The sequence below is a fragment of the Arthrobacter sp. 05N428_2 genome (assembly GCF_056397065.1).
Window position 1 is genome coordinate 1 of sequence record NZ_JBFTMR010000021.1, and the last position, 41,690, is coordinate 41,690.

39 protein-coding genes and 1 tRNA gene are annotated in these 41,690 nt (G+C 68.0%); 25 read left to right on the plus strand and 15 right to left on the minus strand.

Translation table 11 applies throughout. The features are described from left to right. Positions 1–287: 287 nt before the first annotated feature. Positions 288–1,754, plus strand: a complete 1,467-nt coding sequence (locus tag AC1DGI_RS16515) for a DHA2 family efflux MFS transporter permease subunit (protein WP_476899605.1) — start codon at positions 288–290, stop codon at positions 1,752–1,754. Positions 1,755–1,868: 114 nt separating this feature from the next. Here the strand turns inward: AC1DGI_RS16515 and AC1DGI_RS16520 are convergent, their stop codons facing one another. Genes AC1DGI_RS16520 through AC1DGI_RS16530 form a run of 3 tightly spaced genes read right to left on the minus strand, consistent with a single transcriptional unit; the run spans position 1,869 to position 4,332 of the window. Beyond that, positions 1,869–2,702, minus strand: a complete 834-nt coding sequence (locus tag AC1DGI_RS16520; protein ID WP_441400014.1) for an alpha/beta fold hydrolase — start codon at positions 2,700–2,702, stop codon at positions 1,869–1,871. Between the two features lie 46 nt (positions 2,703–2,748). Beyond that, positions 2,749–3,375 (minus strand): thymidine kinase, encoded by a 627-nt coding sequence (locus tag AC1DGI_RS16525; protein WP_476899606.1) that lies wholly within the window; start codon positions 3,373–3,375, stop codon positions 2,749–2,751. A 45-nt stretch (positions 3,376–3,420) separates the two neighbouring features. Further along, entirely contained in the window at positions 3,421–4,332 is a 912-nt protein-coding gene (locus AC1DGI_RS16530; RefSeq protein ID WP_476899607.1) for an alpha/beta fold hydrolase, read from the minus strand. A 77-nt stretch (positions 4,333–4,409) separates the two neighbouring features. Here AC1DGI_RS16530 and lysS point away from each other — a divergent pair, with 77 nt between their 5' ends. The 4 genes from lysS to AC1DGI_RS16550 all read left to right on the plus strand — a co-directional run bounded on the left by lysS (position 4,410) and on the right by AC1DGI_RS16550 (position 9,440). Next, positions 4,410–5,942: a lysine--tRNA ligase gene (lysS, locus tag AC1DGI_RS16535; RefSeq protein WP_441400020.1), complete on the plus strand. Its 1,533-nt coding sequence runs from the start codon at positions 4,410–4,412 to the stop codon at positions 5,940–5,942. Positions 5,943–5,944: 2 nt separating this feature from the next. Beyond that, positions 5,945–6,118: a hypothetical protein gene (locus tag AC1DGI_RS16540; RefSeq protein ID WP_441400022.1), complete on the plus strand. Its 174-nt coding sequence runs from the start codon at positions 5,945–5,947 to the stop codon at positions 6,116–6,118. A 149-nt stretch (positions 6,119–6,267) separates the two neighbouring features. Next, positions 6,268–6,594 carry a histone-like nucleoid-structuring protein Lsr2 gene (locus tag AC1DGI_RS16545; protein ID WP_441400024.1) on the plus strand — a complete coding sequence of 109 codons (327 nt, stop codon included), beginning with the start codon at positions 6,268–6,270 and terminating at the stop codon, positions 6,592–6,594. 353 nt (positions 6,595–6,947) lie between these two features. Further along, positions 6,948–9,440 (plus strand): ATP-dependent Clp protease ATP-binding subunit, encoded by a 2,493-nt coding sequence (locus AC1DGI_RS16550; RefSeq protein WP_476899608.1) that lies wholly within the window; start codon positions 6,948–6,950, stop codon positions 9,438–9,440. A gap of 93 nt (positions 9,441–9,533) precedes the next feature. Here AC1DGI_RS16550 and AC1DGI_RS16555 read toward each other — a convergent pair whose 3' ends face one another. Continuing rightward, the gene (locus tag AC1DGI_RS16555) at positions 9,534–9,980 is read right to left on the minus strand and encodes a QcrA and Rieske domain-containing protein (RefSeq protein ID WP_476899609.1); all 447 of its coding nucleotides are present in this window, start codon (positions 9,978–9,980) and stop codon (positions 9,534–9,536) included. A 126-nt stretch (positions 9,981–10,106) separates the two neighbouring features. Here AC1DGI_RS16555 and AC1DGI_RS16560 point away from each other — a divergent pair, with 126 nt between their 5' ends. From AC1DGI_RS16560 to dhaM, 5 genes are all read left to right on the plus strand, one after another. Further along, a complete protein-coding gene (locus AC1DGI_RS16560; protein WP_476899610.1) occupies positions 10,107–12,224 on the plus strand; it encodes a S9 family peptidase in 2,118 nt (705 codons plus the stop codon). Positions 12,225–12,350: 126 nt separating this feature from the next. Continuing rightward, positions 12,351–12,860 carry an amino-acid N-acetyltransferase gene (locus AC1DGI_RS16565; protein ID WP_476899611.1) on the plus strand — a complete coding sequence of 170 codons (510 nt, stop codon included), beginning with the start codon at positions 12,351–12,353 and terminating at the stop codon, positions 12,858–12,860. Between the two features lie 77 nt (positions 12,861–12,937). Next, positions 12,938–13,939, plus strand: a complete 1,002-nt coding sequence (gene dhaK / locus AC1DGI_RS16570; RefSeq protein ID WP_476899612.1) for a dihydroxyacetone kinase subunit DhaK — start codon at positions 12,938–12,940, stop codon at positions 13,937–13,939. Positions 13,940–13,941: 2 nt separating this feature from the next. Next, the gene (gene dhaL / locus AC1DGI_RS16575; protein WP_476899613.1) at positions 13,942–14,568 is read left to right on the plus strand and encodes a dihydroxyacetone kinase subunit DhaL; all 627 of its coding nucleotides are present in this window, start codon (positions 13,942–13,944) and stop codon (positions 14,566–14,568) included. After that, the gene (gene dhaM, locus AC1DGI_RS16580; RefSeq protein WP_476899614.1) at positions 14,565–15,239 is read left to right on the plus strand and encodes a dihydroxyacetone kinase phosphoryl donor subunit DhaM; all 675 of its coding nucleotides are present in this window, start codon (positions 14,565–14,567) and stop codon (positions 15,237–15,239) included. Before dhaL ends, dhaM begins: the two co-directional genes overlap by 4 nt. A gap of 5 nt (positions 15,240–15,244) precedes the next feature. Here dhaM and AC1DGI_RS16585 read toward each other — a convergent pair whose 3' ends face one another. Then, positions 15,245–16,081: an A/G-specific adenine glycosylase gene (locus AC1DGI_RS16585; protein ID WP_476899615.1), complete on the minus strand. Its 837-nt coding sequence runs from the start codon at positions 16,079–16,081 to the stop codon at positions 15,245–15,247. Positions 16,082–16,309: 228 nt separating this feature from the next. On the opposite strand from AC1DGI_RS16585, the gene AC1DGI_RS16590 reads away from it, so the two are divergent. Further along, positions 16,310–17,023 (plus strand): hypothetical protein, encoded by a 714-nt coding sequence (locus AC1DGI_RS16590; RefSeq protein WP_476899616.1) that lies wholly within the window; start codon positions 16,310–16,312, stop codon positions 17,021–17,023. Positions 17,024–17,119: 96 nt separating this feature from the next. Here the strand turns inward: AC1DGI_RS16590 and disA are convergent, their stop codons facing one another. Continuing rightward, on the minus strand, positions 17,120–18,196 hold the full coding sequence (gene disA / locus AC1DGI_RS16595; protein ID WP_441401693.1) for a DNA integrity scanning diadenylate cyclase DisA: 1,077 nt from the start codon (positions 18,194–18,196) through the stop codon (positions 17,120–17,122). 331 nt (positions 18,197–18,527) lie between these two features. Here disA and AC1DGI_RS16600 point away from each other — a divergent pair, with 331 nt between their 5' ends. Continuing rightward, a complete protein-coding gene (locus AC1DGI_RS16600; RefSeq protein WP_476899617.1) occupies positions 18,528–20,141 on the plus strand; it encodes a peptide chain release factor 3 in 1,614 nt (537 codons plus the stop codon). Between the two features lie 231 nt (positions 20,142–20,372). After that, positions 20,373–21,728, plus strand: coding sequence for a GAF domain-containing serine/threonine-protein kinase (locus tag AC1DGI_RS16605; RefSeq protein WP_476899629.1), 1,356 nt, complete (start codon positions 20,373–20,375; stop codon positions 21,726–21,728). Between the two features lie 578 nt (positions 21,729–22,306). On the opposite strand, the gene AC1DGI_RS16610 is transcribed toward AC1DGI_RS16605, so the two are convergent. After that, on the minus strand, positions 22,307–23,509 hold the full coding sequence (locus AC1DGI_RS16610; protein ID WP_476899618.1) for a PucR family transcriptional regulator: 1,203 nt from the start codon (positions 23,507–23,509) through the stop codon (positions 22,307–22,309). Positions 23,510–23,608: 99 nt separating this feature from the next. Between AC1DGI_RS16610 and AC1DGI_RS16615 the strand changes: the two genes are divergently transcribed. Continuing rightward, complete coding sequence (locus AC1DGI_RS16615) at positions 23,609–24,679, plus strand: ferredoxin reductase (RefSeq protein WP_441400814.1); 1,071 nt, start codon at positions 23,609–23,611, stop codon at positions 24,677–24,679. A gap of 13 nt (positions 24,680–24,692) precedes the next feature. Next, positions 24,693–25,895 (plus strand): fatty acid desaturase family protein, encoded by a 1,203-nt coding sequence (locus AC1DGI_RS16620; RefSeq protein ID WP_476899619.1) that lies wholly within the window; start codon positions 24,693–24,695, stop codon positions 25,893–25,895. Here the strand turns inward: AC1DGI_RS16620 and AC1DGI_RS16625 are convergent. The 3 genes from AC1DGI_RS16625 to radA form a co-directional block, all read right to left on the minus strand. Beyond that, the gene (locus AC1DGI_RS16625) at positions 25,892–26,545 is read right to left on the minus strand and encodes a class I SAM-dependent methyltransferase (RefSeq protein ID WP_441400810.1); all 654 of its coding nucleotides are present in this window, start codon (positions 26,543–26,545) and stop codon (positions 25,892–25,894) included. The two genes, AC1DGI_RS16620 and AC1DGI_RS16625, sit on opposite strands and share 4 nt — an antisense overlap. A gap of 35 nt (positions 26,546–26,580) precedes the next feature. Continuing rightward, positions 26,581–26,886, minus strand: coding sequence for an SHOCT domain-containing protein (locus AC1DGI_RS16630; protein WP_441400808.1), 306 nt, complete (start codon positions 26,884–26,886; stop codon positions 26,581–26,583). Positions 26,887–27,053: 167 nt separating this feature from the next. Then, entirely contained in the window at positions 27,054–28,427 is a 1,374-nt protein-coding gene (radA, locus tag AC1DGI_RS16635; protein WP_476899620.1) for a DNA repair protein RadA, read from the minus strand. A 163-nt stretch (positions 28,428–28,590) separates the two neighbouring features. Here radA and AC1DGI_RS16640 point away from each other — a divergent pair, with 163 nt between their 5' ends. After that, positions 28,591–29,388 (plus strand): glycoside hydrolase family 25 domain-containing protein, encoded by a 798-nt coding sequence (locus AC1DGI_RS16640; protein WP_441399637.1) that lies wholly within the window; start codon positions 28,591–28,593, stop codon positions 29,386–29,388. Between the two features lie 35 nt (positions 29,389–29,423). On the opposite strand, the gene AC1DGI_RS16645 is transcribed toward AC1DGI_RS16640, so the two are convergent. Continuing rightward, on the minus strand, positions 29,424–30,551 hold the full coding sequence (locus AC1DGI_RS16645; RefSeq protein ID WP_441399638.1) for an FUSC family protein: 1,128 nt from the start codon (positions 30,549–30,551) through the stop codon (positions 29,424–29,426). Positions 30,552–30,811: 260 nt separating this feature from the next. Here AC1DGI_RS16645 and pstS point away from each other — a divergent pair, with 260 nt between their 5' ends. From pstS to pstB, 4 genes are all read left to right on the plus strand, one after another. Then, on the plus strand, positions 30,812–31,930 hold the full coding sequence (gene pstS / locus AC1DGI_RS16650) for a phosphate ABC transporter substrate-binding protein PstS (protein ID WP_476899621.1): 1,119 nt from the start codon (positions 30,812–30,814) through the stop codon (positions 31,928–31,930). 194 nt (positions 31,931–32,124) lie between these two features. Further along, positions 32,125–33,057, plus strand: coding sequence for a phosphate ABC transporter permease subunit PstC (gene pstC / locus AC1DGI_RS16655; RefSeq protein WP_441399640.1), 933 nt, complete (start codon positions 32,125–32,127; stop codon positions 33,055–33,057). A gap of 1 nt (position 33,058) precedes the next feature. After that, entirely contained in the window at positions 33,059–34,168 is a 1,110-nt protein-coding gene (pstA, locus tag AC1DGI_RS16660; protein ID WP_441399641.1) for a phosphate ABC transporter permease PstA, read from the plus strand. Between the two features lie 42 nt (positions 34,169–34,210). Then, entirely contained in the window at positions 34,211–34,990 is a 780-nt protein-coding gene (gene pstB, locus AC1DGI_RS16665) for a phosphate ABC transporter ATP-binding protein PstB (RefSeq protein ID WP_441399642.1), read from the plus strand. Between the two features lie 42 nt (positions 34,991–35,032). Here pstB and AC1DGI_RS16670 read toward each other — a convergent pair whose 3' ends face one another. From AC1DGI_RS16670 to AC1DGI_RS16680, 3 genes are all read right to left on the minus strand, one after another. After that, the gene (locus AC1DGI_RS16670) at positions 35,033–36,049 is read right to left on the minus strand and encodes an inorganic phosphate transporter (RefSeq protein ID WP_476899622.1); all 1,017 of its coding nucleotides are present in this window, start codon (positions 36,047–36,049) and stop codon (positions 35,033–35,035) included. A gap of 2 nt (positions 36,050–36,051) precedes the next feature. Continuing rightward, positions 36,052–36,669 (minus strand): DUF47 domain-containing protein, encoded by a 618-nt coding sequence (locus tag AC1DGI_RS16675; protein WP_441399644.1) that lies wholly within the window; start codon positions 36,667–36,669, stop codon positions 36,052–36,054. Positions 36,670–37,028: 359 nt separating this feature from the next. Then, the gene (locus AC1DGI_RS16680; RefSeq protein WP_476899623.1) at positions 37,029–37,685 is read right to left on the minus strand and encodes a hypothetical protein; all 657 of its coding nucleotides are present in this window, start codon (positions 37,683–37,685) and stop codon (positions 37,029–37,031) included. Between the two features lie 225 nt (positions 37,686–37,910). Between AC1DGI_RS16680 and AC1DGI_RS16685 the strand changes: the two genes are divergently transcribed. From AC1DGI_RS16685 to AC1DGI_RS16705, 5 genes are all read left to right on the plus strand, one after another. After that, positions 37,911–37,983: transfer RNA gene (locus tag AC1DGI_RS16685), tRNA-Lys, on the plus strand. A 142-nt stretch (positions 37,984–38,125) separates the two neighbouring features. Further along, positions 38,126–38,629: a MarR family winged helix-turn-helix transcriptional regulator gene (locus AC1DGI_RS16690; RefSeq protein ID WP_476899624.1), complete on the plus strand. Its 504-nt coding sequence runs from the start codon at positions 38,126–38,128 to the stop codon at positions 38,627–38,629. A 123-nt stretch (positions 38,630–38,752) separates the two neighbouring features. Then, positions 38,753–39,055, plus strand: coding sequence for a hypothetical protein (locus AC1DGI_RS16695; protein WP_476899625.1), 303 nt, complete (start codon positions 38,753–38,755; stop codon positions 39,053–39,055). Beyond that, complete coding sequence (locus AC1DGI_RS16700) at positions 39,052–39,981, plus strand: serine/threonine-protein kinase (protein WP_476899626.1); 930 nt, start codon at positions 39,052–39,054, stop codon at positions 39,979–39,981. Before AC1DGI_RS16695 ends, AC1DGI_RS16700 begins: the two co-directional genes overlap by 4 nt. A gap of 137 nt (positions 39,982–40,118) precedes the next feature. Further along, the gene (locus AC1DGI_RS16705; RefSeq protein WP_476899627.1) at positions 40,119–40,931 is read left to right on the plus strand and encodes a putative protein N(5)-glutamine methyltransferase; all 813 of its coding nucleotides are present in this window, start codon (positions 40,119–40,121) and stop codon (positions 40,929–40,931) included. Between the two features lie 21 nt (positions 40,932–40,952). Here the strand turns inward: AC1DGI_RS16705 and AC1DGI_RS16710 are convergent, their stop codons facing one another. After that, positions 40,953–41,459: a hypothetical protein gene (locus tag AC1DGI_RS16710; RefSeq protein WP_476899628.1), complete on the minus strand. Its 507-nt coding sequence runs from the start codon at positions 41,457–41,459 to the stop codon at positions 40,953–40,955. Positions 41,460–41,690 lie beyond the last annotated feature (231 nt).

Below are 41,690 nucleotides of genomic sequence, written 5' to 3' on the forward strand. Positions count from 1 at the left end.
CCTTCCTCGTCCCGTACGGCTGCACGTAATACTGATGCACCAATTCTCGAATCTCATCGCGGCTAATACCTCGCGGACCAACAGTCATGGCTACTCCTGCTCCTCTTCAATCACTGACTGACTCACAACCAGCCTGACGTAGAGGGTTCTCGCCGGAACTGCGGGAGCGTCCAAGCTTTTCTGGCAGGACTGCCGGAGCAATGGGAATTACTCCGCAGCGCCGACGGTTGGAATCTGAGGCAGCACTGATGCGCCGGAACCCGCCCCGAACTCCCTGAGGGAAACCCATGGCTACAGACATCTCGCGAACCGCCAACCGCGACCCTGCGCAGACCAGGGTTGACCCCGCCACCGCGGCACCGGAAAAGCTGTCCAGGGAGTCCGTCGCCATCATCGCGACCCTGCTGGTGGCCACCTTCGTGGTGATCCTGAACGAGACCATCATGAACGTCGCCTTGCAGCGGCTAATGGTGGATCTGGGGGTCGATGCGCCCACCGTGCAGTGGCTGTCCACCGGCTTCATGCTGACCATGGCCGTGGTGATTCCCACCACCGGCTTCATCCTGCAGCGGCTTTCCACCCGGGCCGTCTTCATGCTGGCCATGGGCCTGTTCTCCGGGGGCACCCTGCTGGCAGCCCTCGCACCGGGTTTTGAAGTCCTGCTGCTGGCCAGAATCGTCCAGGCCGGCGGCACCGCGATCATGCTGCCGCTGCTGATGACCACCATCCTCACCCTGGTCCCCGTCTCACGCCGCGGCGCCGTGATGGGCAACGTGAGCATCGCGATCTCGGTGGCCCCGGCCATGGGCCCGACGGTCTCCGGGCTGATCCTGGAGCACTTCACCTGGCGGTTCATGTTCGTCTTCGTCCTGCCCATCGCCCTGCTGGCCTTCGGCATCGGCGCCAGGTTCCTGCGGAATATCGGCGAGAACGAGAAGACCCGCCTCGACGCACTCTCCGTGATCCTGACCGTCCCGGCCTTTGGAGGCGTCGTCTACGGACTCAGCCAGATCGGCGGCGGCGGGGGAGGCCCCGCCACCCCGGCGCTGGCGGCGCTCGCCGTCGGCGTCGTGGCCCTGCTCGCCTTTGTCCTGCGCCAGCTCAGGCTGCAGAAGTCCGACGCGCCGCTGCTGGACCTGCGCGCCTTCAACTTCCGGATGTTCACGGTGTCCGTGCTGCTGCTCGTGGTCGCGATGATCGCCCTGTTCGGCGCCGTCATCCTGCTGCCCTTGTACCTGCAGGAAATCCGCGGCCTCAAATCGCTGCAAACCGGCCTCGTCCTGCTGCCGGGCGGCCTCGCCATGGGCCTGCTGGGTCCGGTCATCGGCCGGCTCTTCGACAAGGTCGGCCCGCTGCCGCTGACCGTGACCGGATCATCCCTCATGGTGCTTTCGCTCTGGCAGTTGTCCCGGCTGGACGCCCAGACGCCGGTGGGCTGGATTATCGCGCTGCACGTGGCCCTGAGCCTGGGCCTGGCGCTGCTGTTCACGCCGGCCTTCACCACGGGGCTGAACCCGCTGCCGCCGCACCTGTACTCGCACGGATCGGCCATCATGAGCACCCTGCAGCAAGTGGCGGGGGCGGCCGGGACCGCGCTGCTGGTTTCGATCTTCGCGGTGGTCTCGGCCGGCGCCGGAATCGTCGCCGGCATGCACGCGGCGTTCCTGACCGCGGCCGCGATAGCGCTCGCCGCCGTCGTGCTGTCCTTGCTGATGCGGAAGACCGACGGCGCGGCCGGCCACGCAGGCCACTGACCTACGTTCCGGCCGCCCGGGGGCACATTGACACGGACACGCCGCTAACCAGTCCCGCCCGCGTCGAAATCCCTGGCAAAGTGCCCCCGGACGTGGTGCCGGTTGGCTGGCACCTTAGCCGGCGAAGAACTCGCTGAGCTCGGAGATGAGCTTGTCCGGGGCCTTGTTGACACCGTCGTGGCCCATCCCCGGCAGGATCCGGTAGCTGGAGCCGGAGAGTACGTCGTGGATCTGGCCGCAGGCGACGCCGAAGTACGCCGGGCTCTTCTCGCCCACGATGATGAGTGTCTCGAGCGGCAGCTCCAGGAACGGTTCGGCGGGCATGTCGGCGGCGATGATCGCCTTGATTTCGCGGACTCCGGTCTGCATGAGCTCCCGCAACTGCTTGCCCACGGGCGTGCCGGCGGTGAGCTTGTTCGCCAGGGTCAGCATGGATAACGGCATCCGGGACAACGCACTGCCGGTCTCGAGGCCGCGGACCAGCACGGCGAGGGCGCGGTCGTCGTCACCCGCGGCGGTCAGGCGTTCGTATTCGGCGGTCCAGTCGGCCGTGACACTGTGGTTCACCGACACGGCCGGGTCGTACACGGCCAGCCGTTCCACCGGGAGGGTGCGGGCTGCGTGCAACGCCACGGCGCCGCCGAAACTGTGCCCGAAGACGTCGGTGCTGGCGGTGTGCTTCATTACGGCGTCAAGGTCGCGGATATCCACGTCCAGCGTGTAGTCCTCCGGCTGCGGCGACGACGAGCCGCGGCCGCGCCGGTTAAACGTGTGGACCGGCCGGCCCAGGGCGGCGCTGAGCTTCTGCGCGAAGCGGGTGTAGTCGGCGGCCGTCACCATCGAGGCAGCCACGACGACGACGCCGGACCCCGCCGCGGCCAGTTCCGCGCCCGTGCTGAAAAGCTCAAGGGTGCCGCCGTCGGGGGTTTTGATGTTCTCGCGGGTCATGCTCCGAGCCTATCCGAGGCGCCCGGAACCGCACAGCGGGCGGCCGCTAGCTGCCCAGCCGGCCGCCGGAGACCTCGAGGTAGCAGGACCCGCAGAGCGACTCGTACCAGGCGTCCTGCCCGTCGATGGCTACCTGCTCGCCGTCGAATACCACCTGCTCGCCGATCCGGCGGGTGTTGAAGATGGCCTTGCGGCCGCACCGGCAGATGGTCTTGAGCTCCTCGAGGGTGTGCGCAATCTCGAGCAGCCGGAGCGAACCGGGGAACGCGCGCGTGCGGAAGTCGGAACGGATGCCGTAGGCGAGCACGGGCACGTTGTCCAGGACTGCGATCCGGAACAGGTCGTCCACCTGCTGCGGCTCAAGGAACTGGGCCTCATCGACTAACAGGCAGGCCACGGGCGGCGTGTCCACGTGCTGCAGCAGGGCATCGGGGTCATCACCGTGGGCGTGGGCCAGGAACAGCTCCCGGGCGGAGGCTCCGGCGGGAATCAGGAAGTCCACCGAGCGGGTCATCCCCAGCCGGGACACGACGTCGGCGTCGCCCTTCGTGTCGATGTCCGGCTTGGCGAGCAGCACCCTCTGGCCGCGCTCCTCATAATTGAACGCGGCCTGCAGCAGGCCCGTTGATTTGCCGGAGTTCATCGCGCCGTAGCGGAAGTAGAGCTTGGCCAAGGGTGTCCTTTCGACATCGGTCGCCCCCGATTCTAGTGCCAGAAGTCAGCGGCCCAGCCGCAGCCGGCGGCGGACCCCGAGCCGCGCCGGCCTGTCGCCGTCGTCGAGCAGGAACCGTGCAGCAACCAGGGCCAGCCTGCGGTTGCCGGGCCGGATCGGTCCTTCGTGCAGCTGGCCCGGCACCACGGCGAACTCGATCGCCGGGACCGCCGCCGCGAGCTGCTTCCCGGTGTCGGCGAAATAGTCCGGACTCCAGCCGCCGGTGAGCATCAGCGTCGGTGTGGTGACGCGGGCGAAGTCGGCGAGCTCGGCGTCGGCGTCGAGTACGGCGCGCATCTCCGCGACGGCCGTGGGCAGCAGCTCCCGCATCTGTGCGCCCAGGGTGGTCCGGGCCGAGAGAATGCTGAGCATGCGCAGGGCGCCGAGCGGCAACTTTGACACCGGCCCCGCGGTCTCCAGCCCCTGGACCAGCAGGGCCCATGCATGGTCCAGCTCCCCGGCCGCCACCGAGCGTTCCAGCTCCGGGCGCCAGCGGCTGGTGAGGTTCCCGGCCAGGGAGACGGCGGCATCGTAGGTCACTACGCGGCGGATCGGCACGCTGCGGGCGGCCTGCAACGCCACGAACCCGCCGTAGCTGTGCGCGACGACGTCCGTGGAAGCGGTGTGCCGCAGCACGGCGGCCAGGTCGTCCACCTCCGTCGCAGCCGAGTACTCGGGCGGCTGCGGCGAGGACCCGGCCCGGCCGCGGCGGTTGTAGCAGTGCACCGGGCGGCCCAGCAGCCGGCCCAGGGTCCGGGCGAAGGAATGGTACAAGGCATCGGTGACCAGCGTCCCATGCACGACGACGACGCCGCCGGGCGCCGCCGCCGGGCCGGGCTGCTTTCCCGGCGCCGGACGGAACGTGTGTAGCTCGAGGTGCCCCTCGCCGTCGTCGGTCCGAATCGTCCACGTCTCCATAGCTGTGAGTCTATTCCCGGTCTATTCCCGCAACTGCCGGACCGGCGGCGGCAGAATCCCCGGTAAACTTGGGGATTGTGACTTCCCAAAACTCCTCCGCCCCGAATAACGCCGCCGAGCACTCCGACGCCAGCGAGCAGACGCTGGTCCGCATGGAGAAGCGCGCCAAGCTGATCGAACGTGGCATCGAGGCGTACCCGGTGGGGGTTGAGCGCACGCATTCGCTGACCGAAATCCGCGAAAAGTACTCCCACCTCGAGGCCGACGAGACCACCGGCGACATCGTCGGCGTGACCGGCCGGATCGTCTTCATCCGCAACACCGGCAAGCTGTGCTTCGCGACCCTCCAGGAGGGCGGCCCGGACGGCAAAGCCGTGCGGCTGCAGGTCATGCTCAGCCTGGCCAATATCGGTGAGGAAGCGCTCGCGGACTGGAAGTCGCTTGTTGACCTGGGCGACCATGTCTTCATCAAGGGCGAGGTCATCTCCTCCCGCCGCGGCGAACTCTCCGTGATGGCCGAGTCCTGGGCCATGGCCTCCAAGGCGCTGCGGCCGCTGCCCGTGCTGCACGCCGAGCTCAACGAGGAAACCCGGGTCCGCCAGCGCTACGTGGATCTGATCGTCCGCGACGAGGCCCGCGAAATGGTCTACACCCGCGCCGCGATCACCCGTTCCATCCGCGAGACCCTGCACCGCCAGGGCTACGTCGAGGTGGAAACCCCGATGCTGCAGCTGGTGCACGGCGGTGCCACGGCCCGTCCCTTCGAGACGCACATGAACGCCTTCGACCAGAAGATGACGCTGCGCATCGCCACCGAGCTGTACCTGAAGCGAACCGTGGTGGGCGGGATCGACCGGGTCTACGACATGGGCCGCGTCTTCCGCAACGAGGGCGTCGACTCGACACACAGCCCCGAATTCACCACCCTGGAGAGCTACGAGGCCTGGGCGGACCAGTTCGTCATGGCGGACAGGATCAAGGAGATCATCCTCGACGCCGCCGACGCAGCCGGTGTGGGCCGCGTGCTGCAGACCGAAGCCGGTGAAATCAACCTCGACGGCGACTGGGCCTGGATGGCCGTGTACCCGGGCCTCTCCGACTTCGTGGGCCAGGAAATCACTCCGGAAACCCCTGCCTCGGAGCTGCTGGCCCTCGCCGCCAAGCATGAGGTCAAGGTCGACGCCGGCTGGGACGCCGAAAAGCTGGTGGTGGAACTCTTCGGTGAACTGGTCGAACCGACACTGCTCAACCCCACCTTTGTCTACGACTACCCGCCCTCCGCGCAGCCGCTGGCACGCCAGCACCGCGAGGACGACCGGCTGATCGAGGCGTGGGACCTGATTATCGGCGGAATGGAGCGCGGCACCGCGTTCTCCGAACTGATCGACCCGGTCATCCAGCGCGAACGCCTCACCGAACAGTCCCGCCGGTCGGCCGCCGGCGACGTCGAAGCCATGCAGCTCGACGAAGACTTCCTCCGCGCCCTCGAATACGGGGCCCCGCCGATGGGCGGCATCGGGTTGGGCATTGACCGGCTCGTCATGCTCTTCACCGGCGCCGGTATTCGCGAAACCATCCTCTTCCCCTTGCTGAAGCCCGAAGGACACTGATCATGGATTACATTGCCGTCCTACTGCCGTCCGTCGTGGTCGGACTCATCTTCTGGTTCGCCATGAAGGCGATCTTCAATGCCGACAAATCCGAGCGCCAGGCCGAAGCGCGCGCGCAGGCGGACGCGGCAGCCCGCGGCCAGGAGCAGAACCCGGGTCCGGGGAACGGGCATTAGCCCGAACAACGCTAATAGCGGGCTATTCTTTCCTGTGAATTGACTTGGAAGGGGCTTTACGCTTTGACTCGCAGCCGTAATAGGATGGATACTTTCTATAGATACATCCTGCTTTTCTAAATTCTCATCCATTTGAAAAGAGAACCTTTATGGCACAGAAAGTCAAAATCATCCTCGTGGATGATCTGGATGGGGGATCCGCGGACGAAACTGTCCGATTTGGCCTGGACGGCGTCAGTTATGAAATTGACCTGTCATCCGGCAATGCGTCGGAACTCCGCTCGGCGCTAGAGCGGTACGTCGCCCACGCACGCAAGACATCAAGCGGCCGGGCCACCCGGACTAAAGTTTCGACCGGCCGCAATCAGGACTCGGCACAGATCCGTCAATGGGCCCGGGACAACGGCTACGCGGTAAACAGCCGCGGCCGTATCCAGGCTGAAATCCAGGAAGCCTACCAAAAGGCGAATTCCTAGTTTCGCCGCCCTGAAGCGTGACAGCCGGATGCGCTGTTAGACAATGCCCCCGCCTCTCCGGCGGGGGCATTGTCATACCCCGGTGCGGGCGCGGTGCGGGGGCGCCGCGCAGCCGGATTCGGTCCGGTTTGAACGGGAACGACACGTTTCATTCCGGTCGGGGCGCACCAGAGCCGGGACGGGGCGGGCCAGAGCCGGAACGGGGCGGCCCCTGGCCTGGCCGCCGGACGGCGCTGCCGGGGCCCGCCGAACGGAGCCTGCCGCGGGCTCGGTTTCCCCCATGGCGAACAAGCCACAAATCTGGAACTCCGCCACGTAGCATCAAAGTACGTCGTAGCTAGGAGTGTGGCGAAATGTTTGAGCGATTTACGGACCGTGCCCGTCGCGTAGTTGTGCTTGCCCAAGAAGAGGCACGCATGCTGAACCACAATTACATCGGTACCGAGCACATCCTCTTGGGTCTGATCCATGAGGGTGAAGGTGTTGCCGCCAAGGCCCTCGAGTCCTTGAGCATCTCGCTCGACGGCGTCCGCGAGCAGGTGCAGGAGATTATCGGCCAGGGCCAGCAGGCCCCGTCCGGCCACATCCCCTTCACCCCGCGTGCCAAGAAGGTGCTGGAGCTCTCGCTGCGCGAAGCCCTGCAGCTGGGACATAACTACATCGGCACCGAGCACATCCTGCTCGGTCTCATCCGCGAGGGTGAAGGTGTGGCAGCCCAGGTGCTGGTGAAGCTGGGAGCGGACCTGAACCGGGTCCGCCAGCAGGTCATCCAGCTGCTCTCCGGCTACCAGGGCAAGGAATCTTCCGGCGCAGGCGTTGGCCCCGGCCAGGCCGAAGGCACCCCGGCCGGCTCGGTCGTCCTCGACCAGTTCGGCCGGAACCTGACCCAGGCCGCGCGGGAAAACAAGCTGGACCCGGTGATCGGGCGCGAGCAGGAAATGGAACGCGTCATGCAGGTCCTTTCCCGCCGCACCAAGAACAACCCGGTGCTGATCGGCGAGCCCGGCGTCGGCAAGACCGCCGTCGTGGAGGGCCTGGCCCAGGCGATCGTCCGCGGAGACGTGCCGGAGACCATCAAGGACAAGCAGCTGTACACCCTGGACCTCGGGTCCCTGGTGGCCGGTTCCCGCTACCGCGGTGACTTCGAAGAGCGGCTGAAAAAGGTCCTCAAGGAGATCCGCACCCGCGGCGACATCATCCTCTTCATCGACGAGATCCACACCCTGGTGGGTGCCGGCGCTGCCGAAGGTGCGATCGATGCGGCCTCGATCCTGAAGCCCATGCTCGCCCGCGGCGAGCTCCAGACCATCGGTGCCACCACGCTGGACGAGTACCGCAAGCACATCGAGAAGGATGCCGCCCTGGAGCGCCGGTTCCAGCCGATCCAGGTCAAGGAACCTTCGGTCGCCGACGCGATCGAGATCCTCAAGGGCCTGCGTGACCGCTACGAAGCGCACCACCGCGTCACCATCACCGACGGCGCCCTCGCCTCGGCGGCCAGCCTCTCCGAACGCTACATCTCGGACCGTTTCCTGCCGGACAAGGCGATTGACCTGATTGACGAAGCCGGTGCCCGGCTGCGCATCCGGCGCATGACCGCCCCGCCGGAGCTCAAAATCCTGGACGAGAAGATCTCGGCCATGAAGCTGGAGAAGGAATCCGCGATCGACGCGCAGGACTTCGAAGGTGCCGCCTCGCTGCGCGACAAGGAGCAGAAGCTCATTGCCGAGCGCGCCGAGAAGGAACGCCAGTGGAAGACCGGCGGCATGGACGACATCTCCGAGGTGGATGAGGATCTCATCGCCGAGGTGTTGGCGAACTCCACCGGCATTCCGGTCTTCAAGCTGACCGAGGAGGAGTCCTCGCGCCTGCTGAAGATGGAAGACGAGCTGCACAAGCGTGTGGTCGGCCAGGACGAGGCCATCAAGGCCCTGTCCCAGGCGATCCGCCGCACCCGTGCCGGCCTGAAGGACCCGAAGCGCCCGGGCGGTTCGTTCATCTTCGCCGGCCCCACCGGCGTCGGCAAGACCGAACTGGCCAAGGCCCTCGCGGAGTTCCTGTTCGGCGAGGAAGACGCGCTGATCACGCTGGACATGTCCGAGTACTCAGAGAAGCACACCGTCTCGCGGCTCTTCGGTGCCCCTCCGGGTTACGTGGGCTACGAGGAGGGCGGCCAGCTGACCGAGAAGGTCCGGCGTCGTCCGTTCTCCGTGGTCCTGTTCGATGAAGTGGAAAAGGCCCACGCGGACCTCTTCAACTCGCTGCTGCAGATCCTGGAAGACGGCCGCCTGACCGACTCCCAGGGCCGGGTGGTGGACTTCAAGAACACGGTGATCATCATGACCACCAACCTCGGTACCCGGGACATCTCCAAGAGCGTAGCGACGGGCTTCCAGTCCGGCACGGACACGCAGACCGGCTACAACCGGATGCGCGCCCGGGTCACGGAGGAGCTGAAGCAGCACTTCCGCCCCGAGTTCCTGAACCGCGTCGACGACGTGGTGGTCTTCCCGCAGCTGACCCAGGACGAGATCATCGAGATCGTGGACCTGTTCGTCAACCGCCTGGAGAAGCGCCTCAAGGACAAGGACATGGGCATCGAGCTCACGCCCGCGGCCAAGGTGCTGCTGGCCACCCGCGGCTACGACCCCGCGATGGGTGCCCGGCCGCTGCGCCGCACCATCCAGCGCGAGATCGAGGACCAGCTCTCCGAAAAGATCCTGTTCGGTGAGCTGCACTCCGGCGACATCGTGGTGGTGGACGTGGAAGGCGAAGGCGACGCTGCGAAGTTCACCTTCGCCGGGAACGCCAAGCCCCGCATTCCGGAAATCGCGCCGAGCGTCTAGGCGCCTGCCGCTAGAACGCCGAAAATACAAAGGCGCCGGCCGCTTCCCTCAAGGAGGCGGCCGGCGCCTTTGTCGTGCGGGTACGACGGCGGATCAGGCAGTAACTGTGATCCACTCGCCGTCGACCGCCGCGGTGAGCCTGCCCAGGGGCGTCCGGGCCGGACCGTTGAGCACGCTGCCGTCGGATCCCTTGAACGAGGAACCGTGGCACGGGCAGGTGAAGTCCGCGCCGGACGGCGCCACCGGGCAGCCGGCGTGCGTGCAGGCGGCGTCATACGCCAGGACCGTCTTGTCGTCCGGCCGGAAGATGACCACCGCTTTGCCGTTGACCGTCCCGGTCGCGGTAGAGCCAACCTTAACGTCCGTGAGCTTGCCGACCCTGACCGCGGTGCCGGCCGGAACAGAGGGTCCGGCTGCGGCAGTCGAAGCCGGGGACTCGATCGGGGCAACGGAGCAGGCCGAGAGGCCCAGTGCGCCGCAACCCATGGCGCCGGCGCCGAGCAGGAGGGAACGTCGGGGCAGGGACTTTTCAGGGTTCATGCATCCATCATGCCAACCGTCCCTGATAGTCCGCTGCGACTCCGGAGCACGGCTTTTTCTGAAAGCAGTGTTTCACTCAGAGTGAACGGGGTGTGATCCGGCCCACTGGAGGTGTTGAATCGGGGGATGGCTTCCACCGACACGCAGACCCTGGGCGAACACCCCGACACCCCGTTCCACGATCTGGACCATTATCTGGCCATCCCGCGGGTGAGCGGGCTGGCGCTGAGCCCAGACGGCGGCAGGCTTGTCACCACCGTGGCCACGCTCAACGACAAGGGCACCGAGTACAGCACCGCGCTGTGGGAACTGGACCCCGAGGGGAAGAAGCAGGCCCGGCGGATCACCCGCAGTGCCAAGGGCGAAGCCGGGGCCGTGTTCGCGGCGGACGGCAGCCTGTACTTCACCTCGGCGCGGCCGGACCCCGAAAGCCCGGATGCCGATCCGGTCAACGCGCTCTGGGTTCTACCGCCCGACGGCGGTGAGGCCCGCGTGGCGCTTTCCCGCGCCGGCGGCGTTGGCGGCCTGCTGGCCGCGAAGGACGCCGATGCCTTGTTCGTTTCGGCCTCCGTGCTCGCGGGCTCCACTGACGAGGACAACGACGAGGAACGCCGCAAGGCGCGCCAGGACAACAAAGTCGCCGCGATCCTGCACAGCGGCTACCCGGTGCGCTATTGGGACGCCGACCTGGGGCCCGCGCAGCCGCGGCTGTTCGCCGTCGAGCCCGGTGCTGAACCGGAACCGGGCAAGCCGGTGACCGTCGACGCCGTCCCGCCGGTCAGGCTGCGCAACCTGACCCCCGACGCCGGTAACGGGCTCCGCGAGGCCGAAACTGTCGTCAGCCCGGACGGGAAGACCCTATACAGCAGCTTCACCCGGCCCCTGGCGAACGCCGACTCCCGGACCGTGCTGGTGGCCGTCGACGTCGCCGCCGGCACCCGCCGGGTCCTGCTCGACACCGAGGGCATGAGCTATTTCCCCGGCCCGGTCAGTCCCGACGGCCGCACCCTCGCGGTGCTGAGCGAGTCCGATACGACGCCCGAGCAGGCGCCCCGGATCGGTCTGCATCTGCTGGATGTCTCGGCCGACGGCGGGGCCGCGCTGACGCCGCTCGCACCTGGCTGGGACCGCTGGCCGCGGCCCGCCGCCTGGCTGCCGGACGGATCGGCCCTGCTCGTGACAGCGGACGAGGACGGGGCGTCGCCGGTGTTCCGGGTTGGCGTGCCCGGCACTGCGGGCGCGGAGGCCGGTCCGGTCCGGCTGACCGCAGACTCGGCTGCGTACACCGACGTCGCCGTCGCCCCGGACGGCCGCAGCGCCTACGCGCTCCGCAGCTCCTACGAGTTCCCCGCGGAAGCGGTGCGGATCGACCTGTCCAGCGGCGGGGTCACCCGGCTGCCGGCTCCTGCCGAGCGCCCCGCCTACCGCGGCGTGCTCGAGCGGGTGGAGACGGCGTCGGTCGGCGGCGAGCGGGTCCCCGGCTACCTGGCCCTGCCGGAGGGCGCCTCGGCCGGCAACCCGGCCCCGCTGCTGCTCTGGATCCACGGCGGCCCGCTGGGCTCCTGGAACGCCTGGACCTGGCGCTGGAACCCGTGGCTGCTGGTGGCCCGCGGCTATGCCGTGCTGCTCCCGGACCCGGCCCTGTCCACCGGCTACGGCCAGAACCACATCCAGCGAGGCTGGGGCGAGTGGGGCAACGCCCCCTTCCAGGACCTGATGGCGATCACCGACGTCGTCGTCCGCCGGCCGGACATCGACGAGACGCGCACAGCGGCGATGGGCGGTTCCTTCGGCGGCTACATGGCGAACTGGGTGGCCGGCCACACGGACCGGTTCAAGGCGATCGTCACGCACGCGAGCCTTTGGGCCCTGGACCAGTTCGGCCCGACCACTGACGCCGCGCAGTACTGGCTCAAGGAAATGACGGCCGAGATGGCCGCGGCGAACTCCCCGCACCGGCACGTGGAGAACATCCGCACGCCCATGCTGGTCATCCACGGCGACAAGGACTACCGGGTGCCGATCGGGGAGGGGCTCCGGCTCTGGTACGAGCTGCTCTCCAAGTCCCAGCTGGCCGCCGACGAGAACGGCGAGACCGACCACCGGTTCCTCTACTTCCCGGACGAGAACCACTGGATCCTGCAGCCGCAGCACGCCAAGGTCTGGTACGGCGTCGTCGAGCACTTCCTCGCCAAGAACCTGCTGGACAAGGATCTCCCGGTCCCGGACGAGCTGGGCCTCTGATCCCGCCCGGCGCCCCTCCCAACTAGCTCGCAGTAGTTGTCGTTTTGAGCCCTCAAAACGACAACAGGTGCGAGTCAGTTGGGTCCCGGTCCGGGCCGTTACAGGGCCGCGCCGTAGGATTGGGCTGTGACTGAGACGATCCGCATCCGCCCTGCCCGCACCAGCGACGTCGGTGCCATCAAGACCCTGGTGGCGCCCCTGGCCGAGCAGCGGATCCTGATGGCCAAGGAAACCGTCGCGTACTACGAAAGCCTCCAGGAGTTCCGGATCGCCGAGGACGGCAACGGGGAGGTGGTCGGCTGCGGGGCGCTGCACGTGATGTGGGAGGACCTGGCCGAGGTGCGCACCCTGGCCACCGCGGATGCCTGGCGCGGCAAGGGCGTGGGGCACCAACTGGTGGAGCGGCTGCTGGAAGACGCGACGGCGCTGGGCATCTCCCGCGTCTTTTGCCTGACCTTCGAGGTGGACTTCTTCCGTAAACACGGCTTCGAGGTGATGGCGGACCAGACCGCGGTGGACCCGGTGGTGTACTCCGAGCTCCTGCGCTCGCATGATGAAGGCGTCGCGGAATTCCTGGACCTCGCCCGGGTCAAGCCCAATACCCTGGGCAACACCCGGATGATCCGGGCCCTGTAACCCGGAGCCTACCGCTGGCCGGGCCCCGGTAGTAGGGTCTAAGCAAGCAGCCAGGACACCATCCAGGGAGCACAGCCATGAAGAAACTCATCAACGATCCCAGGGCCGTGGTCGACGAGTCAGTGGAAGGGTTCGGGCTTGCACACGCCGACCTTGTGACCGTCCACCCGGACCCCAAATTCATCGTCCGCAAGGACGCCCCGGTGGCAGGCAAGGTTGGACTCGTCTCCGGCGGCGGCAGCGGCCACGAACCCCTGCACGGCGGCTACGTCGGGATGGGCATGCTCGACGCCGCGGTGCCCGGCGCAGTGTTCACCTCGCCCACCCCGGACCAGATCCTGCCGGCGACCCTCGCGGTGAACACCGGCGCCGGCGTCGTGCACATCGTGAAGAACTACACCGGCGACGTGCTGAACTTCGAGACCGCCGCCGAGCTGGCCCAGGCCGAGGGGGTGGAGGTCCGCACGGTGCTCGTCAACGACGACGTCGCCGTCCAGGACTCGCTCTACACGGCGGGCCGCCGCGGCGTGGCGGGAACCGTCCTGGTCGAAAAGATCGCGGGCGCGGCCGCCGAGCGCGGCGACAGCCTCGACGCCGTCGCGGCCATCGGCGACCGCGTCAACCAGAACGTCCGCAGCATGGGCGTTGCCCTGACCGCCTGCACCGTCCCGCACGCCGGCGTGCCGAGCTTTGAGCTCGAGGACAACGAGATCGAGATCGGCATCGGCATTCACGGCGAGCCCGGCCGGCACAAGATCCCGATGGAACCCGCCGACGGGATCACGGACCGGCTGCTGGACCCCGTCGTCAGCGACCTCGGCCTCGCCTCCGGGGACAAGGTCCTGCTGTTCGTCAACGGCATGGGCGGCACGCCGCAGAGCGAGCTGTACATCGTGTACCGCCGGGCCGCGCAGCGGCTCGCGGACCAGGGGGTCACCGTGGCGCGCTCGCTGGTGGGCAACTACATCACCTCCCTCGAGATGCAGGGCTGCTCCATCACCGTCCTGCGCCTGGACGACGAAATGACCGGGCTCTGGGACGCGCCCGTCCACACGCCGGCCCTCCGCTGGGGCGTCTGAACGTGGGGCTGGGCGTCGACTGGGCGGTGCGGTGGCTGACGCTGTCCGCGGAGGCCATGGCCGAGCACCGGGTTGAGCTCATCGACCTGGACCGGCCGATCGGGGACTCCGACCACGGCGAGAACATGGACCGCGGCTTCAAGGCCGTGATGGACAAGCTCACCGAAACCCCGCCGGAAACAGCGGGCGCGGCGCTGAAGCTCACCGCCATGACCCTGATGTCGAAGGTGGGCGGCGCCGCCGGGCCTTTGTACGGAACAGCCTTCCTGCGTGCCGCGACGGCGCTCGGAGAGGTCAGCGACATCGACGCCGCCACCCTGGCCACCGCCCTGCAGGCAGCCCGCGACGGCATCGTGGCGCGCGGCAAGGCCGAATCCGGGGACAAGACGATGGTGGACGCCTGGACCCCCGCCGTTGACGCCGCCGCCGCCGCTGCAGGCGACGGCGATGTCAGCAAGGTCTTGACCGCCGCCGCCGAGGCGGCCGAGGCCGGCGCGGTGTCCACCGATCCGATGCTCGCCCGCAAGGGCCGCGCAAGCTACCTGGGGGAGCGCAGCATCGGCCACCGCGACCCGGGAGCGGTCTCCAGCGCCCTGATCCTGCGTGCCGCCGCGGTGGCCGCCGAATGACAGTCGGGCTCGTCGTCGTCTCGCACAGCGAAAAGATCGCCGACGGCGCCGTTGAACTCGCCGCGCAAATGGCACCCGACGTCGTGATCATCGCCGCCGGCGGCACCGACGACGGCAGGATCGGAACCAGCCTGGAGAAGGTGATGGCCGCGCTGGAACGGGCGGCCGGGGGAAACGGCGTCGTCGTGCTGACCGATCTTGGGTCCGCCGTGATGACCGCGGAGTCCGCAATGGAATTTGCCGCCGCTCCGGAGTCCATCCAACTGGCCGACGCCCCGCTGATCGAAGGGCTCGTCGCCGCTGCGGTTTCCGCCCAGACGGGGGCCGACGCCGGGACCGTGAAGGAAGCGGCCGAAGCCGTGTACCGGCCCCCGGCCCACCCGCACGGACCCGAACACGAGCACCGGCAGCCGCCGGACGCTACTGGCGACTTCGAACTCGTCAACCAGGCAGGCATGCACGCCCGGCCGGCCGCGAAGATTGCCGGCGGCCTGGCCGGAATGGAAGTGGACGTCACCATCAACGGCGTCGACGGGGCCTCCATGACCGAGCTCATGATGCTCGGCGCCGGCAAAGGGACTGTGCTGCACATCGAAGCCAGCGGCCCGGACGCGGCCAAGGCCCTGGACTACCTCGGCAGCCTGGTCAAGGCCGGCTTCGGGGAGCCCTAAGCGGCTCAGCCCGGAAGCCGCAGCCCGGCCGGGTCCAGTTCGGCCAGGCCGTCGCTGAGCAACCCGGCGACGGCGCGTTCCAGCTGCTCCGGCGCCGAGTTCAACCGGTGCAGCGCCGCGAGCGGGACGCCGATCCCGGCGGCCTCGAATCCCAGGTCAGCCGGTGCGCGCTCGAGAAATTCGCGGGCCACCGGCGACTCGGCCGCCCGCAGGACTGCCATCACGGCTCCGCGCACCTGCCGGTCCGTCCCGTGCCAGGCCTGCCCCTTGGGCGTGTAGGTCGGAGGAGGTTCGCCGGCGGCAAGCCACGCGCACGCGCCGCGGACGGGACAGTCGCCGCACTTCGGCGCCCGGGCCGTGCAGACGAGGGCCCCCAACTCCATCACGGCGGCGTTCCAGCGCACCGAGGCGGCGCCGTCGTTGGGCAGCAACTGCGCCGCCAGCCGCATCTCGCCGGCCGTCAGGGCGGGCGCCGGCAGCGCGGCACCGGCGATGAGCCGGGCGTGGACCCTGCGGATGTTGGTGTCCACCACCGTCTCCCGGCGGCCGAAGGCAAAGGCGGCGACGGCGGCCGCCGTGTAGCTGCCGACGCCGGGGAGTTCGAGCAGTTCGGGGTAGTTGCCGGGAACCTGGCCGTTGTGCTGGTTGACGATCGCCGCCGCGGCAGCGTGCAGCCGGAGCGCCCGCCGCGGATAGCCCAGCCTGCCCCAGGACCGGACCGCCTCGCCGGCGGGTTCCCTGGCCAGGTCAGCCGGGGCAGGCCAGCGCCGCAGCCAGTCCAACCACACGGGCAGCACCCGCACCACCGGGGTCTGCTGCAGCATGACTTCGCTGACCAGCACGCCCCAGGCGGAGCAGTCGGCGGCGCGCCACGGCAGGTCGCGGGCGGTTTCATCGAACCAGGAGTCCAGGGCAGTTTGCAGTTCGGCGAGCGGGACCGCCGCAACGGCCGGGAGGGCGGGGGAATCGGCTAAGGCTTTGATCGAATCAGCCTAATAGAGATCAGGAGCATAGTCCGGCCCGCGGCGTGGTGGGACTGCATATCCCGCCGTGTTCTCTAGCCTAGAAGGATGGTCAGGCAAGGCAAATCAGGAACGCACGGCTCGGGACAGCGGCCGTCCGCCAAGGCGAGGACCACGGGAAGACCGGCCCGGAAACCCGTCAACCCGGTTTATCGACGCCGCCGGCTCTTCGTCGGCGCCATCCTGCTGTTGGTGCTCGCCCTCGCCGTGGGCGGCTTCGCCGCAATCTCCGCCGCAATCAACGGCGCCGGCCCGGCGGCCACGGGCAGCGAAACCCCGCAGCAGGAACTGCCGGGCAGCACCCCGGCCCCCAGCCAGTCCGCGAGCCCCTCGGCGAGCCCCTCGGCCTCGGCCGCCGACTCGCCGAGCCCGACCACGGGCTGCGACGACAAGCTCCTGACCGTCGCGGCCGCCACCGACAAGGCCGCCTACGCCGCGGGGGAGAATCCGCTGCTAACCCTCAAGGTCACCAACGGGAACCGGGTGCCGTGCGAAGTCAACCTCGGGACCTCGCAGATGGAGTACATGGTCACGAGCGGCACGGACCGGATCTTCTCGTCCGTGGACTGCCAGTCGGAAAGCAGCGACCTGGTGAAGACGATTCCCCCCGGCCAGAGCGAGACGGCGAACTTTCCGTGGGACCGCAACCGTACGGTGCAGGGATGCGCCCCGATCGCGGCCAAGCCTGCCGTAGGGACCTACGTCTTCACCGCCCGGCTGGGAAGCAAGACGAGCCCCAAGGCGATCTTCCAGCTCGGCTGACCCCCGTCCATTTGCACCATCGATTGCTCCACAGGTGCCCTTTAGCGGGCCCAAAAGGGCCGTTACGGAGCAACCGACGGGGAAGCCGGCCGGGCCTTAGAGGAACCGGTCCAGCAGGCTGGCCTCGGCCATCCGGCTCAGGCCTTCGCGGACGGTCCGGGCCCGCTGGTCGCCGATGCCGTCCACGGTCATCAGGTCATCGATGGTGGCCGCCATCAGGAACTGCAACCCGCCAAAGTGGTCCACCAGGCGGTCCGCAACGGCCTTCGGCACGGCCTTGAGACCCGAGAGCAGGCGGTAGCCGCGCGGCTGGACGACGGCGTCAAGGTTCGCCTCGCCGCCGGCAAAGCCGACGATGCCCGCGATCTTGCCCAAATCGATAAGCTCGGTCGGCCCGAGGTTCACGAGGGCCTTGACGGCCTTATCGATGTCCGCGGCGCTGGCACTGGGCCCGGAGTAGTCACGGATGATCACGTCGCTGCCCGGTCCGCGGCCCACCGTAAGTTCGTCCAGCTGGAGTGAGAGCAGGCGGCCGTCCTCGCCCAGTTCCAGCACATACTGGGAGATTTCCTCCGAGATGCGCCGGACCATCTCCTGGCGTTGCAGCGTCACGGCCACATCCCGCACGGTCACCATGGCCTCGATCTCCAGGGCGGACAGCGAACTGGTCACCTGGTCCAGGCGCGAACGGTACCGCTCCAGGGTGGCGAGGGCCTGGTTGGCGCGGGCCAGGACCTTCTCCGAACCTTCCAGGGTGTGGCGCAGGCCGTTGACGTATAGCGCGATGATCTGCATGGACTGGCTCACGGAAATGACCGGCACGCCGGTCTGGATCGCGACGCGTTCCGCGGTCCGGTGCCGGGTGCCGGTCTCCTGGGTGTCGATGCTGGAATCGGGGACCAGCTGCACGCCGGCGCGCAGGATGTTGCTCGCATCCTTGTCACAGACAATCGCACCGTCCATCTTGGCCAGTTCCCGCAAACGTGTGGGGGAGAAGTCGATCCCGATTTCGAAGCCGCCCGAGCAGATGGATTCGATGGTCCGGTCGATGCCCAGCACGATCAGGGCGCCGGTGCGTCCGCGGAGGATGCGCTCCAGCCCGTCCCGCAGCGCGGTCCCCGGTGCCACCCTGGCCAGCGTCGCCTTAAGTGCATCTTCGGGGCTCCGAGCCATGGGTTTTCCCTTCAAAGGTGCAGGCCGCTGCCCGCAAGTACGCCGGTTTTCATCGATCGCCGGCAAGAACAAAAGTGCCCGGTTTCCCGTAAGCACCATCATAGGGGCACGGGCGGCCGGTTTCCGCACAGTCAAGGGTCAAAGTGGCCCATTCCAAACCGCCGGGCGGCACCTCTCAAGCGGCAACTCGCGGCCTCCCTCAAACTGCATTTTGAGCCGCAGCACCGGCGCCAACCCGGCCGCGTCGCTGCCTGCGATAAACTTGGAGCCTTGGGTGTACCGCGGGCTCTCCGCGCCGTGACCCGTCCAAAGCCGCAGCGAAAGTAGCACCGTGTCTCAAGAAGTCCACAGCCCCGCCCGAGTCCACAAGATTCACCAGCAGGCTGCCCGACGCCGGACCTTCGCAGTCATCTCCCACCCCGACGCCGGCAAGTCCACGCTCACCGAGGCCCTCGCCCTGCACGCCAAGGTGATCGGCACCGCCGGCGCGTCCAGCGGCAAGGCCAACCGCAAGGAAACCGTCTCGGACTGGATGCAGATGGAAAAGGACCGCGGCATCTCGATCAGCTCCGCGGCGCTGCAGTTCTCCTACCGGGACACGGTCATCAACCTGCTGGACACCCCCGGCCACGCGGACTTCTCCGAGGACACCTACCGCGTCCTGGCCGCCGTCGACTGCGCCGTGATGCTCGTGGATGCCGCCAAGGGCCTGGAAACCCAGACCATGAAGCTCTTCGAGGTCTGCAAGCAGCGGAACCTGCCCATCATCACCGTGATCAACAAGTGGGACCGGCCCGGCCTGGACGCCCTGGCCCTGATGGATGAGATCACCGAACGCACCGGCCTGCAGCCCATGCCCCTGACCTGGGCGGTGGGCATCTCCGGTGACTTCCGCGGCGTCTGGGACCTGCGCAATGACCGCTTCGCCCAGTTCAAGCGCAACAACGCGGGCGCCAACATCGCCCTCACCGAGTACTTCACGCCGGAGCAGGCTGCCGCGAGCCAGGGCGCGGACTGGTCCAACGCCGTGGACGAGGCCGGACTCGTGATCGAATCCAACCTCACGTTTGACGTCGACGCCTTCCACGCCGGCAAGGCGACGCCGATCCTGTTCAGCTCCGCCGCGCTGAACTTCGGCGTGAAGGAAATCCTCGATGCGCTCGTGGACTTCGCGCCGCCCGCCGCCCCGCGGCCCGACGTCGACGGCGCCGCACGCCCCGTTGACGCCCCGTTTGCCGGGTTCGTTTTCAAGGTCCAGGCCGGCATGAACAAGGCCCACCGTGACCATGTGGCGTTCATCCGGGTGTGTTCCGGCGTCTTCGAACGCGGCATGGTGGTCACGCAGGGCCGGACCGGGAAGTCCTTCGCCACGAAGTACGCCCAACAGGTGTTCGGCCGCGAACGCGAGGTGATCGACGAAGCCTTCCCGGGCGACGTCGTGGGCCTCGTAAACGCCTCCTCGCTCCGCGTCGGGGACAGCCTGTTCCTGGAACAGCCGGTGGAGTTCCCCGCCATCCCGCTGTTCGCCCCCGAACACTTCCAGGTGGCCCGCTCCAAGGACCCCAGCCGGTTCAAGCAGTTCCGCCGCGGCATCGAACAGCTCGAACACGAGGGTGTCATCCAGGTGCTCCGCTCCGACATCCGCGGCGATCAGGCTCCCGTGCTGGCCGCCGTCGGCCCGATGCAGTTCGAGGTGGTAGAAGACCGGATGGCGCACGATTTCAGCGCCCCGATGCGGCTTGAGCGGCTGCCCTACTCGCTGGCGCGGATTACGACGGCGGATGCCATGCCCGTGCTGGCGAACGTGCCCGGCGCCGAGGTGCTGCTGCGCTCCGACGGCGAGTACCTGGCCTTGTTCAACGACGTCTGGGCGCTGCGCCGGATCGAGAAGAACCACCCGGATCTGACCCTGGTGCCGATCGGCACCCATAACCCGGCGAAGTAGCCGCCCCGGGCTCCCGGGACGGCCTCCCGGGCCGGCCAAGGGGGCTGGCGGCACGTCGGCGACGTGCCCAAAATTCCCGCCGCGGGGTCTTCCTGAATCCGCTTTCCGCGGTACCATAAGTAACCTTGCTAACTTTGCGGGCGCCTGCCGACCCGGCCGGTAAGGAATGATCCGCCGGATTCGAAGTGCGGACCCGAATGTAGGGAACAAGAAGACCCGTTGACAATAACTGTGGAATCCGGCTTTCTGCTGAGCGGCCGGTACCGGATCGCGTCCCCTATCGGCAGGGGAAGCCAATCGACTGTTTACCGCGCCCACGACGAACYCCTCCAGCGGGAAGTGGCAGTCAAAGTTTTCCGCAATGACGCGGACGACCTTGAACACACCCGCCGGCAGGGCCAGGAAGTGCGGATACTCGCCGGCATGAACCACCACGCCCTGGTGACGCTGCTGGACGCCGGCGCCGACCTGAGTGACCCGGACTGCCGGATCTCCTACCTTGTGATGGAGCTGGTGCGCGGGCGGGACCTGCGGCACCGGGCCGTCCAGGGCCCGCTCTCCGCCGCGCATATGGCCCACATCGGTTACGACCTTGCCGACGGCCTGTCCTACATCCACCACCACGGGATCGTGCACCGGGACATCAAACCGGGCAACATTCTGCTCGTGGACTACAGCAACGAGGACCGCCGGCCTCGGGCCAAGCTGACCGACTTCGGCGTCGCCTCCCTCCTGGGAAACAACCGTTCGGACGACGACGGCACTTCCGGGACCCCGGCCTACCTGAGCCCCGAGCAGGCGGCCGGCGAACCAGCCGGGCCGGCCAGCGACGTCTACTCGCTGGGGCTCGTGCTGCTCGAAGGGCTGACCGGCAGGATGGCTTACCCCGGCGCGCCGGTGCAATCCGCCGTTGCGCGGCTGCTCCACGACCCTCAGATTCCGGAGGAGCTGGCCCCGATGTGGGTGGCGCTGCTGTCCTCCATGCTTTCGCGCGATCCGGCGGACCGGCCGCAGGCCCGGGAAGTCTCCCTCGCCCTGCGTCAGGAAGTCATCAACGGCGCCGGGCGGCACCGGCAGAACCATATGGCCGCGATGAATGACGAGGAAGGCCGGATGCGCGCCGTCGAGCGTTACCGGATCCTGGACACCCCCGAGGACGGTGTCTTCGACCGGATCGCGGCGCTCGCGGCCCGACTGTTTTCTGTTCCGGTTGCGATCGTCAGCGTCGTGGACCATGACCGGATCTGGTTCAAGGCCCACCATGGCACCGATGTCACCCAGATCGGCAGGGATCCCGGGCTTTGCGCCTCGGCGATCCTGCAGGACGGGCCCTGGATCGTTGAGGACGCCGCGAGGGACGTGCGCACGCTTTCCAACCCGCTGGTGGCGGGGGAGTTCGGGCTGCAGTTCTACGCCGGTGTTCCGCTGCGCACCCCGGACGGCTTCAACCTTGGCACGTTCTGCATCCTGGACCGGGAGCCGCGCGAGTTCACCGCGGAGGACACCCGGACGCTCGAGGACCTGGCCGCGATCGTCATGAACGACCTCGAGATGCGGTTGCAGAGCCGCGAGGCGATCGCCAGCTGAGCCCACAGGCCGCCATGGCCCGGTCAACGGTCTGGATCGTTCGTCAGTTCCGCTATGTCGTTGCCCATGCAAGAAATTCGATTCCGCGGTAGAAGAAACTTGCCTGGCCGTTGTAGGGTCGTGCCACGGCACTGAGCGTCCGCGACCTGAATACCGCCTCCGCCGACTACGGTGCCTGAGTATTCGGGTCAACTGGGACAGGAACAGACAATCAGATGCCGGCGAACCCCGTGCCGCTCCCGGACCGCGATGAGGCTGAATCCGACTGGGCAACGGCCCAGGGTGACGGCACCGACCCAGATGTGCCGGTAATCCGACAACAAGCCCAGGCCATCATCGACGCTGTAATGTCCGGATCCGGATCCGAGGGAGCCGCTGCCCGGAAGCAGTTGCGTGCATTCGTGGAAGCACACCCCGGTCAACCGGAAGTTGCCCTCGCTGAACACTTATTGGCGCTCAGAACGCTGCCGGAGAGCGGTCAGCCGGAGAGCTAGGCCTGACGAGGCCGCCGATGATCGGGGCTCTCATCCGCTACCCCGCCGTCGCGTGGCTGTAGGAATCCGTAAGCGGATCGTACGCTAACGCCTGCCGGCGTGCAGCGCGAGCTCCAGTTCAAACCGCGCCTCCGGGTCCTCGAGTGCGTCCCCGAACAATTCCCGCAGCTGGGCCGCCCGGTAGCCCACGGTCTGCGGATGGATGCCCAGCTCGGCGGCCACCGGCGCACGCTGGCCCCAGTGGCGCAGCCAGGAGAGCAGGGTTTCGGCGAGCCGCTCGCGCTGCGCCGGCCTGAGGCCCTCCAGCGGTGCGAGGCGGCGGTTGGCCAGCTCGGTGATGGCGGAAGGCTCGGCGCCGAGGATCACTGCCGCGAGATGTTCGTCCGCCCAGATGGGCGGGTCCTCCGGCCGGTCCCGGAGCGGCATGGCCGATGCCGCCAGCACGGCCAGCCGCAGGGAGTCAGGAACCTTCTCCCAGCCGCCTGCCGGGCCCACGGAGGCGCCGCGGCCCCGCAGCGCCTTCTCCAGGTCTTTCCGCGCGGACTTGGACTTGTGTGCCGGGACCAGCACCACGGCATCGGTCTCGCGTTCAATCACCAGGGTTCCCGGGCCCAGCCGCAATCGCAGCCCCGCGGCGCGGTCCAACGGCAGCGTGACCACCGACATGCGCTGCGGCAGCGACCAGTCCGCCATGGCCGCGCTCTGGCGCAGCGCCGCCTCGTCCGCCTGCCCCAGCAGCAGCAGGTCCAGCAGTTCGGTGCGGCGCCGGTCCACCGCCCCGGCGCGTTCGGATTGCTCGAAGGCGTAGGCCTCGGCGCTGACCGCGGACAGCTCGTCGATGTACGCCAGAATCGATTCGCCCAGATCCACCACCACGTTCTGGCCGAGATGGTGTTCAACCGAGACCTTGGACATCTCGCGGAACGTGACGCGGGCGCCCATCCGGTACGCACTCAGCAGCGCATCCATGCTCCGCCCCTGCCGGAACTCCCCGCTGCCCAGTCCTGCCACGAGCTGACGGCTCTCCACGGAAAGGGCCGGGAGCGTGGTCCCGGGGAGTTGCAGGAAGCGGTCCAGGGCCGTCGCCACGCCGCGCCGGAGTCCCCGCCCGAAGCGGCCCTCGATCGGCCGTGCGTAGGCGGGAACCAACTGTGGCACGGCCTCAATGATGGCCTCCACAATGCCGGGCATCCTGGGCCGGAGCATGTCGCTGACTTCTTTCGGCAGCGCCAGCCACGGCGGGTCATAGGCGGGGTAACCGGGGTTTCCGGTGGGGGATGCGTCCATGGTGGGAATCCAAATACTTGTTGTGTGGAGATAGTTTCCTTGAGTCGATCGTATGCCTTGGGTGAAGAATTATGGCGCCTGTTGACATAGGATTGATGAATGATCCGGCTCCGTAAGCTGGCGCGCGCCGCATCTCTACTGACCACCCCGCTAGCTCCAGAAGACATTCTGTCGCTGTTCAATCCCGTGTTTTCTGCCCGCCAGTTGCGCGGGGTGGTGACCCGGGTGGTCCCCGAAACGGCCGATTCCGCCACCATTTTCTTTCATCCCGGCCGAGGCTGGCAAGCACACCGTGCCGGCCAGTGGGCCCGCATCGGCGTCGAACTCGACGGTGTCCGCCACTGGCGGTCCTATTCGCTCAGCGCGCCCGCCGGCGAGGACCCCGCCATCACCGTGACCGACATGGGTGCCGTCTCCGGCACCTTGGTCCGGACCACCAAGCCCGGCGACGTCCTCTTCCTGGCACCGCCGCAGGGAGACTTCGTCCTGCCGGAGCACCCGCGTCCGCTGCTCATGCTCACCGCCGGCAGCGGCATCACCCCGGTGATGTCGATGATCCGCACGCTGGTCCCGCACCGCCCGGATGCCGACGTCGTCCTCATCCACACGGCGCGGACCCCGGCAGACGCCATCTTCCTCGAAGAACTGGCCGAACTGGCCGACCAGTTCCCGAATTTCAAAGTTACCCACTGGTTCAGCGCCGAACACGGGCGGCTGGACTTCGGCGCCGCCGACGCGCTGGACCGGCTGTGCCCGGACTGGCGTGGCCGCGCCGCCTACGCCTGCGGCCCCGCCGGATTCCTCGACGACGCCGAGACGCTGTGGGCAGCCGAAGCGGCCGACCCCGACGCCTCGGCCGCGAACCTGACCATCGAACGCTTCAGCACCACGCTGGCCGGCGGCGAGGGGCACGACGGCGGACTCGTCACCTTCGAGGCCTCCGACCGTGAAGTCGAAGCAGACGGCGAGACCCCCCTGCTCGACGTCGGCGAGGACGCCGGGGTCTTGATGCCCAGCGGCTGCCGGATGGGTATCTGCCACAGCTGCCTCATCCCGCTGCGCGCCGGCCAGATCCGCGACCTGCGGACGGGTGAAGTGCACGGCGAGCCCGGCCAACTAATCCAGACGTGTGTCTCGGCAGCCGCCGGGCCCGTTAACCTCGACCTCTGAGGAGAACCATCAGATGACCACAGTTGCAGACAAGCCTGATCTCGCCGAGGAAGGCAGCGCCAGCGCCGCCCCCGCCGGGACCTCCGTCCCGGGCGTCAAGAAGCGGCCCGGCGCACTCGCCGAGACGGGGAGCCCCCTGCTCCGGCCGCCTGCGGCGGCACACCTGTCCGACGAACAGGTCGCCGAACTGGGGCGCGAACTCGATGCCGTCCGCGACGAAATCCTCGCCAAACGGGGCGCCTCCGACGCCGCCTACATCCGCCGCATGATCAAAATCCAGCGTGGCCTGGAGATCTCCGGCCGCGCGGCGCTGCTGGTCAGCAAGAATAAGACGGCCTGGGTCGCCGGCACCACCATGCTGAGCCTCGCCAAGATCCTGGAAAACATGGAGCTGGGCCACAACATCCTGCACGGCCAGTGGGACTGGATGCGGGACCCGGACATCCACTCCACCACCTGGGAATGGGACTTCGTCACCCCCGCCCGTGCCTGGCAGCACACCCACAATGACCTGCACCACCGCTGGACCAACGTCGTCGGCAAGGACAACGACATCGGGTACAACCTGCTGCGCATGGACCCCCAGCAGGAATGGACGCCCTTCAACCTGGGCAACCCGCTCTATAACGCACTGCTCGCCCCGGTCTTCGAATGGGGCATCGCGATCTACGATCTTGAACTCCAAGATTTCAAAGAGGGCAAGAAGTCCAAGCAAGCCCTCACCAAGGACCTCAAGGCCCTCGGCCGCAAGGCCCTGAAGCAGTTCACCAAGGACTACGCCGCCACGCCCGCCGTCGCCATGCTCACCGGCTCCGGCAAGCAGGCCCTCTACGGCACCCTTACGGCCAACGCGGTGCGGAACGTCTGGGCCCACGCAGTGATCTTCTGCGGCCACTTCCCGAACGGGGCAGACACCTTCACCGAAGAAATGGTGGACGGTGAGACCCGTGGCGACTGGTACGTGCGCCAGATGATCGGCTCGGCCAACATCTCCGGTTCCAAGTTCATGCACCTGATGACCGGCAACCTCTCGCACCAGATCGAGCACCACCTCTTCCCGGACCTGCCATCCAACCGCTACGCAGAGGTGGCGCCCAAGGTGCAGGATGTCTGCCGGCGGTACGGCCTGCCGTACACCACCGGCCCGATCTGGAAGCAGGTGGGCTCCACTTGGGCCAAGATCTTCCGGCTGGCCCTGCCGCCGAAGAAGGCCTAGGCGCCCGGGCCGGGCGGCCCGGCTTTGACCGCCACTCCGAGCACATGGGCCAGCGGTGGGTTGCCCGGCAGGGGCGAAAAGCCGAAGCGGTCCAGTGACCGTATGGTCAGGCCGGCCCGTACGACGGCGGCCGGAGTGTCTCGGTTCGGGTGGCAACCTCCGGCCAGCCGGCTCCAGAGCGGTGTGAGGAGGTCTTCGGCGACTCCCAGCAAGCGGTGTGTTGAGCGGACGTGCTCGTAGAACAGCAGCAGGCCGCCCGGCCTGAGGACCCGGACGGCTTCGGCCAGGACGGCGGACGGGTCGGCCACGCTGCACAGCACCAGGCTGGAGACCACGGCGTCCACCGAAGCGTCCGCCGCCGGCAACGATTCGCCCGCCCCCTGGAGCACCGTGACCGGCACCGGGGCTGCGGCTGCGGCGGCTTGCGCCAGCGCCCTGAGCGTGGGGTTCGGTTCGAGTGCCAGGACCTGCGATACCGCGGGCGGGTAGAGCGGGAACGTGGCACCGTAACCTGCCCCGATTTCGACGACGGCGCCGCTCGCCGCTGCCAGCAGCCGCCGGCGGTGGGCCGAGGCGCCGCGGCCGTCCATCTTCGGTCCCAGGCGGGCATACGAGCGTCCGAAGGAGGATGCAGCCTCAATGTCATCCATGGGCATCTTTACGCTCCGCGGGCCGCGCCGGCGCGCTAGGGGCCTTCGCCAAGTTCCGTCACATTCGCGCGGTACTGCTCCGCCGTCAGCTCGCCCTTCGCGAAGCGCTCATCGAGGATGAGCCGGGCCTGGCTCCTGCCGCCGGCGGCGCCGGCGTTGCGGCCCGGAAGTCCCGGCTGGCCGTAGAGGCCGGCGGGGCCGGCGGCTCCGTGCCCCTGGGCTCCTTGGCCGGTGCCGCCAAATACCCGGATCGCCAGCAGGACGAGCACCGCGATGCCGAGCAGCAGCAGCATGCCCCAAAGCCACATCCACCACAGGTTCTGCCCGTACCCCCACATCATGACCGGTCCCTTCGCCAGTGGAAGCTACTGATCCAATGGTGCGCCCGCAGGGCAGGGAGCGCCAGAGTTCCGCGGCGCCGTCGGTTCCGGACGACACCGGTTCCGGACGACACCGGTTCCGGGCGGCACCGGGTGACACCGGGCCGAACTGCCCCGCGGCGCCGTCGTCAGCTGATCAGCAGGCTAAGGGCCTCCGTCAGGTGGCTGACCTCCCGGACCGAGAAACCGGCCGGGACCGGGCCGGGGCCGTTGGGGCTGGCGGGCACTACCGCATGTGTGAAGCCCAGCCGGTGGGCTTCCTGGATGCGCTGGTTGATCCCGGGCACCGGACGGACTTCCCCTGCCAGGCCCACCTCGCCGAAGGCGATGAGGCGCTGCGGCAGCGGTTTCTTGGCCTTGGCGGAGGCAACCGCCAGGGCGACTGCCAGGTCCGTGGCCGGCTCGCTGAGCTTCACCCCGCCGACGGTCGCCACGTAGGAGTCATCTTTTTGCAGCAGGCAGCCGGCGCGCTGCTGCAGCACAGCCAGCAGCATGGCTACCCGCGAGCTGTCCAGCCCGCTGGTGGCCCGGCGGGGCTGGGCGTTGGCGCTTTCGGCCAGCAGGGACTGGACCTCGGCCAGCAGCGGCCGGCGGCCCTCCAGTGTCACCGTAATGCAGGTGCCGGAGACCGGGTCCTTGGTGCGCGAGACAAAGAGGCCGCTGGGATCGGCCAGGCCCACGATGCCGTCCTCGTTCAGATCGAAGCAGCCGACGTCGTCGGTGGGGCCGTAGCGGTTCTTGACCGCTCGCAGCAGCCGCAGCCGGGAATGCCGTTCACCCTCGAACTGGCAGACCACATCCACCAGATGCTCGAGCAGGCGGGGGCCTGCGATGGAGCCGTCCTTGGTCACGTGCCCCACCAACAGGGTGGTCATATTGCGGCGCTTGGCCGCGGCGATCAGGGAGGCCGCGACTTCGCGGACCTGGGAGACGCCGCCGGCGCTGCCTTCGACGTCGGCGCTGCTCAGCGTCTGCACCGAGTCCACAATCAGCAGCCGTGGCTCCAGTTTCTCCACTTGTCCCAGCGCCTGGCCGAGGTCCGTTTCGGCGGACAGGTAAAGCGATTCGGCGACGGCGTCGATCCGGTCCGCGCGCAGCTTTACCTGGGCGGCCGATTCCTCGCCGGTGACGTACAGGACGTCCTGGGCCGTGCGGGCGAATTTGGCGGCGACGTCCAGCAGCAGCGTCGACTTGCCCACGCCGGGCTCGCCGGCCAGCAGGATGACCGCGCCGGGGACCAGGCCGCCACCGAGCACCCGGTCCAGTTCGTCCACGCCGGTGGGGAGGAATGCGGCCGTGGTGGCATCGACGTCAGCGATCCGGCGGGCCGGCTCCAGGACGGTGGTCGCCGCCGTCGTCCGCGCCACAGCGCCGCCGGTCTCCTCCACGGTGCCCCAGGCCTGGCACTCGCCGCACCGGCCCACCCACTTGACAGTGGTCCAGCCGCATTCCGCGCACTTATAGCCCGGTGCCTTGACGGCACGGGAAGTCTTTGTTGCCATTGCTCCACCCTAACCGGGGGCACCGACGTTCGAGGGTCCGCCGGCTCAAGTCCGGACTGCGGGCGGGTGCGGCAAAGCCTTGACCGTGGACGACGGTTCCGTTCATGCTGGGATTCTGTCTCGCTAGGAAGGCCCAACCGGAAGGCCGACGATGTCCCCTCGTATGCACACTGGTTCCCCGCGGCGCTTCCGGGTCCTCCTGGTCGCCGCCGCAGCAGCTCTGCTGACGCTGGTGGCCCTGCCGGCCGAGGCGGCCACCCAGCCGGGGCCCGGCAACGACGTGTCGTGGCCGCAGTGCGGAAAGGCGCTGCCGAAAGGCCAGGCTTTCGGGATTGTCGGCGTGAACAACGGCCTGGCCAACACCACAAACCCGTGCCTCAGCACACAGCTGACGTGGGCCGGCACGTCGAAGGGCGGCACGGGCCAGCCGTTGGTCGCCCTGTACGTCAACACCGCAAATCCCGGCGCGTCCGGATCATGGTGGCCCACCAGCAACACCTACGGCGGGACCACCGTGACCAACCCGTACGGGGACTGCAACCAGGGATCCTACGGGCCCGCCTGCTCGTATATGTACGGTTTCGCGAAGGCCTACGACGACGCCAACATCAGGGGCGTGAACAACCCGTCGTCCTACACATGGTGGCTTGACGTCGAGACGGGCAGCAGTTGGTCAACGGACACTTTGGCGAACCGCGCGGATCTCGAGGGCATGGCAGCCTACTACGCCAGCATTGGAGCCCGAACGGGCCTCTACTCCACCCGAAGCCAGTGGGACCAAATCGTCGGGGCGGTGCCGTCTTCCAGCAACCTCTATGCACTGCCGAGCTGGCTCGCCGGCGCCAAGTCCCTGGCCGTGGCCGGACGCAAATGCTCCGACACCGCGCTCACCGGCGGCGGCCAGGTATCCCTGACCCAATACGTCTCGGGCGGGTTGGACTACGACCGCTCCTGCGTCTAGTACTCCCGAGCGCCGGCCCCGCTATGCCGGCCCCGCTATAGGGAGGGCAGCATGTCCCGGGCCTCATCCGGATCCATCCCGGTGGCTTCGAGGAGGTCCACCATAAGCGGCCGGAAGAGCATCACCACGGTTTCGCCCTCGAGCCGCTGCACGTCCAGCAGCCGCGGGTGCAGCCGGCCGGCCGTCTCGCTCAACTCCACCTTCGCGGTGCGCAGGTGGGCTCGCCGGGCGCCGTCGTGCACCTCTGCCAGGCCCAGCCCCAGTTCATCGATCGCGGCCGCCGTCTCCTGCAGGACCTCGGCAATGTTCTCGGTGGCCTCGTCCGAGAGCGCGGCGTGGTTGATCGCACTGGTGAGCCGGCGCGCGAACACGCGGCTGTTGCGCAGCGCGAGGTCGATGAAGTCCACCGACTGCGCCAGCCGGTCCAGCTCGTCGCGGTAGCGCCGGTAGGCCGGGGCCAGGGTGGCGACCTCACCGGAGGAACGCAGGGTCTGGCGCATGGAATCGACCAGCGGCTGGCAGTTGCGGCCGCGGATCAACGCATGCCAGGCCTGGGTGGAGTCGCTGTGGCTCAGGGCCGAGGCACACTCCCGCAGCACCTCCGCCAGTTCATGCAGGAGCTTCTTGACGTCGTTGCGGGGTTCGCGCCGCGGATCCTTGGGAATCAGGAAGGTCACCACCAGGGCGAACACGCCGCCCACCACGGCATCGAGGCTCCGGGTGAAGGGGCCGCCGGCCGGGGCCGGCAACAGCACCACCAGGAGGGACTGCAGGCCGAGTTGGGTGGTGAAGATAGTCCCGCTGTCCAGGAAACGGGCCAGTAGGATCGAGAAGAGCAGCACGACGGCGGCCTGCCAGATCCCCGCACCCAGCCAATTCAGCAGCAGGTCGCCCACCACAATGCCGAGGGTGCAGCCCAGGCCCACCTCCACGACGCGGCGCAGCCGCGGATCCCGGGAGAAGCCCAGGGCAATCAGGGAGGAGGTCGCGGCAAACAAGGGGCCGGTGTGGCCCAGGACGTACTCGGCGAAGGCGTAGGCCCCGACGGCGCAGGCGGTCATCTGGACGGCGGGTAGAAGCGATTTGCGGCTCCGGATAAAACCGGTGCGGGCCCGGCCGCGCAGGAATCGTGCGCTTGCGGTGAATCCAGTAGCGGAGGCCATGCCCACCAGTCTATTTGCTGGCTCCAGTGGACCGCGCCGCACGGCGGAGCCCCTACGACTGTGACGCAGCTAACGCAACAGCAACCCGTCAGATGTTGGCGAATGGTCGGGAGTAGTTAACCTGCCGTTCACTTTGGACCACAGTTCTCTTCACTTGGGACACCTAACTTCGATAAAGGTACAAACCGTATCCACCGTCTTATTGTTCGGACGTCTCCGGTCCGGCACGCATCTGAATAACCCTGGAAGGGGTACATCTAGTGAAGGCATCACGCTTCGGCCGCAACTCGGCCATCGCTGTCATCGCAGCCGGCGCTCTCGCGCTCACCGCTTGCGGTTCCGACAACGCCACCAACACCGCGCAGTCGGCAGCGCCGTCCTCCTCGGTCAAGGTCACCGGCACGCTGACCGGCATCGGTTCCTCCGCGCAGGGTGCGGCCATGGACGTGTGGAAGACCAACTTCTCCTCCGCCAACCAGGGCGCCAACGTGCAGTACTCCCCGGACGGCTCCGGCGCCGGCCGCAAGGCGATCATCGACGGCTCGGCGCAGTTCGCCGGCTCCGATGCCTACCTGACCGATGCTGAGCTTGCCAGCGCCCAGGCCAAGTGCGGCCCCGACGGCGCCCTGAACATTCCGGTTTACATCTCCCCGATCGCGGTCGCGTTCAACCTGCCCGACCTCAAGGAGCTCAAGCTCGACGCTCCCACCGTGGCCAAGATCTTCCGCGGCCAGATCGCCAAGTGGAACGACCCGGCCATCGCCGCGCTGAACCCGGACGCCAAGCTGCCGGACCTCAAGGTCACCCCGGTGAACCGCTCGGATGACTCCGGCACCACCACCAACTTCACCGACTACCTCGCCGCCGCCGCGCCCGAGGTCTGGACCGACAAGTCCTCCGGCATCTGGCCCGCGTCCCTGAAGGGCGAAAACGCCAAGGGCACCTCCGGCGTCGTCAAGACGGTTACGGACACCCCCGGCGCCGTCACCTACGCCGATGACTCCGCCGTCAGCGGCAAGCTCGGCATCGCCCAGATCAAGGTCGGCGGTTCGTTCACCAAGATCTCCGCAGACGCCGCCGCCAAGGCTGTCGACGCCGGCAAGCCGGTCGACGGCCGCAACGCCAACGACCTCTCCATCAAGCTGGACCGCAAGACCACGATCGAGGGCGCTTACCCGATCGTGCTCGTCTCCTTCCACGTCGTGTGCAGCACCTACGACACCAAGGAAACCGCAGACCTGGTCAAGGCCTTCGAGAACTACGTAACGTCCGACGCCGGCCAGAAGGCCGCAGCCGACGCCGCCAAGTCCGCGCCGCTGTCCAAGACCCTGCAGGACAAGGCGCAGAAGTCCATTGCAACCATCAAGGCCAAGGCCTAGGGATCTGTTGCGCTACTAAGGCATAGTGGAAACACCAGCCTGACTTAGGTTCCCTGTTCCGAAAAGGCGGTTATTGACCGTCCGCCCGGGGCAGGGAACCTAGGCGTTTGTCCGAAGTACCAAAAGATTCACCGCCAATGGCCCGGAGAGATCCCCTTGGCCGCCGGTGCAGATCGAAGCTGAAGGATCGTGAAGTGACCACCACCTCCCTGACCAAGTCCCGGGGCGCCGGCCGCGCCGGCGACAAAGTCTTTTCTGGAGCCACCTTGGCCGCAGGGTGCCTGATCCTTGCCGTGCTCTTCGGCGTGGCGCTCTTCCTTGTCGTCCAGGCTATCCCTGCCCTCGTGGCGTCGCCGGACAAGATCCAGGGCGGCCAGGGCTTCTTCGCCTACATCTGGCCGATCGTCATCGGCACCCTGATCGCCGCCGCGATCGCGCTCGTGATCGCGACGCCGGTCGCGATCGGCGTCGCGCTCTTTATCTCGCACTTCGCCCCGCGGGGACTGGCCTCCGGCCTCGGCTACGTGATCGACCTGCTGGCCGCCATCCCCTCCGTGGTCTACGGCGCCTGGGGTGCCGCGTTCCTGGCCAAGGAAATCTCGCCGCTCTACAACTGGCTGGCGAACAACCTGGGCTGGCTGCCGATTTTCCAGGGCCCGGCCTCGGCCACCGGCAAGACCATCCTGACGGCGGGCATCGTGCTGGCCGTCATGGTCCTGCCCATCATCACCTCGCTGACACGCGAAATCTTCCTGCAGACCCCCAAGCTGCACGAGGAAGCGGCCCTCGCGCTCGGCGCCACCCGCTGGGAAATGATCCGGATGGCCGTGCTGCCCTTCGGCCGCCCCGGCATCGTCAGCGCCGTGATGCTGGGCCTGGGCCGCGCCCTGGGCGAGACCATGGCCGTCGCCCTGGTGCTCTCCTCCGGCGCCCTCACGGCGAGCCTCATCACATCGGGCAACCAGACCATCGCCGCCGAGATCGCCCTGAACTTCCCGGAGGCCAGCGGCCTGAAGGTCAGCACGCTGATCGCCGCCGGCCTGGTGCTGTTCGTCATCACGCTGGGCGTGAACATGATTGCTCGGTGGATCATCACCCGGCACAAAGAATTTTCGGGAGCCAACTAAAATGACCTCCACCCTGACCCCGGTGCGTAAGCGCTCCGCCCTGACCAAGGGCCAGCTGCCCAAGGCCGCGCCCTACATCGTGCTGGCCCTGGCGCTCGTCATCGGCGCCGCCATTCTGGCCCTGATCGGGTTCAACGCCTTCGGCTGGGGCGTCGCCACCGCAATCCTCTTCGCAGCCGGGCTGGTCGGCTGGAGCGCAGCCGTGGAAGGCTCCCGCAAGGCCAAAGACAAACTGGCCACCTGCCTCGTGGTCGGCGCGTTCCTGATCGCACTGCTGCCGCTGATCTCGGTGATCTGGACCGTACTGGTCAAGGGCCTGCCGGGCCTGCTGGACCCCGGATTCCTGGGCACGTCGATGAACGGCGTCACCGGCGCGTTCGACAACAAGAGCGTCGACGCAGGCGCCCCCGTGGTGGGAGGCATCTACCATGCGCTGGTGGGCACCGTGCAGATCACCCTGCTCGCCACCGTCATCTCTGTCCCGGTTGGCCTGCTCACCGCGATCTACCTGGTCGAATACGGCGAAGATCGGGCCCTGGCCCGCGCCATCACGTTCTTCGTCGACGTGATGACCGGCATCCCCTCGATCGTGGCCGGCCTGTTCGCCGCGGCGTTCTTCTTCGCCGTCGTCGGCCCGGGCACGAAGACCGGAGCCGTTGCCGCCGTCGCGCTTTCCGTGCTGATGATCCCGGTGGTGGTCCGCTCCAGCGAGGAAATGCTCAAGATCGTCCCGAACGAATTGCGCGAAGCCGCGTACGCCCTCGGCGTGCGCAAGTGGCGGACCATCCTCAAGGTGGTGATCCCGACGGCGATCTCGGGCATCGCCTCCGGCATCACCCTCGCCATCGCCCGGGTGATCGGTGAGACCGCCCCGATCCTGGTCACCGCCGGGTTCGCCACGTCCATCAACAACAACGTGTTTGGCGGCTGGATGGCCTCGCTGCCCACCTTCATTTACACGCAGATCCTCAACCCGACCTCGCCGTCCAACCCGGGTCCCTCCGACCAGCGTGCCTGGGGCGCGGCCCTGGTCCTCATCATCCTCGTGATGCTGCTCAACCTGGGCGCCCGCCTGGTGGCCCGCATCTTCGCCCCGAAGACCGGCCGCTAGGCCGCCGGCACCCGCCTCCATCTCCACAAGTGAAGGAACCGCATGTCTAAGCGCATCGACGTCAAAGACCTGAACGTCTACTACAGCAAATTCCTTGCCGTCGAGGACGTCAACATCAATATTGACCCCAAGTCCGTCACGGCCTTCATCGGCCCTTCCGGCTGCGGCAAGTCCACCTTCCTGCGGACCCTGAACCGGATGCACGAAGTCATCCCTGGCGCCCGGGTGGAAGGCGAGGTGCTGCTCGACGGCGACAACCTTTACGGTCCCGGCGTGGACCCGGTCACGGTGCGATCGCAGATCGGCATGGTCTTCCAGCGGCCCAACCCGTTCCCGACCATGTCGATCCGCGACAATGTGCTGGCCGGCGTAAAGCTGAACAACCAGAAGATGTCCAAGGGTGAGGCTGATGCACTCGTGGAGCGGTCGCTGCGCGGCGCCAACCTCTGGAACGAGGTCAAGGACCGACTGGCCAAGCCGGGCTCGGGACTGTCCGGCGGCCAGCAGCAGCGCCTCTGCATCGCCCGCGCCATCGCCGTGGAGCCGCAGGTGATCCTGATGGACGAGCCCTGCTCCGCGCTGGACCCGATCTCCACGCTCGCCATTGAGGACCTCATCAACGAGCTCAAGGACGAATACACCGTGGTGATCGTGACCCACAACATGCAGCAGGCAGCCCGCGTCTCGGACAAGACCGCGTTCTTCAACATCGCCGGTACCGGCAAGCCCGGCAAGTTGATCGAATACGGCGACACCCACACCATCTTCAGCAACCCGACCGTGAAGGCCACCGAGGACTACGTCTCGGGACGCTTCGGATAAACCCGCCCGCCAAACCCGGCGCTGGGAACAACCGACGAGTCCCTAAAGGCCCGTGAGGGGCGACAGGGCGAGTCCCAGCACGAAGGCAGCCGCGGCGGTGACCAGCGGGGTCAGAGTCCAGAAGGCCAGGATCCGGAGCACCACCCTCCGGTTGGTTGCCGGGTACCTCTGGTTGGCGCCCGCCCCCAGCACGGCAGAAGTCACGGTATGGGTGGTGGAGATCGGCCAGTACAGCCCGATCGCGCCAACCAGCAGCAGCGCGCTGCTGAACAGTTGCGCAACGAAGCCGCGCAACGGATCGATCCGGATCATCCGATACCCGATGGTGTAGGCAATCCGCCAGCCGCCCGCCAGGGTGCCCGCGGTCAGCATGCCGGCGGTCAGCAGGGCCACCCAGGCCGGAATGGAACCGCCGTCGGGCAGCCCCGCCGCCACCATCGCTAGGATCACGACGGCGCTGGTGCGCTGGCCGTCCTGCAGGCCGTGGCCAAACGCGACTGCGCCCGCGGCGATGGCCTGGGCCCGCCGCGACCTGGTGTTCACCACGTTCGGCGGGGTGTAGCGCGCCGCCCAGGTGGCCGGCCAGACCAGCAGGTAGGCGCCCGCGAACGCGATGGCCGGGGACAGCAGCAGGGGCAACGCCACCTGGAACAGCAGGGACTCGTCCACGCCCGCGACGCCGGGGTGGCCCACCGCCACGCTGGCGACGGCCGCGCCGGCGAGGCCCCCCACGAGCGCGTGCGTCGAGGAGGAGGGGATGCCGCGCCACCAGGTGTAGAGACCCCAGAGCACGGCGCTGAGCAGTCCGGCGATGAGGATGGTCAGGCCGTTCCCGCCGGAGGGAAGAACCACCCAGGCCCGGCTGACCGCCAACGCCAGGCCCGCACTGAGCCCGGCGCCGATGAAGTTGAACAACCCGGCCAGGAGAACCGCCACGGTGGGAGTCAGGGCCCGCGTCCGGACGGCGAGGGCAACCGAGGACGAAGCGTCCCTGAAACCGTTGAGAAAGGCGAACGCCCCGGCGAACAGAACCACCAGGGCAAACAAAACGATGGTCACCCTCAGGATTCCTTGACGATGATGCTGCCCACCTGGGTGGCGATCCGCCGCATGTCCTTGGTGACGTCCACGAGCTGGTCCGCGACGTCGCGGTGGCGCGCGTACTGGGCCGACTTCATGTCCTTGAGCATGTCCGCGACCCAGACCCGGTGGGTGCGTTCCGCCCGTTTGGTAAGCCGGAGGATCTCGATCCAGTAGTCCTCCAGGTCATCCAGGTCGTTCAGCTTGCGCATGGCGTCGACCGTCAGCTCGGCCTGCCGGCTGATGATTTCCAGCTGCTCGGCCGCGCGCTTGGGCGGCCGCTCCAGCTTGTACAGGAGGACGAGGTCCGCGGCGGCGTCCAGCTTCTCCATCGCCTCGTTAAGGTAGCGGGACAGCCCGTACATATCTTCGCGGGGGAGCGGGTTCAGGAAGCTGGTCCGCATGTGCGTCAGGAGGGCAAAGTGCAGCTCGGCCGATTTCGCCTCGTGATTGTGCATGTCCTCCACGAGACGCGGATGCTCGCTCGCGGGGGCGCCGAGGATTTCGGCAAACGTTCCCGTGCCCAGGACTATCTGGTGGGCCATCTGGGACAGCAGGTTCAGCCCGACGGGCTCCTGGGGGAAAAGGCGTAGCTTCACGTGGGGTTACCGGTCTCCGGACGAGGCTTACACGGGGCTTGTCTGCCGGCCCTGGAACGTGACGATGACCCGCGCATATACATTACTTTACCGTCCGGACTCGAACTGCCGGGACCCGCCGCCCGCTGCCCGGCCGGAGACATGAAAATGGTGCCGAACCGGATACGCCTCTCGGCGGTAGGCCGCTCTAGGCGGCTAATTGTTGAAGCCCGGGGGTTTCGCGGTTCGGCACCGCTTTTAGTTTTCTACGTCGGGGGGACCAAGTCAACATTGACAGTGCGGGCCCGGCGTGCGTCTTGACAGTACCGAAGAGCCGCGCTAAATTCGCGGATTCCCGGGCCGTGCGCGCACAAAAGGCCCTAGTCCAGCTCGCCCAGCCGCCAAGCGTTCGCTGCGTGTTCCAAGTCCTCGGCGGTCTTCACCAGGAGGTGCGAATTCCGCGTGAGCTTGCTGGCGTGGTTCGCGTTGCTGTGCTCCGCACTGTCGGCGAGCGTGGCCTGGCCCAACGCCACCACCCGGCAGAAGGCCGCCGAGCGCTCCAGCGCGACGTCGAAGTCGCCGTCGAACGCCCCGGACAGAATGGCGTCCGCCATTGACTTCATTTCCTCGGCACCCGGAGGCTCGGCGGCGCCGGCTACCACGTGGGAAACCTGCGCGGTGTCCTTGCCGGCCCGGAAGTAGACCGAGATCCGTTCGGGATCCCGGATCGCCACGGCGCGGAGGGCGTAGAGCCGCCAGAGGGCGCCGGGGAGGGAGCGCGCCGGGCTCTCCGCCCACATCTCGGCGATGGCATCGAGGCCTTGTTCATCCGCGAGCTTGACCAGCCGCCGGGTGATCTTGGGGTCGTCGCTGTCACGGCCGCGGCGTACCAGCGCCTGCGCCGCGAGGTGTGCGGCTTCCGAGACTCGCGCCGGATCGGCGCCGCCGGCGAACGGTTCGAAGTCGAGCGGCGCGAAGGGCTTCGGCTTGTGGTGTCGGTGCGGTCCCGGGCTGCTGGCTCCTGCTTGCTCGTTCATGCCACCACGCTACTCCTGTGTATTCCGGGAATCGAGGATGGTCCCGGCGGCCGGCAGGACACCGGAGTGCCGCCGGGACGGCTGCGGGGAGCCGGTCGACGCCGGCGTGTCGGGCCGGGTGAAAAAGCCTGCCCGGGTCTGGGGTACAGTGTTAACGTTCAGAAATGGACTGGGCCGACGTGCCCGTCTTACGGGGGAATTCTCTGCCGTTGACGGTGTCGGCCGGGGCCTTTAGCTCAGTTGGTAGAGCATCGGACTTTTAATCCGTGGGTCGTGGGTTCGATCCCCACAGGGCCCACTCTTTTAGCGAAGAGTGGAGAAACCCCTGGCATCCTGGCGACAGGAGGCCAGGGGTTTTTATGCATCCCGGCGGGTTCCTCGTGCAGGGTTTCCCACAGATAGCACGACAGCCTAGTTATCAGTCGGGCTAGGATTGCCGGATGAACTCGGACAGCGCAGCAGGCTCGGGGTACTGGTATGGCCCGGAGGGCCGGCTGGATCCCGCCTCGGCCGTGCTGCACGCCCTGCGGAACTACCGCGCCGCCGAGGTGGCCACCCGTAAGGCCACCCGGGACTCGATGGGCATGGGCGAGACCGACCTGCTGGCCCTGCGGTACCTGCTACGCGCCCAGTCGGCGGGGGAGCAGGTGGGGCCGAAGGATCTCAGCCGCCGCCTGGGCATCACCACCGCGTCCACCACCTCACTGATCGACCGGCTCGTGGGCAGTGGACACGTCCGCCGCGAGCCGCACCCCACCGACCGGCGTTCCTTGGTGATCGTTCCGACGGCGGGCACCGACGCGGAAGTCCGGGCCACGCTCGGCGACATGCATCGTCGGATGCTGGCCGTAGCGGAAGAGCTCAGTGCCGAGGACAGCCGGGTCGTTGTGGGATTCCTGCAGCGCATGACCGAGGCCTTGGACGGCCCCGCGCGACGCCACTGAGCAGGACATCGAACTCGCACAAAACTGCCGGATACAAAACTAGCTAGTTGACCTAGTGATATGTATGCTTACTAAGTCGTATGTAGGCTTACTAACTGTCGGATGAGCGTGTGTGGAGGAGTCGTGGCTAAAGTGTTGACGATCACCGGAACCCCGGGGGCCGGTGTGGCACAGCTGGCCGCCCGCCGGTCCGCCGCAGGGCAGGACGTCGTAGTTCCCACGCTGCCGTCGGACCCGGCTGGCCAGGCGCCCCGCCACTGCGGCACCCCGATGCGATGGACCGCCCCGGTCCTTGGCGCCAGGACGGACTACTCCTTCGACGCCGGCACTGATTCAGCGCCACTGCCGCCCGTGTGGCGTTGCTCCTGCGGGTTCCAGCTCGACGGCATCGTCCACACCCGCCACTCGCTGGCCGCCCTTTCGTGAGCGCCACGACGGCGGTGACGCTACCCGCGGGCGCGGCCATCCGTCCGGAGGCCACGACCACCGGCGCCGGCCTCAACGCCACGATCCTGCCACTACCGGACGCCCCCGGGGGCCGGTTCCAGGTGCACGAACTGCTGGGCAGGGGCGCAACCGCCACCGTTTTCCGTGGCACGGACCTGGTCAACGACCGCCCGGTGGCCATCAAGGTGGCCGAGGGACCATCCGAGAAACATGCGGGCCGGATCCACGCCGAGGCGCGAATCCTCGCGTCCCTGGATCACCCCTCAGTTGTCAGCTTCATCGCCGCGGGCACGGTCCCCGGCGATGGTCCGTGGGCGGGCCGGCCCTTCCTGGTCGAGGAATTCGCACATGGCGGAGACTTGGCCGAACGGATCCGCGGCGGCGACTCCGGCTCTGCGGAGGTGGCCGGCTGGGCAGCCGCCGCGCTGTCCGGCCTCGGCCACGTCCACGGGCACGGACTGGTACACCGCGACATCAAGCCCGCCAACATCCTGCTCAGTGCGCTAAGGAGATCCCCGGTGCGCCTCGCCGACTTCGGCATCGCCACTCCGGCCGGCACGGCACCGGCACCCGGCGAGTCGTCAGGCACGGTGCACTACATGAGCCCGGAGCAGGCCTCCGGCCAGCCCCTCCGCGCTGCCACCGATATTTATGCACTCGGGTTGGTGCTGCTCGAGTGCCTCACGGGTGTCCGGGCCTATCCCGGGACGCCCGTCGAGTCGCTCGTAGCCCGGACGCTCCGCGCCCCGGAAATCCCCGCCCAACTCGGTACGGGCTGGGTGTCCTTGCTGACGGCCATGACCGCGATGGATCCCGAAGCGCGGCCCTCGGCCGTCGCGGCGCACAAACTCGCCGCCAGGCTCGCTCCCGCCCGGACGCTGCCCCCGCTCCGCCTGGCAGGCTGAGGCGTAGCCCGGAAGGCTCCAAGGCGAGGTTGCAGGCCCGACCCCGGCGCCCGCGCGCCCGGCGGCGCCCTTCCGCTTGGATAGCATGGGGCTTCCAGGACCTGCTGACTGCAGCTTCGGTGGAAAGGGATGATGCCATGGAGTCTCGCGCCACACCGCGGCCCGAGCTGGTCGGGCGGCTCCGCGCCGCCGGCTGCGTCTTCGCCGAAGATGAGGCGGTCCTGCTGGAAGCAGCAGCCGCCGCCGGCGCGGAACTCGACGGGCTTGTCCGCCAACGGGTCTCGGGGCTCCCGCTGGAGCATGTGCTTGGCTGGGCCGAGTTTTGCGGCCTCCGCATCCTGGTGGACCCCCGGGTCTTCGTGCCACGCCGCCGGACCGAGTACCTCGTCAAGTGCGCGGCGCGGCTCCTAAGCGCCCGCCCGGCGCCGCGCTGGCCAGTGGTCGTGGATCTCTGTTGCGGCTCGGGTGCCGTCGGTGCCGCGCTCGCCGCCGCAGCCGGGCCGCTCGAGCTTCACGCCGCCGACGTCGACCCCGCTGCCGCCGCCTGCGCGCGGCGCAACCTGCTCCCGCTGGGGGGAGAAGTACACGAGGGCGACCTGTTCGATCCGCTGCCCGAGCGGCTCCGCGGCCGGGTGGATCTCGTGGCGGTCAACGCGCCCTACGTTCCCTCGGGAATGATCGGCACCATGCCGCCGGAGGCGCGCCTGCACGAACCGCGGGTTTCGCTCGACGGCGGCCCCGACGGGCTGGAGCTGCAACGGCGAATAGCCGCCGCGGCGCCAGTGTGGCTGGCGCCGGGCGGCCATCTGTTGATCGAAACGAGCCGGCGGCAGGCGCCGCAGACCGTCAAGATTCTCGCCGGGAGCGGGCTCTCCGGCCGTGTGTTCGGCTCGCGGAAACTGGACGCCACCGTCGTGCTGGGCGGCGTTCCTGCCGCGAAGGAGGGTTAGTGGCCGCCCGGGCCGGAGCTGTCAGTGTTTCTCCGGGTCCACGTTGGTGGCCGGGCCGGCAGGCGTGGCGCCGCCTTCATCCGACCAGTCCTGACCGGTCTCATCGTTCAAAGCCGGATCGGAGCGGACATCGGGCGCGGAGTCCACGGAAGTGTGAGCACCACCGGACGTCCCCAGGTTCGCTGTCTCAGGGTGGGTGCTGTGGGCGGGGACGGCGCCGTCGGACGGGGTGCCGGCTGCGGCCGGAGGCTTCACGGACGCTGCAGAGCCGGAGGCCGTGTCGTCCCGGTGAACCGCGGAGCTGATGACGGTGGCGGCGCGACGGGCGGCCTCGCTGAGCTGGCCGGACAGGTCGGGGGCCTTTTCCTTGACCGCCTCGGTAGCGGCCGCCACCTGGTCCTGGACCGGCTTGCTATCCCAAAGGCCGGTTGCCCGGGTCTTGAGTTTTTCGTAGGCAGCCCGACCGGAGCGGGATCCGAGGACGAAACCTGCCGCGAGACCGGTGCCGAAAAGAAATTTGCCTTTCATGCTGTACTCCTGCTCTTGCTGCTCTGGAAGTTATGCCCCGGATGATTTGTCCGGTTACTCAAAAGCCGGCCCCAGGAAACCCTGAACTGGTCCCCGAAAGTTGGACTCGCAAATGCGATGTCTCCACTTTAGCGGCCAGCGATCGGCCCTTCTGAGAAGGCTCCGTCCCATTAGGGACGGAGCCTTCCTTTGTAAGTGAGTGTCTGCTTCGAAACGGCGTCGACACTGCGG

Excerpts from the sequence above, each read along its gene's own strand:
- AC1DGI_RS16515 (WP_476899605.1), top strand. The coding sequence starts at position 288 with ATGGCTACAGACATCTCGCGAACCGCCAACCGCGACCCTGCGCAGACC.
- AC1DGI_RS16520 (WP_441400014.1), bottom strand. The coding sequence starts at position 2,702 with ATGACCCGCGAGAACATCAAAACCCCCGACGGCGGCACCCTTGAGCTT.
- AC1DGI_RS16530 (WP_476899607.1), bottom strand. The coding sequence starts at position 4,332 with ATGGAGACGTGGACGATTCGGACCGACGACGGCGAGGGGCACCTCGAG.
- AC1DGI_RS16540 (WP_441400022.1), top strand. The coding sequence starts at position 5,945 with ATGGATTACATTGCCGTCCTACTGCCGTCCGTCGTGGTCGGACTCATC.
- AC1DGI_RS16545 (WP_441400024.1), top strand. The coding sequence starts at position 6,268 with ATGGCACAGAAAGTCAAAATCATCCTCGTGGATGATCTGGATGGGGGA.
- AC1DGI_RS16550 (WP_476899608.1), top strand. The coding sequence starts at position 6,948 with ATGTTTGAGCGATTTACGGACCGTGCCCGTCGCGTAGTTGTGCTTGCC.
- AC1DGI_RS16555 (WP_476899609.1), bottom strand. The coding sequence starts at position 9,980 with ATGAACCCTGAAAAGTCCCTGCCCCGACGTTCCCTCCTGCTCGGCGCC.
- AC1DGI_RS16560 (WP_476899610.1), top strand. The coding sequence starts at position 10,107 with ATGGCTTCCACCGACACGCAGACCCTGGGCGAACACCCCGACACCCCG.
- dhaK (WP_476899612.1), top strand. The coding sequence starts at position 12,938 with ATGAAGAAACTCATCAACGATCCCAGGGCCGTGGTCGACGAGTCAGTG.
- dhaM (WP_476899614.1), top strand. The coding sequence starts at position 14,565 with ATGACAGTCGGGCTCGTCGTCGTCTCGCACAGCGAAAAGATCGCCGAC.
- AC1DGI_RS16590 (WP_476899616.1), top strand. The coding sequence starts at position 16,310 with ATGGTCAGGCAAGGCAAATCAGGAACGCACGGCTCGGGACAGCGGCCG.
- disA (WP_441401693.1), bottom strand. The coding sequence starts at position 18,196 with ATGGCTCGGAGCCCCGAAGATGCACTTAAGGCGACGCTGGCCAGGGTG.
- AC1DGI_RS16610 (WP_476899618.1), bottom strand. The coding sequence starts at position 23,509 with ATGGACGCATCCCCCACCGGAAACCCCGGTTACCCCGCCTATGACCCG.
- AC1DGI_RS16615 (WP_441400814.1), top strand. The coding sequence starts at position 23,609 with ATGATCCGGCTCCGTAAGCTGGCGCGCGCCGCATCTCTACTGACCACC.
- AC1DGI_RS16620 (WP_476899619.1), top strand. The coding sequence starts at position 24,693 with ATGACCACAGTTGCAGACAAGCCTGATCTCGCCGAGGAAGGCAGCGCC.
- AC1DGI_RS16625 (WP_441400810.1), bottom strand. The coding sequence starts at position 26,545 with ATGGATGACATTGAGGCTGCATCCTCCTTCGGACGCTCGTATGCCCGC.
- AC1DGI_RS16630 (WP_441400808.1), bottom strand. The coding sequence starts at position 26,886 with ATGATGTGGGGGTACGGGCAGAACCTGTGGTGGATGTGGCTTTGGGGC.
- radA (WP_476899620.1), bottom strand. The coding sequence starts at position 28,427 with ATGGCAACAAAGACTTCCCGTGCCGTCAAGGCACCGGGCTATAAGTGC.
- AC1DGI_RS16640 (WP_441399637.1), top strand. The coding sequence starts at position 28,591 with ATGCACACTGGTTCCCCGCGGCGCTTCCGGGTCCTCCTGGTCGCCGCC.
- AC1DGI_RS16645 (WP_441399638.1), bottom strand. The coding sequence starts at position 30,551 with ATGGCCTCCGCTACTGGATTCACCGCAAGCGCACGATTCCTGCGCGGC.
- pstA (WP_441399641.1), top strand. The coding sequence starts at position 33,059 with ATGACCTCCACCCTGACCCCGGTGCGTAAGCGCTCCGCCCTGACCAAG.
- pstB (WP_441399642.1), top strand. The coding sequence starts at position 34,211 with ATGTCTAAGCGCATCGACGTCAAAGACCTGAACGTCTACTACAGCAAA.
- AC1DGI_RS16680 (WP_476899623.1), bottom strand. The coding sequence starts at position 37,685 with ATGAACGAGCAAGCAGGAGCCAGCAGCCCGGGACCGCACCGACACCAC.
- AC1DGI_RS16690 (WP_476899624.1), top strand. The coding sequence starts at position 38,126 with ATGAACTCGGACAGCGCAGCAGGCTCGGGGTACTGGTATGGCCCGGAG.
- AC1DGI_RS16705 (WP_476899627.1), top strand. The coding sequence starts at position 40,119 with ATGGAGTCTCGCGCCACACCGCGGCCCGAGCTGGTCGGGCGGCTCCGC.
- AC1DGI_RS16710 (WP_476899628.1), bottom strand. The coding sequence starts at position 41,459 with ATGAAAGGCAAATTTCTTTTCGGCACCGGTCTCGCGGCAGGTTTCGTC.